General features: G+C 66.6%; 44 protein-coding genes. 16 read left to right on the top strand and 28 right to left on the bottom strand.

Annotated elements, in window-relative coordinates; translation table 11 throughout:
- Positions 1–82 precede the first annotated feature (82 nt).
- The 7 genes from MJ122_RS12370 to MJ122_RS12400 all read right to left on the bottom strand — a co-directional run bounded on the left by MJ122_RS12370 (position 83) and on the right by MJ122_RS12400 (position 7,594).
- Positions 83–1,378 carry an FAD-binding oxidoreductase gene (locus tag MJ122_RS12370; RefSeq protein ID WP_239744370.1) on the bottom strand — a complete coding sequence of 432 codons (1,296 nt, stop codon included), beginning with the start codon at positions 1,376–1,378 and terminating at the stop codon, positions 83–85.
- Between the two features lie 14 nt (positions 1,379–1,392).
- The gene (locus MJ122_RS12375) at positions 1,393–2,478 is read right to left on the bottom strand and encodes a polyamine ABC transporter substrate-binding protein (protein WP_239744371.1); all 1,086 of its coding nucleotides are present in this window, start codon (positions 2,476–2,478) and stop codon (positions 1,393–1,395) included.
- 41 nt (positions 2,479–2,519) lie between these two features.
- Complete coding sequence (locus tag MJ122_RS12380; protein WP_239744372.1) at positions 2,520–3,878, bottom strand: glutamine synthetase family protein; 1,359 nt, start codon at positions 3,876–3,878, stop codon at positions 2,520–2,522.
- Between the two features lie 170 nt (positions 3,879–4,048).
- A complete protein-coding gene (locus MJ122_RS12385; RefSeq protein WP_239744373.1) occupies positions 4,049–5,335 on the bottom strand; it encodes an FAD-binding oxidoreductase in 1,287 nt (428 codons plus the stop codon).
- The gene (locus MJ122_RS12390) at positions 5,332–6,075 is read right to left on the bottom strand and encodes an amino acid ABC transporter ATP-binding protein (protein ID WP_239744374.1); all 744 of its coding nucleotides are present in this window, start codon (positions 6,073–6,075) and stop codon (positions 5,332–5,334) included. The genes MJ122_RS12385 and MJ122_RS12390 overlap by 4 nt, the downstream gene beginning before the upstream one ends.
- On the bottom strand, positions 6,072–6,740 hold the full coding sequence (locus MJ122_RS12395; RefSeq protein ID WP_239744375.1) for an amino acid ABC transporter permease: 669 nt from the start codon (positions 6,738–6,740) through the stop codon (positions 6,072–6,074). Before MJ122_RS12395 ends, MJ122_RS12390 begins: the two co-directional genes overlap by 4 nt.
- 95 nt (positions 6,741–6,835) lie before the next feature.
- Positions 6,836–7,594, bottom strand: coding sequence for an ABC transporter substrate-binding protein (locus MJ122_RS12400; protein ID WP_088417094.1), 759 nt, complete (start codon positions 7,592–7,594; stop codon positions 6,836–6,838).
- A 178-nt stretch (positions 7,595–7,772) separates the two neighbouring features.
- On the opposite strand from MJ122_RS12400, the gene MJ122_RS12405 reads away from it, so the two are divergent.
- Positions 7,773–8,549, top strand: a complete 777-nt coding sequence (locus tag MJ122_RS12405; RefSeq protein ID WP_088417093.1) for an IclR family transcriptional regulator — start codon at positions 7,773–7,775, stop codon at positions 8,547–8,549.
- 6 nt (positions 8,550–8,555) lie between these two features.
- On the opposite strand, the gene MJ122_RS12410 is transcribed toward MJ122_RS12405, so the two are convergent.
- From MJ122_RS12410 to MJ122_RS12430, 5 genes are all read right to left on the bottom strand, one after another.
- Entirely contained in the window at positions 8,556–12,521 is a 3,966-nt protein-coding gene (locus MJ122_RS12410; RefSeq protein ID WP_239744376.1) for a response regulator, read from the bottom strand.
- A 44-nt stretch (positions 12,522–12,565) separates the two neighbouring features.
- On the bottom strand, positions 12,566–13,708 hold the full coding sequence (locus tag MJ122_RS12415) for a two-component system response regulator (RefSeq protein ID WP_239744377.1): 1,143 nt from the start codon (positions 13,706–13,708) through the stop codon (positions 12,566–12,568).
- A gap of 205 nt (positions 13,709–13,913) precedes the next feature.
- Positions 13,914–14,678 carry a precorrin-6A synthase (deacetylating) gene (gene cobF / locus MJ122_RS12420; RefSeq protein WP_239744378.1) on the bottom strand — a complete coding sequence of 255 codons (765 nt, stop codon included), beginning with the start codon at positions 14,676–14,678 and terminating at the stop codon, positions 13,914–13,916.
- A gap of 272 nt (positions 14,679–14,950) precedes the next feature.
- The gene (gene metE / locus MJ122_RS12425) at positions 14,951–17,248 is read right to left on the bottom strand and encodes a 5-methyltetrahydropteroyltriglutamate--homocysteine S-methyltransferase (protein ID WP_239744379.1); all 2,298 of its coding nucleotides are present in this window, start codon (positions 17,246–17,248) and stop codon (positions 14,951–14,953) included.
- A gap of 95 nt (positions 17,249–17,343) precedes the next feature.
- Positions 17,344–18,153 carry a helix-turn-helix transcriptional regulator gene (locus tag MJ122_RS12430; RefSeq protein WP_239744380.1) on the bottom strand — a complete coding sequence of 270 codons (810 nt, stop codon included), beginning with the start codon at positions 18,151–18,153 and terminating at the stop codon, positions 17,344–17,346.
- An 85-nt stretch (positions 18,154–18,238) separates the two neighbouring features.
- Between MJ122_RS12430 and panB the strand changes: the two genes are divergently transcribed.
- Positions 18,239–19,066: a 3-methyl-2-oxobutanoate hydroxymethyltransferase gene (gene panB, locus MJ122_RS12435; protein WP_239744381.1), complete on the top strand. Its 828-nt coding sequence runs from the start codon at positions 18,239–18,241 to the stop codon at positions 19,064–19,066.
- 125 nt (positions 19,067–19,191) lie between these two features.
- Here panB and MJ122_RS12440 read toward each other — a convergent pair whose 3' ends face one another.
- Complete coding sequence (locus MJ122_RS12440; protein WP_239744382.1) at positions 19,192–19,860, bottom strand: TIGR04211 family SH3 domain-containing protein; 669 nt, start codon at positions 19,858–19,860, stop codon at positions 19,192–19,194.
- Positions 19,861–20,160: 300 nt separating this feature from the next.
- Here MJ122_RS12440 and MJ122_RS12445 point away from each other — a divergent pair, with 300 nt between their 5' ends.
- Entirely contained in the window at positions 20,161–20,496 is a 336-nt protein-coding gene (locus MJ122_RS12445; protein ID WP_239744383.1) for a co-regulatory protein PtrA N-terminal domain-containing protein, read from the top strand.
- 18 nt (positions 20,497–20,514) lie between these two features.
- Here the strand turns inward: MJ122_RS12445 and MJ122_RS12450 are convergent, their stop codons facing one another.
- Together MJ122_RS12450 and MJ122_RS12455 are read right to left on the bottom strand one after the other, a co-directional pair.
- Positions 20,515–21,900 carry a heavy metal sensor histidine kinase gene (locus tag MJ122_RS12450; protein ID WP_088417084.1) on the bottom strand — a complete coding sequence of 462 codons (1,386 nt, stop codon included), beginning with the start codon at positions 21,898–21,900 and terminating at the stop codon, positions 20,515–20,517.
- Positions 21,897–22,571: a heavy metal response regulator transcription factor gene (locus MJ122_RS12455; protein ID WP_239744384.1), complete on the bottom strand. Its 675-nt coding sequence runs from the start codon at positions 22,569–22,571 to the stop codon at positions 21,897–21,899. Before MJ122_RS12455 ends, MJ122_RS12450 begins: the two co-directional genes overlap by 4 nt.
- A gap of 441 nt (positions 22,572–23,012) precedes the next feature.
- Here MJ122_RS12455 and MJ122_RS12460 point away from each other — a divergent pair, with 441 nt between their 5' ends.
- The 8 genes from MJ122_RS12460 to MJ122_RS12495 all read left to right on the top strand — a co-directional run bounded on the left by MJ122_RS12460 (position 23,013) and on the right by MJ122_RS12495 (position 34,487).
- Complete coding sequence (locus MJ122_RS12460) at positions 23,013–24,221, top strand: TolC family protein (protein WP_239744458.1); 1,209 nt, start codon at positions 23,013–23,015, stop codon at positions 24,219–24,221.
- A 171-nt stretch (positions 24,222–24,392) separates the two neighbouring features.
- Entirely contained in the window at positions 24,393–25,643 is a 1,251-nt protein-coding gene (locus MJ122_RS12465; RefSeq protein ID WP_239744385.1) for an efflux RND transporter periplasmic adaptor subunit, read from the top strand.
- A 12-nt stretch (positions 25,644–25,655) separates the two neighbouring features.
- A complete protein-coding gene (locus MJ122_RS12470; protein WP_239744386.1) occupies positions 25,656–28,820 on the top strand; it encodes a CusA/CzcA family heavy metal efflux RND transporter in 3,165 nt (1,054 codons plus the stop codon).
- A 123-nt stretch (positions 28,821–28,943) separates the two neighbouring features.
- Entirely contained in the window at positions 28,944–29,453 is a 510-nt protein-coding gene (locus MJ122_RS12475; protein ID WP_239744387.1) for a sigma-70 family RNA polymerase sigma factor, read from the top strand.
- On the top strand, positions 29,450–30,445 hold the full coding sequence (locus MJ122_RS12480) for a FecR domain-containing protein (RefSeq protein WP_239744388.1): 996 nt from the start codon (positions 29,450–29,452) through the stop codon (positions 30,443–30,445). Before MJ122_RS12475 ends, MJ122_RS12480 begins: the two co-directional genes overlap by 4 nt.
- A gap of 132 nt (positions 30,446–30,577) precedes the next feature.
- Entirely contained in the window at positions 30,578–33,076 is a 2,499-nt protein-coding gene (locus MJ122_RS12485) for a TonB-dependent receptor (RefSeq protein ID WP_239744389.1), read from the top strand.
- Positions 33,077–33,275: 199 nt separating this feature from the next.
- The gene (locus MJ122_RS12490; protein ID WP_088417077.1) at positions 33,276–33,761 is read left to right on the top strand and encodes a DUF2165 family protein; all 486 of its coding nucleotides are present in this window, start codon (positions 33,276–33,278) and stop codon (positions 33,759–33,761) included.
- Between the two features lie 9 nt (positions 33,762–33,770).
- Positions 33,771–34,487 carry an SDR family oxidoreductase gene (locus MJ122_RS12495; protein WP_239744390.1) on the top strand — a complete coding sequence of 239 codons (717 nt, stop codon included), beginning with the start codon at positions 33,771–33,773 and terminating at the stop codon, positions 34,485–34,487.
- A 217-nt stretch (positions 34,488–34,704) separates the two neighbouring features.
- On the opposite strand, the gene MJ122_RS12500 is transcribed toward MJ122_RS12495, so the two are convergent.
- Entirely contained in the window at positions 34,705–36,060 is a 1,356-nt protein-coding gene (locus MJ122_RS12500; protein ID WP_239744391.1) for an OprD family porin, read from the bottom strand.
- Positions 36,061–36,313: 253 nt separating this feature from the next.
- Here MJ122_RS12500 and MJ122_RS12505 point away from each other — a divergent pair, with 253 nt between their 5' ends.
- Positions 36,314–36,658: a cupin domain-containing protein gene (locus MJ122_RS12505; protein ID WP_081517039.1), complete on the top strand. Its 345-nt coding sequence runs from the start codon at positions 36,314–36,316 to the stop codon at positions 36,656–36,658.
- 22 nt (positions 36,659–36,680) lie between these two features.
- Here MJ122_RS12505 and MJ122_RS12510 read toward each other — a convergent pair whose 3' ends face one another.
- Together MJ122_RS12510 and MJ122_RS12515 are read right to left on the bottom strand one after the other, a co-directional pair.
- On the bottom strand, positions 36,681–36,989 hold the full coding sequence (locus MJ122_RS12510) for a hypothetical protein (protein ID WP_088417074.1): 309 nt from the start codon (positions 36,987–36,989) through the stop codon (positions 36,681–36,683).
- A 149-nt stretch (positions 36,990–37,138) separates the two neighbouring features.
- A complete protein-coding gene (locus MJ122_RS12515) occupies positions 37,139–37,831 on the bottom strand; it encodes an MgtC/SapB family protein (protein ID WP_088417073.1) in 693 nt (230 codons plus the stop codon).
- 300 nt (positions 37,832–38,131) lie between these two features.
- Between MJ122_RS12515 and MJ122_RS12520 the strand changes: the two genes are divergently transcribed.
- Positions 38,132–38,440, top strand: a complete 309-nt coding sequence (locus MJ122_RS12520) for an NIPSNAP family protein (protein WP_088417072.1) — start codon at positions 38,132–38,134, stop codon at positions 38,438–38,440.
- A gap of 288 nt (positions 38,441–38,728) precedes the next feature.
- On the opposite strand, the gene MJ122_RS12525 is transcribed toward MJ122_RS12520, so the two are convergent.
- The 3 genes from MJ122_RS12525 to MJ122_RS12535 are packed head-to-tail and all read right to left on the bottom strand — an operon-like array spanning position 38,729 to position 44,454.
- Entirely contained in the window at positions 38,729–40,147 is a 1,419-nt protein-coding gene (locus tag MJ122_RS12525) for an efflux transporter outer membrane subunit (protein WP_239744392.1), read from the bottom strand.
- On the bottom strand, positions 40,144–43,275 hold the full coding sequence (locus tag MJ122_RS12530; RefSeq protein ID WP_239744393.1) for an efflux RND transporter permease subunit: 3,132 nt from the start codon (positions 43,273–43,275) through the stop codon (positions 40,144–40,146). Before MJ122_RS12530 ends, MJ122_RS12525 begins: the two co-directional genes overlap by 4 nt.
- Before the next feature lie 27 nt (positions 43,276–43,302).
- Positions 43,303–44,454 (bottom strand): MexC family multidrug efflux RND transporter periplasmic adaptor subunit, encoded by a 1,152-nt coding sequence (locus MJ122_RS12535; protein ID WP_239744394.1) that lies wholly within the window; start codon positions 44,452–44,454, stop codon positions 43,303–43,305.
- Positions 44,455–44,626: 172 nt separating this feature from the next.
- Between MJ122_RS12535 and MJ122_RS12540 the strand changes: the two genes are divergently transcribed.
- Complete coding sequence (locus MJ122_RS12540; protein ID WP_239744395.1) at positions 44,627–45,187, top strand: TetR/AcrR family transcriptional regulator; 561 nt, start codon at positions 44,627–44,629, stop codon at positions 45,185–45,187.
- Between the two features lie 90 nt (positions 45,188–45,277).
- Entirely contained in the window at positions 45,278–46,723 is a 1,446-nt protein-coding gene (locus MJ122_RS12545; protein ID WP_239744396.1) for a SulP family inorganic anion transporter, read from the top strand.
- A gap of 190 nt (positions 46,724–46,913) precedes the next feature.
- On the opposite strand, the gene MJ122_RS12550 is transcribed toward MJ122_RS12545, so the two are convergent.
- The 7 genes from MJ122_RS12550 to MJ122_RS12580 all read right to left on the bottom strand — a co-directional run bounded on the left by MJ122_RS12550 (position 46,914) and on the right by MJ122_RS12580 (position 56,445).
- Complete coding sequence (locus tag MJ122_RS12550) at positions 46,914–47,114, bottom strand: hypothetical protein (RefSeq protein WP_088417066.1); 201 nt, start codon at positions 47,112–47,114, stop codon at positions 46,914–46,916.
- A gap of 73 nt (positions 47,115–47,187) precedes the next feature.
- Positions 47,188–51,771, bottom strand: a complete 4,584-nt coding sequence (locus tag MJ122_RS12555) for an autotransporter outer membrane beta-barrel domain-containing protein (RefSeq protein ID WP_239744397.1) — start codon at positions 51,769–51,771, stop codon at positions 47,188–47,190.
- A 93-nt stretch (positions 51,772–51,864) separates the two neighbouring features.
- Positions 51,865–53,553, bottom strand: coding sequence for a response regulator (locus MJ122_RS12560; RefSeq protein WP_239744398.1), 1,689 nt, complete (start codon positions 53,551–53,553; stop codon positions 51,865–51,867).
- A 45-nt stretch (positions 53,554–53,598) separates the two neighbouring features.
- Entirely contained in the window at positions 53,599–54,102 is a 504-nt protein-coding gene (locus MJ122_RS12565; protein ID WP_239744399.1) for a DUF2938 domain-containing protein, read from the bottom strand.
- A gap of 58 nt (positions 54,103–54,160) precedes the next feature.
- Positions 54,161–55,357, bottom strand: coding sequence for an MFS transporter (locus MJ122_RS12570; RefSeq protein ID WP_239744400.1), 1,197 nt, complete (start codon positions 55,355–55,357; stop codon positions 54,161–54,163).
- A 110-nt stretch (positions 55,358–55,467) separates the two neighbouring features.
- Positions 55,468–55,680: a 4-oxalocrotonate tautomerase family protein gene (locus tag MJ122_RS12575; RefSeq protein WP_239744401.1), complete on the bottom strand. Its 213-nt coding sequence runs from the start codon at positions 55,678–55,680 to the stop codon at positions 55,468–55,470.
- Between the two features lie 30 nt (positions 55,681–55,710).
- Positions 55,711–56,445 (bottom strand): SDR family oxidoreductase, encoded by a 735-nt coding sequence (locus tag MJ122_RS12580; protein WP_239744402.1) that lies wholly within the window; start codon positions 56,443–56,445, stop codon positions 55,711–55,713.
- Between the two features lie 132 nt (positions 56,446–56,577).
- Here MJ122_RS12580 and MJ122_RS12585 point away from each other — a divergent pair, with 132 nt between their 5' ends.
- A complete protein-coding gene (locus MJ122_RS12585) occupies positions 56,578–57,486 on the top strand; it encodes a LysR family transcriptional regulator (protein WP_239744403.1) in 909 nt (302 codons plus the stop codon).
- Positions 57,487–57,671: the final 185 nt, after the last annotated feature.

Raw genomic sequence — 57,671 nt, forward strand, 5'->3', positions numbered from 1 at the left:
CCGCGCCCGCCGGCCCCCCCCCCCCCCCCCTGCGTTGCGCTCGCCGCCCCCCCCCCCCGCGATGGGCATCCGGCGGCGCCGATCAGCCCAGCAATTCCCGAACCCGATACCACGCCATCCCCAGTGCCAGCAGAGGCGAGCGCAGCAGCTTGCCGCCGGGAAAGATCAGGTGCGGCACGGCGCTGAACAGGTCCAGCCCCTTGCTTTCGCCCTGGTGGATGGCCTCGGCGAGCAGCTTGGCCGACCAGTGCGTGACGTTCAGCCCGTGGCCGGAATAGCCCTGGGCGAAGTACACATTGGGGTGAGACTTGAGGCGTCCGACCTGCGGGAAGCGATTGGCGGTGATGCCGATCATGCCGCCCCACTGGTAGTCGAGCTTCACCTGCTCCAGCTGCGGGAATACCTTGAGCACCTTCGGCCGCATGTAGGCGCCGATGTCCGCCGGGTCGCGCCCGGAGTAGTGGCAGGCGCCGCCGAACAGCAGGCGCCGGTCGGCGGTCAGGCGGTAGTAGTCCAGCCCCACCTTCTGGTCGCACAGCGCCATATTCTGCGGGATCAGCTGTGCTGCCAGTTCCTCGGACAGGGGTTCGGTCGCCACCACGTAGCTGCCGGCTGGGAGTACCTTGCCGGTGAGCTTGGGTTCCAGCTCCTCCAGGTGTGCGTTGCAGCCCAGCACCAGGGTCTTCGCCAGTACCCGACCCTGGGTGCAGTGAACGACGGCGGTCGCACCGTGCTCGATACGTAGCACCGGGCTCTGTTCGAAGATCTGCGCGCCGAAGGCCTTGGCGGCGCGGGCCTCGCCCTTCACCAGGTCGAGCGGGTGCAGGTGACCGGACCCCATGTCGATGTGCCCGCCCGCGTAGCAGTCGCTGGCGACCACTTCGCGCATGCGGTCCGGCGGCACCAGGCGGGTCTCGTGTGGGTAGTCCGACGCGCTCAGCGACTCCTGCTCGCGGACCATGGCGGCGTATTGCGCCGGGGTATTGGCCAGCTCGCAGAAGCCCCAGCGCAGGTCGCACTCGATATCCAGCTCACGGATGCGTTCGGCGACCAGGGCCACCGAGTCGACACCCGCCTGCTCGAGATACTGCACGCCTTCCTCGCCGACGTACTTGGCGAAGCCGCTGACGTCATGGCCGATGCCACGGATCAGTTGCCCGCCGTTGCGCCCGCTGGCGCCCCAACCGATGCGCCGGGCTTCCAGCAGCACCACGGAGTGGCCGCGCCGGGCCAGCTCCAGGGCTGCGTTCACGCCAGTGAAGCCGCCGCCGATCACGCAGACGTCCGCCCGCACATCCCCGGTGAGGGAAGGGTACTGCTGACGGTCGCGGGCGGTCGCGGCGTAATAGGACGCGGCGTGCTCCTCGGTGTGCTTCATGGAAGTTTCTCGACTCATTGGTTGAACTTGATCTTGCTCCAGCTGCGGGTCATCAGGCGCATGATCTTGGGCGGCGGCGCCTTGGCGATGTACAGCTTGTCGAGCACGGCCTGGCTCGGGTAGACCTCGGGGTTGTTCTGCATCTCTTCGGGCAGCAGGGTCTTGGCGTCAGCATTGGCGCTGGGGTAGCCGACGTACTCGCTGATGCCGGCGATCACCTTCGGATCGAGGATGTAGTTGATGAACGCCAGGGCCTGCTCCGGGTGACCTGCATCCGAGGGGATCGCCATCAGGTCGAACCACAGGTTCGCGCCTTCCTTGGGAATGCTGTAGGCGATCTCGATGCCGTTCTTGGCTTCCTTGGCGCGCGCGGCCGCCTGGAATACGTCGCCGGAGTAGCCGAAGGCCACGCAGATGTTGCCGTTGGCCAGGTCCGAGATGTACTTCGAGGAGTGGAAGTAGGTGACGTACGGGCGCACCGCCACCAGCTTGGCCTCGGCCTTGGGATAGTCCGCCGGGTTGGTACTGTTGGGGTCCAGTCCCAGGTAGTTGAGTACCGAGGGGATCATCTCGTCGGGCGAGTCCATGAAGGCCACGCCGCACGCGCTGAGCTTCCTGATGTTCTCCGGCTCGAACAGCACCGACCACGAATCGATCTTGTCGACGCCCAGCACCTGCTTGACCTTGGCGACGTTGTAGCCGATGCCGTTGGTACCCCACAGGTAGGGCACCGAGTGCTTGTTGCCCGGGTCGTTCTGTTCCAGCAGCTTGAGCAGTGTCGGGTCCAGGTGCTTCCAGTTCGGCAGCTGGCTGCGGTCGAGCTCAAGGAACACGCCGGCCTGCACCTGGCGGGTCAGGAAGTGGTTGGACGGCACCACCACGTCGTAGCCGGAGCGGCCCGCCAGCAGCTTGCCTTCCAGGGTCTCGTTGGAATCGAAGACGTCGTAGACCGGCTTGATCCCGGTGGTCTTCTGGAAGCCGGCGAGGGTGTCCGGGGCGATGTAGTCGGTCCAGTTGTAGATGCTGACGGTCGGTTCAGCGTGCACGGCCGAGGCCATCATGGCCAGGGCGAAGGGCGCAAGGGTGCGCAGCAGTCTCATGGGGACTCCCGAATTGTTGTTGTGAAGTCGGTGACGCGGAATCAGACGCTCAGCAGCAGGAACTCACGCTCCCAGGAGCTGATCACCCGCTTGAAGTTCTCGTGCTCGGTGCGCTTCACGGCGACGTAGCCCTGCACGAACTTCTCGCCGAGGAATTCCTTGAGCACGGCGCAGTCTTCCATCTGCTGCAGCGCATCCTCGATGGTGATCGGCAGGCGCAGGTTGCGGCGCTCGTAGGCGCGGCCCTGGACGGCGGCGCTGGGGTTGACCTGCTCGATCATGCCCAGGTAGCCGCAGAGCAGGCTGGCGGCCAGCGCCAGGTAGGGGTTGGCGTCGGCACCCGGCAGGCGGTTTTCCACGCGCATGGCGGCCGGCGGAGCGGCGGGCACGCGCAGGCCCACGGTGCGGTTTTCTTCGCCCCACTCGACGTTCACCGGCGCGGAGGTGTCCGGCAGGAAGCGGCGGAAGGAGTTCACGTTGGGCGCGAACATCGGCAGCACTTTCGGGATGTACTTCTGCAGGCCGCCGATGTAGTGCAGGAACAGCTGGCTCATGGAGCCGTCTTCGGCGGCGAAGATGTTCTTGCCGGTGGCGATATCCAGCACGCTCTGGTGAATGTGCATGGCGCTGCCGGGCTCGTCGGTGATCGGCTTGGCCATGAAGGTGGCGCTGACGTCATGCTTGAGCGCGGCTTCGCGCATGGTGCGCTTGAACACGATGATCTGGTCGGCCAGGCTCAGCGCGTCGCCGTGACGGAAGTTGATTTCCATCTGCGCCGGGCCGTCTTCGTGGATCAGCGTGTCCAGGTCCAGGCCCTGCAGTTCGCACCAGTCGTAGACGTCCTCGAACAGCGGGTCGAATTCGTTGGCGGCGTCGATGGAGAAGCTCTGGCGGCCGCTTTCCGGGCGGCCCGAGCGGCCGACGGGGGCTTCCAGCGGGAAGTCCGGGTCGCTGCTGCGCTTGGTCAGGTAGAACTCCATCTCCGGCGCCACGACCGGGCTCCAGCCTTTGTCGGCGTAGAGCTTGAGCACGCGCTTGAGCACGTTGCGCGGGGACAGTTCGATGGGGTTGCCGACCTTGTCGAAGGTGTCGTGGATGACCATCGCGGTCGGCTCCAGCGCCCAGGGCACCAGGAAGATGGCGTCCGGGTCGGGCTTGCAGACCATGTCGATGTCCGCTTCGTCGAGCAGGTCGTAGTAGATGTCGTCATCGACGAAATCGCCGGTGACGGTCTGCAACAGGACACTTTCGGGGAGTCGCATGCCCCCTTCGCCGAGGAACTTGTTGGTGGGGGAAATCTTGCCGCGGGCGATGCCGGTGAGGTCGCTCACCACGCATTCGACTTCGGTGATTTTCTGTTGCTTCAGCCGTTGCTCCAGTTGCTCGGCGGGGGTGGTCATACAAGCCTCGGAAGGTTTCTTGGTTTTATAAGGGATGCGCGCGCAGCATCGTGCTGCCAGGCCGGGCTAGTGTCGGCTGGCAGCACGGGGCGTTCTATCCACTTTCCGCAAGGCGTGGGAATTAGCGTGAAAAAGCTCGCGCCAGGGCTTGTGGGGCAGGTTGGCCGCCGTCAGAACACGGCGTCGAGCAGGCGGTACCAGGCGATGCCCACGCCCAGGTACAGGCGCTGCAGGCTGTGCAAGGGGATCGGCCGCACCGGTGTGACCGGGAAGGGGAAGTCTTTCTCTCGGTCCAGCAAACGCTCTGCCAGGTGCCGGCCCAGGGTCGAGGCCATGGCGATGCCGCGACCGTTGTAGCCCAGCAGGATGCTGAGGTTGGGGGCCGGTTCATGCAGGCGTGGCATGAAGTCTGGCGTCAGCGCCACGCGGCCACTCCACTGGTACTCGAACTCGACCTCCGCCAGCTGCGGGAACAGCCCCAGCAGCGAGCGCTTGAGGTGCAGCCAATCACCGGGCGAACGCGGCTCGGCAAATGGGCCGCGACCGCCCAGCAGCAGCCGGCCGCGCGCGTCCTGCTTGAAGTACAACAGCAGCCGGCGCGCATCCGAGCAGACTTCGCCTCCCGGCAGCACGCTGCGCCGCAGGTTCTCCGGCAAGGGCCGGGTCGCAACGATGAAGCTGTTGGCGGCGATCACCGTCTGCCGCAGCTTCGGCCAGAGGCCGTCGGTGTAGCCGTTGGTGGCGAGGATCACCCGCTCGGCGGTGACCGTGTGCCCCGCGTCGGTGGTGAGCTGCCAGCCGCTGCCGTGGCGCCGCAGGTTGGTCACGCGATTGTGGCCGTGGATGTCCGCGCCTTCACTCAGCGCTGCTCGCGCCAGACCGCGCACATAGCTCAACGGCTGGACGCTGCCGGCGCGCGGGTCGACCCAGGCGCCGAGGTAGTCAGGGCTGCCGATGCGCCGGGCGACGCTGCTCTTGTCGAGCATCTCCACCGGTACACCGCGCTGGCGCCACTGCTCGGCGCGCTTCTCGATGGCGCGCAGGGCGGCCGGCGAAGCAGCCGGCTGGATCCAGCCCTTGCGGGTGGCTTCGCAATCGATGTCGTAGCGGCGGATCAGTTCGAAGACCTCATCGGCAGCGCCGCCGGCGACGTCGATCAGGCGCTCGGCCCGGTCGCCGCCGAACATGCGTCGCAGGTCGTCGGGGTCATGCTTGAGGCCGGGGATCACCTGCCCGCCGTTGCGCCCGGAGGCGCCCCAGCCGGGCTCGCCGGCGTCCAGCACGCAAACGCGCACGCCATTGCGGGCCAGGTGCAGGGCAGTGACCAATCCGGTGTAGCCGGCGCCGATGATGGCGACGTCGACCTGCTTGTCTTCAGCCAGCGCCGGTGTGGCGGGGCCGGCGTTGGCGGTGGCTGCCCACAGCGAGGGCGGCAGTGCCAGGAGCTGGGCGTTCATGCCTGGCCCCCGTCGGTGTTGAGCAGGCGCCGGAGGAATTCCTGGGTGCGCGGCTGGCTCGGCGCGCCGAGCACGTCCTTGGCCGCGCCTTCCTCGACGATACGGCCGCCATAAAGGAAGCACACCTTGTCCGCCACTTCACGGGCGAAGCCCATCTCGTGGGTCACCACCACCATGGTCATGCCCTCGTCGGCGAGCTTGCGCATCACCGCCAGCACTTCGCCCACCAGTTCCGGGTCCAGCGCCGAGGTCGGCTCGTCGAAGAGGATCGCCTTGGGCCGCATCGCCAGCGCACGGGCGATGGCAACGCGTTGTTGCTGGCCGCCGGAGAGTTCGTCCGGGTAGGCGTCCATGCGGTGGCTCAGGCCGACCTTCTCCAGCAGGGCGCGGGCGTGTTCGCGGGCCGCTTCGGGTCGTTCCTTCTTCACGTACACCGGGCCTTCCATGACGTTCTGCAGGGCGGTGCGGTGGGGGAACAGGTTGAAGCGCTGGAACACCATCGCCACCTGGGTGCGGATTTCATGGATGGAACTGGCGTGGCGGTCGACGCGTTCCTGGCCGATCAGGATGTCGCCACCCTCGTAGGTTTCCAGGCCATTGATGCAGCGCAGCAGGGTGGACTTGCCCGAGCCGGACGGGCCGATCAGGCACACCACCTGGCCGCTTTCCACCGACAGGTCGATGCCTTCGAGGACGCGTGTGCTGCCGTAGCTTTTGTGCAGCGACTGGATACGGATCATGCTTTCTTCCTCGTGGCGATGCGCGCTTCGAGGCGGCGCAGGGCGAACGACAGCGGCAGGCTGAGGGCCAGGTAGAGCAGGGCGACCAGGGTGTAGACGGTCATGTTCTCGAAGGTCGAGGAAGCGATCAGCTGGCCGGCGCGGGTCATCTCGGCGACGGTGATGGTGGACACCAGCGAGGAGTCCTTGAGCATCATCACCAGGGTATTGCCGTAGGGCGGCAGGGCGATGCGGAAGGCCTGCGGCAGTACCACCCGGCGCATGATCATCGGGCCACGCATGCCGAGCGATTCGGCGGCTTCGATCTGCCCCTGCTGGATGGCCTGGATGCCGGCGCGGAAGTTCTCCGCCTGGTACGCCGAGTAGGCGATGCCCAGGCCGATGATGCCGGCCTGCATGGCGCTGAGCTGGACGCCGAAGTCCGGCAGCACGAAGTAGATGTAGAACAGCTGCACGATGATCGGCAGGCCACGGATGACGTTGACCACGGAGATGCCGAACAGCGCCACGGCGCGGACCTTCGACACCATCATCAGGGCGAAGGCCAGGCCGATGAGCGAGCTGAGCAGGAAAGAGGCAATCGTGACTTGCACGGTGACCACCGCGCCATTCAGGAGAATGGGCAGGAAGTCCAGGGCATTCTGGAGAAACATGGGCTTGTCCATGGGCGGAAATCAGGGCGGCCGTCACCCTTCACCGGGCGCGAGGCTCCGGCGAAAGGCACGGGTGAGACTTGGGAAAGGCGTGAGGCAGGCGGACGTCAGTCCAGGTGCCACTTGCCGATGATGCCGGCCAGGGTGCCGTCGGCCTTGATGCTGGCGATGCCCTTGTTGACCTGGGCGAGTAGCGCCGGGTCACCCTGGCGCAGGATCAGGCAGACTTCGCCCTTGATCTGCGGCTGGTAGCTGTCCACCAGGCGCACCTTCTTCAGGCTGCCCTTGGCCATCTGGTAGGCGAGGATCGGATGGTCGCCGAAGCCGGCCTTGATGCGCCCCAGCGCCAGGTCGCGAGTGAGGTCGGCGAGGGAGTCGTAGCCGCGCACCTCCTTGAAGATGCCGCGCTGGTTGAGCTTGTCGATGAAGATGGTACCGACCTGGGCACCGACCACTTCGCCCTTGAAGTCATCCATGCTGGTGTAGGCCTTGTCATCGTCGGCACGCACCACCAGGCCTTCGCCGTACTCGAATACCGGGTCGGAGTACTGCACGACTTTCTCCCGCTCGGGAGTGCGCAGCATGGCGGCGGAGATCAGGTCGATCTTCTTCGCGGTGAGCGAGGGGATCAGTGCGGCGAAGGTGGTCTGGGCGATTTCCACCTCGAAGCCGCCGGCCTTGGCCACGGCCTGCGCGGAATCGACCATCATGCCCTGGATGCTGTTGGTCTGGATGTCGAGGAAGGTGAACGGCACGCCGGTGGCGGTGGCGCCGACCTTCAGCGGTTCGGCCTGGGCGGCCAGGGATGCAGCGCAGCTGGCGACGAGCGCGAGGGCGCAGGAAAACACGCGGAGGCGAGGATGCATTGGTGAACTCCCATTTGACGCGGTTTGTTGTCGTTATGCGTTATGGATGGCCTCGAGGTTCGGCAGGAGGCGTTGGTCGCAATATAAATGATTTACAAGAATCGTAAAGAGATTTATAAATATCGCATATCGATACTTAATGCCTGATCCAAGGCGTTCTCCCTCGCAAGGACGAGACATGAGCGACAACGAAAACAGCCTCTTCAACCAGTCGCTGGAAAAAGGCCTGGCGGTGCTACGCGCCTTCAATGCGCGCAACCGCACGATGAACCTGGCCGAGGTGGCCGAGGCCGCCGATATCACCAAGAGCTCGGCGCAGCGGATGATCCATACCCTCGAAGCACTGGGGTATGTCAGCAAGCACCCACAGACCAAGCGCTTCCAGCTGACGCCGCAGGTGATGGAGATCGGCTACAACTACCTCGCCGCCGATACCCTGGTGGACGTGGCCAACCCTTTCCTCGCGGAGCTGGCGCAGACCACGGGCGAGACCACCAATCTCACCGAACCGGTGCGCACCGACATGCTCTACGTGGCGCGCTTCGTGGGGCCGAAGTTCATCCCGATCCACCTGCCCATCGGCAGCCGCATTCCCATGTACTGCACCGCTTCGGGCCGTGCCTTCCTCAGCGCGCTGAGCGACGACGAGGTGCTGGAGTTGTTGCAGGACAGTGACCTGTCCAGCCACACCCAGTACACCCGCACTTCGCTGGAGGAAATCCTCGGCGAGATTGCCGAGATTCGCCGCAAGGGTTATGCGATCAACAGCGAGGAACTGTTCCTGGGAGACATGGCGGTGGCTGCGCCGGTGCGCAACAGCCAGGGCCGCCCGGTCGCTTCGGTGCACGTGGTGGCGCCCACCAGTCGCTGGACCCGCGAAGACGCAGAACGCCGCCTGGCGCCCGCGGCCATCGAGTGCGCGCGGGCGATCAGTACCTCGATCAGGACGTTGTGAGGGCGGTCAGGGCTGCGGTTGAGCGGGCTCTGGCGCTTCACCCGTGAGCTGTTGCAGCTGCGCCAGCGCCTGTTCGTAGTCGAATCCTTCGATCGCTTCGGCTATCTGCCGGAGCTGCGCGGCGCGAGCCTGATCCTGATAGAGACCGCTCAAGCGGCCGACGAGATCGCCAGCACTGGTGTCGCTGCGCTCAAGCAGTCCCTGCAGTTGCTGGAGCAGGGCGGAGGCCTCGCTGGGTGCAACACGCGGTGCAGCAGGCTGTTCCGGAGGTCGGTCGGCACGGTTCGCCAGGCCCGCCTGGACGATATCCAACTGCCCTTGCAAGTCGGACAGCAGGCGTGAGATCAGTTCCTCCGACGCTGCTCCCTGACAGGCCTCTTCCAGTGCCGTGGCGGCTTTCGCCAATGCCAGGGCGCCGATATTGCCGGCTGCGCCACGCAGCGTATGGGCCGCGCGGCGCCGAGCGGTCGGGTCGGTCGCCGGGTCGAGGGCGTGGAATTCGCCGATGAAGTCCCGGTAGCGGGTGCGAAAGCGCTGCAGCAGTCGTTCGTAGAGGTCCACCTTGCCGGCGCAGGTGGCCAGCCCTGCACGGCTGTCGATACCCGGCAGGTCGAACTGGCTGGCGGGCGGTGTCGTCAGTGCCGGCGCGCTCGCAGTGTCCGGCTGCTGCCGCGGCTCGATCCAGCGCGCCAGGGTGAGGAACATCGCTTCCGGGTCGATGGGCTTGGCGATGTGGTCGTTCATGCCGGCGGCCAGCGCCAGTTCGCGGTCCCCGGCCATGTTGTTGGCGGTCATGGCGATGATCGGCAGCTGCGCCAGTCCAGGGCGCAGGCGCAGCGCCCGGGTGGCCGCATAGCCGTCGAGTACGGGCATCTGGCAGTCCATCAGCACCGCATCGAACTGTGTGTCGACGGCCAGTCGATCCAGTGCTTCCTGACCATTGCAGGCCAGCACGATCTCGATGCCGGCATCGCCCAGCAGCTCCATCGCCAGTTCCTGGTTCAGCTCGTTGTCTTCCACCAGCAACATCCGGCTGCCGGCGACGCTGGCCAGGGCATCGTCGGTCGCGCTCTGGCGTTCGCGGCTGCGCGGCTCGACGACGCTCTGCTTGCCCAGGGCCATGTTGATCGACTCCAGCAGGGTGGAGGGCGTCACCGGTTTGGTCAGCACCGTACCCAACTCGACGCCGCGCTGCTGGGCGGCGCCCAGCGCTTCCTCGCGGCCGAAAGCAGTGACCATGATCACCGCCGGCACCTCCGCGCAGTGACCGTCGTGAAGACGCGCGACCACCTCGATGCCATCCATGCCCGGCATCTGCCAGTCCACCAGGACCAGCTGATAGGGCAACTGCTGCTGTTCCGCCTCGCTGATCCACTCCAGCGCCTCGTTGCCGTTGCGCGCGACGTCCACTTCCAGTCCGTAGCTCAGCGCCATGCCGGAGAGGATCTCCCGTGCCGAGGCGTTGTCGTCGACCACCAGCGCGCGGATCCCCAGTAGTTCGTCCGCCCGCAGCATGCGCCGTGGCGCGGCGGCGTCGGGGATACCGAAGTGCGCGTGGAAGTGGAACACCGAGCCCTTGCCCGGTTCGCTCTCCACCCAGATGCGCCCGCCCATGAGTTCCACCAGGCTCCTGGAGATCGACAGCCCCAACCCGGTGCCGCCGTAGCGGCGCGAGGTGGAAGAGTCGGCCTGGATGAAGGACTGGAACATGCGCCCGCATTGCTCACCGGTCATGCCGATACCGGTGTCGCGCAGCCAGAAGTGCAGTTCCGCCTGCTCGCTGCCGAGCGCCACTGGCTCGATGCCGAGGACGATTTCCCCGCGCTCGGTGAACTTCACCGCGTTGTTGCCCAGGTTGAGCAGGATCTGTCCCAGGCGCAGCGGGTCGCCAACCAGGGAGGTAGGCAGGTCCTGGCTGAGCTGGAACAACAACTCCAGCGATTTCTCTTCCGCCTTGAAACCGACCATGCCGGAGAACTGCTCGAGCACGTCCTCCAGGCGGAACTCGACGTGCTCGACGCTCATCATGCCGGCCTCGATCTTGGAGAAGTCGAGGATGTCGTTGATGATCCCGAGCAGCCCTTCGGCGGAGCGGTTCACCTTCTGCACGTAGTTGTGCTGGCGCGCGTTCAGCCCGCTCTTCAGGGCAAGGCTGCTCATGCCGATGATCACGTTCATCGGCGTGCGGATCTCGTGGCTCATGTTGGCGAGGAATTCGCTCTTGGCCCGGGTCGCTTCCTCGGCCAGCTCCTTGGCGCGGCGCATCTGCTGCTCGGCCAGCTTGCGCTCGGTGATGTCGTAGAGCCAGGCCAGCATGGCCGGCTCGCCCTGGTGGACAACGGGCAGGTAGGTCGCCAGAACGTCACGTTCACCACCCTGGCGGTCGTACAGGCGCACCTCGCGTTCGAGCATCTGCTCCCCGGCCAGCAGCTCGTTCCAGATCGCCGCGCGCTCCGCTGCGTCCACGTAGAGCCCGGCTGCTTCATCGCCGGCCTTGAGTCCGTAGCTCTCGATGAACGCCGGGTTGACCAGGTGCAGGTGCCCCTGGGTGGAGATAGCGACGCTCACCGGACTGCAGTCGAGAATGTACTGCAGGCGCGTCTCGCTTTCCTGCAGGGCGGTGGCCTGGCGTTCCATCTGCTCGGCCTGGGTGAGGGTTTCCGCGAGCAGCTGCTCGGTGCGCGAGGTACGCTCGAGGACTTCGAGATTCATGGCCAGCAGCGGAAGAAACTCGTCGAGCAGGGCGAGCTGGCTTGCCCCCAGCTCCTGCATGCCTTCCAGGGCCAGCACGCCCACCAGGCGTTCGCCGTGGATCAGCGGCAATATGTCGAGCATGGTTGGCGGCGAGCAGAAGTCTTCCGCCTGGCGCTCCGGCACGGGCAGGTGGATAGCGCTGCGCTGCCTGGCGCATTGCCCGATCAGCCCCTGGCCCATGGGAAGCCGGTCCGGCAGATCGGGGCCGGGAGCGTAGCTGCCCAGCAGCACCAGGTCTGCGTTCTTTTCATCATGGACATGCAAGGTGGCGCGGCGCAGCGCCAGCGGCGGAGCCAGTGCCTGCAGGGTGCGGTCTCCCAGCTCGGCGGAGCCCGCCACGGACTGCATCTGGCTGCTGAGCCTGGCTACCTGGGTCTTCAACCAGCGCTGGTCGGCCATCTGCCGCGCTTCGGACTGCAGCGCGGTGATGGCGCGCGCCATTTCGCCGATCTCGTTGGGGTAGTTCTGGAACGGCACGTCCACATCCAGTTGCCCTTTGCTCAGGGCGTCCACCGAATAGCGCAGCTGATCGGCGGGGCGGCGGATCGACAGGCTGATCATCATGCCGAACAGCACGCCGCCGACAATCCCCAGCACCAGCAGCCAGACGGTCAGCTGGACGCTATGGTGGAAGCGCTGCGTGGCCAGCCTGACTTCCAGGTCGGCGCCCTCGCGCTTGGCCTGCGCCACCTCGGCCAGCGCCTGGTTGGCCACCTCGCCGGGGCGCTGCAGGGCAGAGGAGGAGAGCAGCGCAATGGCGCCCAGGTCGCTGGTCTTCCCCGGTTTCAGCGATTGATCGTTGAGCGCCAGCACGTGCTGGATCTGATTCTGATATTCCTCGTAGGCCGATTCGAAGCGCACCAGCCCTTGCAGCGCGGGGGTGCGATAGATCAGCGGCCGGGCGAGTTCGATCTCTTCGCGCAGGTTGGCGCGCGCTTCGAGGAACTGCCCATTCGCCTGGGCGCGGCCTGCATCGTCAGTGGCCAGCACCAGCTGGCGGATGCTGCGCCCGATGCCTGCGAGGCTGACACGGGCAGCCTCGATATGCGAAAGCCCCAGCATCTCCTTCTCGTAGACCAGGTTCATCTGTGCGATCTGCTCGCGCTGCACATACAGGCTGTACAGGCCCAGGAACAGGACGAGCAGCAGGACGCCGCCGAAGCCGATCAGCAGCCGGGTTCGCAGCATCAGGCGCTGGAGAAAGCCGAGCGGGTTCATCGAGACGCCTCCTGGCCAGGTTGATGCGTGGCCGGCAATGGAGCCTAGGGCTGTCGCTGCGCCTGGAACGGCACGTCAGGGTCACCGGCGTTGTCGTTGAAGCGTTCGGCAATGCGATGAAACTCGTCCTTCAGTTCCACGAAGGCATCCACGATATCCGGATCGAAATGCTGCCCACGCTGGCTCTGGATGAAGTCCACCGCGCTGGCATGGGTCATGGGGGACTTGTAGACCCGTTTGCTGATCAGGGCATCGTAGACATCGGCCACGGCCATCAGTCGCGCCGACAACGGGATGGCATCGCCCGCCAGGCCGCAGGGATAGCCGGAACCGTCCCATTTCTCGTGGTGTCCGGCGGCGATCTGCTTGGCCAGGCGAAGGAAGGGCACGTCCATGCCCAGGCGCTCTTCGGCTTTCTCCAGGGCCTCCACGCCCAGGGTGGTGTGGGTTTTCATCAGCTCGAACTCTTCCGGGGTGAGCTTTCCCGGTTTGAGCAGGATGTGGTCGGGGATGCCGACCTTGCCGATGTCGTGCAGCGGCGCCGATTTGAAGAGCAGATGCCGGGTTTCCTCGTCCAGCTCGGCGGCGAAGCGCGGGTGCTCCCGCAGCTGCTCGGCCAGTACGCTGACGTAATGCTGGGTGCGGCGAATGTGGTTGCCGGTCTCGTTGTCGCGGGTCTCGGCCAGGGATGCCATCGCCAGGATGGTCACGTCCTGAATGGCTGCAAGCTCCTGCGTACGCCGCTGCACTTCCCGCTCGAGGAACTCGTTCTGGTCGCGCAGAAAGTCCGCGGCGGCCTTGATGCGCAGCTGGTTGTCCACGCGCATCAGCACGGTGGGCGGGTTGATCGGCTTGGTCAGGTAGTCCACCGCGCCCAGTTCCAGGCCGCGTATTTCCTCGTCGGCGGCATCCTGGGCGGTAATGAAGATCACCGGGATCTGGCGCGTGCGTTCATCTTCGCGCAGCCGCCGGCAGACCTCGAAGCCGTTCATGCCGGGCATCATCACGTCGAGCAGGATGAGGTCCGGCGGCTCCTCGGACAGGGCGATCTGCAGCGCTTTTTCGCCCGTGCGGGCCGCCTTGACGCGATACAGGATCTTCAACAGCTCCGAAAGGAGCGTCAGGTTCTCGGGCGCATCGTCGACGATCAGGATCGTCGGACGAACAACGGGACCAGGTGCATTCATTGACCATCCTCCGCCAGGCGGCGCGCCAGAGGATTTCCTTGCCGCGCGCCGAGTCAGTATAGACCGCGCCACCCGGGCCCTCGTCCCGAGGACGGCCCATGGGAGCCGTCGCGGCACACCGCACTGACTCTAGCCGCTTTTGTCGAGGCTGTTCGCAATTGCAGGGCGGATGACGGGGTGGGCGCCACGCGTCCTGAGTGTTTGCTCAGGCGTCCTTCGGCGCGCGCCGCAGCAGGTAGGTGTCCATGATCCAGCCGTTGGCCTCGCGGGCCGCCAGGCGGGTGCGCTGGATGTCTTCGCCGACTTCGACCAGCCGCCCGCTGCGCAGGATCTCCTCCGGCGTGCCGAGGTACGCGCCCCAGTAGATTTCCAGTTCGGGGTCGTCCAGCTGGCGGTAGGTGTCCTCGGCATCGAGCATCACCACCACGCTCTGGGCGTTCGCCGGAAACCCTTCGGCCAGGCGGCGGCCGGTGGTGATCTGCACCGACTGGCCGATGACGTTGAGCGGCACCCGGTGGCGAGCGGCCAGCGCCTGCACGCTGGTGATGCCGGGGATCACCTGGTAGTCGAAGGTCACACGCCCCTGGCGCAGGATGGCGTCGAGGATGCGCAGGGTGCTGTCGTAGAGCGAAGGGTCGCCCCAGACCAGGAAGGCGCCGCATTGGCCGTCCGGCAGTTCGTTCTCGATCAGGCGCTCGAACACTTCTTGCTTGGCCTGGTTGAGATCGCGCACCTGGCCGGTGTAGTCGCCTTCGCGCACGCGTTCGGGGCTATCGGCCTCGACGATGCGGTAATCGGAGCGGGTGACATAGCGCTGGAGGATATCGCGGCGCAGCTGGATCAGCTTTTCCTTGCTGCTGCCCTTGTCCAGGAGGAAGAACACATCCGCGCGGTTCATCGCGTTGATCGCCTGGACGGTGAGGTATTCGGGGTCGCCCGCGCCGATGCCGATGATGAGCAACTGCTTCATGTCTGGTCCTGTGTGCCGTGGAGCGAAGGCCTTCAAGACTACGCCTGTCCGGCGATGCGCTCATCTGCCGGGTCGTTACGGTGCAGCAGAGCAGGTGTTCGTCGTTGTTCCGCTGCGAGCGGATGTCAATCGCGGACGGAGTCCGCTCCTACGAATCCGATGTCGTGTGTAGATCGTAGGATGGGGGGAGCTTGCGATACCCATGCTGTCGTTGCGCGGGGGCGATGGGTATCGCTGCGCTCCACACCATCCTACGAACAGCGGCAGGCCGGTCAGCCCAGCAGCGCCACGTCCTTGCGCAGCTCGCGGGCCGCCGCGACCATGTTCACCAGCGCCGCTTCCGTCTCTGGCCAGGCGCGGGTCTTCAGGCCGCAGTCCGGGTTGACCCACAGGCGCTCGGCGGGAATGCGCTGCGCTGCCTTGCGCAGCAGCTTGACCATCTCGTCCTTGGCCGGCACGCGCGGCGAGTGGATGTCATAGACGCCCGGGCCGATCTCGTTGGGGTATTCGAACTTCTCGAAGGCTTCCAGCAGCTCCATGTCCGAGCGCGACGTCTCGATGGTGATGACGTCGGCGTCCATCGCCGCGATGGACTCGATCACGTCGTTGAATTCGCTGTAGCACATGTGGGTATGGATCTGCGTTTCGTCGCGCACGCCGGACGCGCACAGGCGGAAGGCTTCGGTGGCCCAGTCCAGATAGCGGCCCCAGTCGCTGCGACGCAGCGGCAGGCCCTCGCGGAACGCGGCTTCGTCGATCTGCACGATGCGGATGCCCGCGGCCTCCAGGTCCACTACTTCGTCGCGGATCGCCAGGGCCAGCTGGCGCGCCTGGGTTTCGCGAGCGATATCCTCGCGCGGGAAGGACCACATCAGCATGGTCACCGGGCCGGTCAGCATGCCCTTCATGACTTTGCTGGTAAGGCTCTGGGCATACCGGATCCACTCCACGGTCATGGCTTTCGGCCGGCTCAGGTCGCCGAAGATCACCGCCGGTTTCACGCAACGGGAACCGTAGCTCTGTACCCAGCCGAAACGGGTGAAGAGGTAGCCGTCGAGCTGCTCGGCGAAATACTCGACCATGTCGTTGCGCTCGGCCTCGCCATGTACCAGCACGTCCAGCCCCAGGTTCTCCTGAATCTCCACGGCGTGGCGGATTTCGCTGTGCATGGCCTCGGTGTAGTCGGCAACGCTGAGCTTGCCCTGCCTGAAGGCCTGGCGCGCGAGGCGGATCGCGGAGGTCTGCGGGAAGGAACCGATGGTGGTGGTGGGGAAGGCCGGCAGGTTGAGGCCGGCGCGCTGCTGCACGATGCGTTCGGCAAAGGGCGACTGGCGCTGGCTGTCGGCGGCTTTCACCGCGGCCAGGCGGGCCTGCACCTGCGGCTTGTGGATGCGCGGCGAGGCGGCGCGGCCGGCCTGCACGGTGCGGCTCTGCTCCAGCGCGGCTATGACTTCCAAATCCCCGGGCTGATTGACGGCACGGGCGAGCAGGGCGACTTCGGCGCACTTCTGTACGGCGAAGGCCAGCCAGCTTTTCAGCTCGGCATCCAGCTGGTCCTCGCGCTCCAGGTCCACCGGACTGTGCAGCAGCGAGCAGGACGGCGCGACCCACAGGCGATCACCCACGCGGTCATGGGCATGGCGCAGCACTTCCAGGCTCTTCTCCAGGTCGCAGCGCCAGACGTTGCGGCCGTTGACCACGCCCAGGGAGAGGATCTTGTAGGCCGGCAGGCGGTCGAGGATGGTCGGGAACTGCTCCGGCGCGCGAACCAGATCAAGGTGCAGGCCGTCCACCGGCAGGCCGGCGGCAAGGCCCAGGTTGTCATCGAGGCCGCCGAAATAGGTGGCCACCAGCTTCTTCAGCGGCTCGCTCTGCAGCAGGTTGTAGGTGCGCTCGAAGGCGTTCTTCCAGTCCTGGGGCAGGTCGAGGGCGAGGATCGGCTCGTCGATCTGCACCCACTCCACACCCTGCGCGGCGAGGCGGCGGAAGATCTGGCCGTAGAGCGGCAGCAGGCGTTCGACGAGGTCGAGCTTGTCGAAATCGCGGCCCTTGGTCTTGCCCAGCCAGAGGTAGGTCAGCGGGCCGATCACCACCGGTTTGACTGCATGGCCGAGTGCGTGGGCTTCTTCCACTTCCTCGAACAGTTGTTCCCAGCTCAGCTCGAACTGCTGGTCAGCGCTGAACTCCGGGACGAGGTAGTGGTAGTTGGTGTCGAACCACTTGGTCATCTCTTGAGCGTGAGCCCCACAGCAGCCTGCACTGATGCCCCGTGCCATGGCGAACAGGGTCTGCAGGGTCGGCTTCGCCTCGCCATGGGTACGGAAGCGTTCCGGAATGACGCCGAAGGTCAGCGAGTGGGTCAGCACCTGGTCGTACCAGGCGAAGTCGCCCACCGGCAGCAACTCGATGCCGGCGTTCTTCTGCACCTGCCAATGGGCGGCACGCAGTTCGCGGCCGACGGCGCGCAGGCCGGCTTCGTCCAGCTCGCCCTTCCAGAAGGCCTCCTGGGCTTTCTTCAGCTCGCGGTCGCGGCCGATGCGGGGAAAGCCGAGGTTGTGTGCCAGTGCCATGTGAATCTCTCCAGTGAATCAGCGAATGGCGAGATTCTCCTGGCGGTCCGTTCATGAGACAAACTCAATGTTCTCGCGATGAACATAAGAAATCCTCAAGTTGGACCGGAATGGCTCCCTGCCCGCATCTGCCGTGCCAGCGCGCCGGGCGAGATGTGCAGCTGGCGCTGGAACAACTCGATGAACGCCGAGGTGGATTCATAACCCAGCTCGCCGGCGATCAGTGTCACCGACTCGCCGCGCTCCAGCCTTGGCAGCGCCGCGAGCAGTCGCACGCGTTCGCGCCATTCGCGGAACGACAGCCCGGTTTCGTCGCGGAACAACCGCGCCAGGGTCCGCCGCGAGGCGCCGACGCGCTGCGCCCAATCCTCGATCCCCAGGCGCTCGCCGGGGTGCTCCTGCAGGTGATCGGTGACGCGCCGCAGACGGGCATCGCGGGGTAGCGGCAGGGCCAGGCCGGAGTCCGGCGCGCCATGCAGCTCGTCCACCAGCACCTGCATGAGCCGGGCTTCCGGCCCCTCGTCGGGGTAGTCGCGGGAAAACTCGCTGGCGCGCTGGATCAGGTTGTCCAGCAGCGGCGAGATTTCCAGCACGCGGCACGGGCCCAGGCCGACGGCCAGCTCCGGCGCCAGGTAGAAGCTGCGGTGTACCACCAGCGTGCGGGCCCGCGCGCTATGCCGCACGCCAGCCGGCAACCACATCGCACGGCGGGGCGGAATCACGCAGGCGTACTCCTCGGTCGTCGCCTCGAGCACGCCGCTGGCGGCATACATCAGTTGGCCCCAGGGATGGGAATGGGGCTCCACCCGGTGGCCGGCGGGCATGTCAAAGGCGCGCAGCCACACGGGACGGGGCAGCGAGGTGAAGCCGGGAAGCGCCAGAGCATCCTGTCCCGCTGACGGCATAGCTTGTCTCACTGTCGGAAGTGGGTCATGGAGGGCCGATGGTAGCGTCTTCCCCGGCCAATATCAGCCATCCGTGGAGAACCCCATGAGCAGCCATCGCCCGCAACAACGCCTGTCCATCCTGGACATCCGCCAACGCCGCGAACCCGGCAGTCTGGTCGTACTGACTGCCTATTCGATGCCCATGGCACGTCTGCTCGACCCGCACGTCGATGTGCTGCTGGTCGGGGATTCGCTGGGCATGGTGCTCTACGGCATGCCGCACACCCTGGCTGTCAGCCTGGACACCATGATCGCCCACGGCGCCGCAGTGGTCCGCGGCTCGCAACGGGCCTGCGTGGTGGTGGACCTGCCCTTTGCCAGCTACCAGGCCTCGCCGCAGCAGGCCTTCCTCGCCGCCGCGCGGGTGCTCGCCGAAAGCGGCGCGCAGGCGGTGAAGTTGGAAGGTGGCGCGGAGATGGCCGAGACCATCGCCTTCCTGGTGGAGCGCGGTATACCGGTGATGGCGCATATCGGCCTGATGCCGCAGAAGGTCAATGCCCTCGGTGGCTTCAAGGTACAAGGCAAGGAAGAAGCCGGCGTTGCACGGGTACTGCGCGACGCGGATGCCATCGCTGCCGCCGGGGCTTTCAGCGTGGTGCTCGAAGGCGTGCTGGAGCCGGTGGCGCGTCAGGTCTGCGAGCGGCTGGAGATCCCGGTGATCGGCATCGGCGCTTCACCCGCCTGCGCCGGGCAGGTGCTGGTGACCGAGGACATGCTGGGGCTTTCCGGCGAGCAGATCCCGCGATTCGCCGAGCAGTACGTGCGGTTGGACGAGCTGATCGGCGCGGCGGCCGGACGCTTTGCCAGCGAAGTGCGCGAACGCCAGTTCCCGCAGGCACGGCATTGTTTCGGGATGGAATCGCCCCGGTGAGGTTGGCAATGGCGGCGGGGCCATCGCGGAGGGAGTCCGCTCCTACGTGAAGCTGATTCAGGCGTAGGAGCGGAACTCTGTCCGCGATCGGGTGGGGTGTTGCGCCGAGTCTCGTGTGTGAGGCGTCAGACCCACTCGGTGCTGCGCTTGCGGCGCACACGCAACATGGTCGGCAGGATCAGTCCGGCGAGCAGGCCGGCGCCAGCGATGCTGCCTCCGTAGGCCATGTAGCGCATCAGCACCTGCTTGTTCTCGTCGCCCAGCTGCGCCTGGGCGTCGCGCAGCTGCGAGCGCGCCTGGCTCAGCTCCGCGTCCAGCGCGCTGCGCGCGGCCTGCAGTTCATCGATGAGCTTCTTGCGCGCATCCAGGGTCTCCTGCATGCCCTGCACGCGGTTCTTCCAGGAGTCGTCAATGGTCTGCAACTGGGTGGTCAGCTCGGTGACCTTCTGTTCCAGCGCCGGCAGGCGCTCGGCCTGGCCGGGCTTGTCCTGCAGGTCCTTGCTGGCGATCCACACGGTGTTGCCGCTGTCGCTGCGCACCTGGCTGTAGTCACCCGAAGTGCTGACCAGCTGGACCTTCTGCCCGGAGGTCAGGGTGCCGACGATGCGGTAGCCATCGGTGGGCCCGCTGCGCACGTAGGTGCTCAGACTGTCGTTCACCCAGCGCGCGTTGCTGGCGGGCTCCTCGGCCTGGGCCGGGACGCCGGTGGCCAGCAGGCCGACGAACAGACAGGCACCGAGGGCGCGGGTCTGCAGGGAAGAAATTCGTGCGGGGAGGCAACGCGATAGGGACATGGGCAATCTTCACATGACTTGGAACGAAACCCGCCTTGCGGGAGCGAAAACGTCGGCCGGGTGACTTATTCAGAATTGTCCGGGTGGCCAATGGCCATAAATCCCACCCGGTGGGCCGACAGCACACAGACAGTTGTCAGACGCCGAGAGTTCACCTGTGGGAAATTGCACGGATGAGTGGTGGAAACCTCTTTATGCCGCCTCCGAACTCGATAACCGAATCGTCATCCCAGCCTCAGCTTCCCGTTAGCGGCGGCCGCTTAAGGTGGAGTCACTTTCAACCACCACGAGGTGACTGCCATGAAACTTCCCCGCATCTTCCTGACTGCCGCCCTGCTGGGGGCTTCCTCCCTGGCCATGGCCGATGGTGGCGGCGACATCACCTTCTCCCGTATGGAACAGGCCCGCCAGCAGGCCATGCAGGCCCGCCAGAGTGCGCCCACGCCGACGCAGATCGCCGAGGCAAAGCAGTACACCTACGGGATGAACCTGGACATTGCCGAAGTCGTGGCGGTGACGCCGATGAGCGCCGACTGCGGTGTGGTGCCGGTGCAGCTGCGCTACAAGGATTCCTTCGGCGACGAGCAGGCCATCGAATACCGCACCGAGCGTGTCGCCTGCCGCGCCACCCGCTGATCCTGAGCTGGACGGCGATCAGTCAGGTGACGCAGGAAACCTCAGGAGGAAGCGCGTTGGCCCTTCCTCCGAGCTCTGCGCGCAGGCGCTGCCCAGGTGCAGCTCCATGATCGAACGCACGATGGCCAGCCCCAGGCCCGTGCCGCCCTGTGCCCGCGAGCGACCCTTGTCCACCCGGTAGAAACGCTCGAACAGATGCTCCAGATGCTCGGCGGCAATGCCCGGGCCGGGGTTCTGCACCTGCAGCGTCACGGCCTCGCCGTGGTCGTGCACCTGCACGCTGATGCACTCGCCCTCGGGGGTGTGGCGGATGGCGTTGGAGAGCAGGTTGGAAATGGCGCGCTGGATCATCAGGCGGTCGCCCAGGACCAGTCCGTGACCTTCGATGACGATGGAAAGCGACTTCTCCTCGGCGCTGAAGTCGAACAGCTCGGCGACCTTCGCCGCTTCCTCCTCCAGCCGCACCGGCTCCTGCGGCAGCAATGCGCGTGGGTGGCTGACCTGGGCGAGGAACAGCATGTCGCTGACGATCCGCCCGACTCGTTCCAGCTCCTCGGTGCTGGCTGCCAGCACCGCCTCGTACTCTTCCTTTTGCCGTGGCCGCGACAGCGTGACCTGAGCCTTGCCCAGCAGATTGCCGATGGGCGAGCGCAGCTCGTGGGCGATGTCGTCGGAGAACTGCGTGAGCTGCTGCACGCCGCCATCCAGCCGGTGCAGCATCAGGTTCAGTGCCCGCGCGGCCTTGCCCAGTTCCCGTGGCAGGTCCTGCAGCGCAATGCGGTGGCTGAGGTCCTGGGTGGTGACCCGCGAGGCGACCTGGCCGAACTGGCGCAACGGCAGCAGGCCGCGCTTGGCCACCAGGCGCGCGCCGAGGGCGATCAGTAGCAGCAGCGGCGGCACCGCCAGCCAGGCTGAGCGCAGGAAGGCGCCGAGCAGGGCGTCGTCATCGCGTCGATCCAGGCTCAGGAATACCCGCAGGGTGTTGCCGTCGCGCAGGCGGATCAGACTGCGTTCGGTGAGCAGGCGGCGGCCGTCCGCCGAGGTCCAGCCGAAGGCGCGGCCATTGCCGGCGAACTCGTCGAGTATCGGCAGATCGGCATTCGGCCCGTTGCTGAATTGTGCCGGCCGCCCGCGCTGTTCATCCAGCAGCGCGGCGCTGAGGTTGGCGTGGCCCATCAACTGGTCCTGCAGGGCATGGCCGCGCAGGGGCAGGGCGGCCAGGCCGGGGTCGGCCTCCAGCGCGTGGCGCAGTTGCCCGAGCTTGTCTTCCAGCTCGCGATGGGCGCGCTGGTCCAGCTGATGGTCGAGGGCGAGGTAGGCGAGGGTGAGCAGCAGGAGCATCAGCACCGAACCCAGCACGCCGACCCACAGGCCGATGCGCAGCGACAGGCTGGCCGGTTTCATGCGCGGGACTCCAGCACGTAGCCGACTCCGCGCAGGGTGTGGATCAGCTTGTCGGCGAAGGGATCGTCGATCTTCGCGCGCAGGCGGCGGATGGTGACCTCCACCACGTTGGTGTCGCAGTCGAAGTTCATGTCCCACACCAGCGAGATGATCTGCGTGCGCGAAAGCACTTCGCCGCTGCGGCTCATCAGCAGGTGCAGCAGGGCGAACTCCTTGCTGGTCAGGTCGATGCGCTGGCTGTCGCGGTAGGCGCGGTGGCGGCCGGGGTCCAGCTCCAGCCCGCCGATCTCCAGTACCTGCGGCTGGTCGATGCGTTCGCTGCGGCGCATCAGCGAGCGCACGCGGGCCAGCAGTTCGGGGAATTCGAAAGGCTTGAGCAGGTAGTCGTCGGCGCCCAGGTCGAAGCCTTTCACCCGCTCGGTGAGGCGGCCGCGGGCGGTGAGCATTATCACGCGGATGTCGCTGTGCTGGCGCAGGCTGGCCAGCACTTCCCAGCCGTCCATCTGCGGCAGGTTCACATCGAGGATGACCAGGTCGTAGGCGCACTGCCGGGCCAGGTGCAGGCCGTCGACGCCGTTGTCGGCGCGGTCGACGACATATCCGCTTTCGTTCAGTCCCTGTTGCAGATAATCGGCTGTCTTGTGGTCGTCCTCGATGAGCAGGATTTTCATGGATAGTTACCCGGTAATGACGTGGAAAGAGGTGCCGCAGATACGGGAAAGTTTGAAGCGCCGGAGAAAAATGCGCGCAGTCTAGAGGCTGTAGCGACTTCAGGGTCAACCGTGGCGATGTCGCACTCGTGATCCTGGAGAGGAAAACAGAAAGTTCTGTAGGTCTCTGGTCTGAAAGGATTTTCAGAAAGACCGCAGGCTGGGGAAAGTGCGCTTAATTGTTTCCTCAAGTTACCTGGAAGAGGCTCGGGCTCTTTTTAAATAGATACAACGGGAAGTCGGCGGATGGCCAATTACATGTTTGTAATTATCCAGTCACCTTGTCGCTAGAGAGACACTTCTAGATTCGCCGTGGACATGACGGCATGCCGTCGAAGTTGACTCCACCTTGCGAGGTTCGCCGTGCTTTCAAGACGTTCTGCATTCGCCGCGCAGGCAACGCTGCTGGCGCTGTTGCTCTGGCAGCTCCCTGGCTGGGCGGCAGCCCGGGAAATCGGCATTGGGGATGCGCTGCAGGCCGCCGCCAGCAGCAACCCCGAACTGGCGGCCAGCGGCCGGGAAATCGGCATCGCCCAGGGGCTGCGAGAACAGGCCGGCCTGCTGCGCAACCCGACGCTGTCCTGGGAACAGGAGGGCACCGATTCCCGCAATCGCACCACCACCCTCGGCATCAGCCAGCCGCTGGAACTGGGCGGCAAGCGTGGCGCGCGGGTGGAACTGGCCGAGCGCGGCCAGGACGTGGCGGCGCTGAGTCTGGAAGCTCGACGCAACCAATTGCGCGGCGAGGTGATCGCGGTGTTCTACACCGCCCTGCGCGCCCAGGAACGCGAGCGCCTGGCGCAACAGTCCGTCGAGCTGGCGCAACGGGGCGTAGTCGCTGCCGAGGGGCGTGTGCGTGCCGGCAAGGCGCCGCCGCTGGAGGCCAACCGCGCGCAAGTGCAACTGGCCGAGGTGCGCCTGGAACAGGACCGCGCCCGTCGCGAACGGGCCGACGCCAATCAGGCGCTGGCCGCGCTGATGGGGCTCGCATTGCCGGACTTCACCGGTGTGCGCAACGACAGCGCGCGGCCCTTGCCCGCGCTGCCAAGCCCCGATGAGCTGCTGCGTCGTCTCGGCGACAGCGCGGAAATGCGCCTGGCGCAGATCCGCATCGACGAAGGCGAAGCCGCCGTGCGCCTGGCGAAGGCCCAGCGCATTCCCGACCTCGATGTCAGCCTGGGTAGCCAGGAAGCGGTCGAGCAGGGCAACCGCGACCGCATCGCGGTGATCGGCTTCAGCCTGCCGCTGCCGCTGTTCGACCGCAACCAGGGCAACATCCTCGCGCAGTCGCGCCGCGCCGATCAGGCCCGCGACCTGCGCAATGCCGCCGAGCTGCGTCTGCGCCAGGAAACCCAGCAGGCGTTGCAGCAGTGGAGTACCGCCCAGGGCGAGGTGAACGCATTCCGCCAGACCATCCTGCCCAGCGCCCAGACCGCCGTGGAGAGCGCCACGCGCGGCTTCGAGATGGGCAAGTTCGGCTTCCTCGAAGTGCTCGATGCCCAGCGCACCCTGATCACTGCCCGCGACCAGTACCTGCGCGCACTGGCCCAGGTCAGCGATGCCTGGGGGCGGATCGAACGGGTCTACGGCGATGTCGGCGCGGCCTTTTAGAGCCCGCTGCGCCTGGCTCGGCCTGCTGCTCATGACGCTGACGCCATCCGCCGCCGCACCGACCGTGAGCCTGCCTGCGCACTGGTGTATCCACGACCTCTTCAGCACCCTCCATTACCTGGCGGTGCCCGCGCCACGGCGCGACACCGCCGGACTTTTCCCGGAGCTTCCATGATCAAGAAAACCCCGCTTGCCGCTGCCGTCCTGCTGGCCTCCGCCCTAGGCGTCAGCGCCTACGCCTGGATGGGAAGCGAACAGGCCGACGGCAAGCACCTCGACGATGCCACCCATGCCGACGGCGAGCACCACAACAGCGCCGCGCCCACCCGTCACGCCGAAGCGGCGAGCCATGCCGACGGCGAACATCACGTCGCCACGCAAACGCAAACCGAAGAGGAAGGTCTGCACCTGAACCCCGCGCAGATCGAGGCTGCCGGCATCCAGCTGGTGACCGCTGGCCCCCAGGCGCTCAACGAAGCCTTCAGCCTGCCCGGCGAGATCGGTTTCGATGAGGACCGCACCGCGCACGTCGTGCCGCGCACCCCTGGCGTGGTGGAAGCGGTGTCGGTGGAGCTCGGGCAAAGCGTGAAGAAGGGCCAGCTGCTGGCGGTGATCGCCAGCCAGCAGGTGTCCGAGCTGCGCAGCGAGCTGGCCGCTGCCCAGCGCCGGGTAAGCCTGGCGAGCAAGACCTTCGAACGCGAGCGGGAGCTGTGGCAGGAGAAGATTTCCGCCGAGCAGGACTACCTGCAGGCGCGCCAGGACCTGGAAGAGGCGCGCATCGCCCTGGCCAACGCGCAGCAGAAGACCAACGCCCTCAGCGGCGTGTCGGCCAGTGCCGGTGGCAATCGCTATGAACTGCGTGCGCCATTCGACGGCGTGGTGGTGGAGAAGCACCTGGTGCCGGGCGAGGTGGTCAGCGAGACCACGGCTGCCTTCACGCTGTCCGACCTGTCGCGGGTCTGGGCCAGTTTCAGCGTGGCGCCGCAGGACCTGGCGCGGGTGCAGGTGGGCAAGCCGGCGCGGGTGGAGGCGGCGGACCTTGGCATGCAGGTCGACGGTCGCGTCAGCTATGTCGGCAACCTGCTCGGCGAGCAGACCCGCAGCGCCGTGGCCCGCGTCACCCTGGCCAACCCCGATGGGGCGTGGCGCCCTGGGCTGTTCGTCAACGTGCGGGTGAGCAGCAGCGCGCGCCAGGTGGCGGTCGCGGTGCCGGAGCAGGCGATCCAGGAGGTGGAAGGCAAGCCCAGCGTCTTCGTGCGCAGCGTCGACGGATTCGACCCGCGTCCGGTCGATCTCGGCGCGCGCAGCGCAGGTCAGGTCGAGGTGCTGGCCGGGCTTGCCGTCGGCGACCAGGTGGCGGCCGAAGGCAGCTTCGTCCTCAAGTCCGAGCTGGGCAAGAGCTCGGCGTCCCACGCGCACTGACGGAGCGAGAGCATGTTCGAACGCATCATTCGCTTCGCCATCGAGCAGCGTTATCTCGTGCTGCTCGCCGTCTTCGGCATGGCCGGGCTGGGCATCGCCAGCTACCAGAAGCTGCCCATCGACGCGGTGCCCGACATCACCAACGTGCAGGTGCAGGTCAACACCTCGGCGCCGGGCTTCACTCCGCTGGAGACCGAGCAGCGCGTCACCTACCCGGTGGAGACGGCCATGGCAGGCTTGCCGGGCCTGCAGCAGACCCGCTCGATCTCGCGCTCGGGGCTGTCGCAGGTGACGGTAATCTTCAAGGACGGCACCGACCTGTTCTTCGCTCGCCAATTGGTCAACGAACGTTTGCAGCAGGCCCGTGAGCAATTGCCGGAGGGCGTCGAGTCGGCCATGGGACCGATTTCCACCGGCCTGGGGGAAATCTTCCTGTGGACCATCGAGGCCGAACAGGGCGCGCGCAAGGAGGACGGCAGCGAGTACACGCCCACCGACCTGCGGGTGATCCAGGACTGGGTGATCAAGCCGCAGCTGCGCAACGTGCCGGGCGTGGCCGAGGTGAACACCATCGGCGGCTTCGCCAAGCAGTTCCAGGTCGCCCCGGACACCCGCCGTCTCGCAGCCTACCGGCTGACCCTGGCCGATGTGATCGCCGCGCTGGAGCGTAACAACGCCAACGTCGGCGCCGGTTACATCGAGCGCAACGGCGAGCAATTGCTGGTGCGTGCACCGGGGCAGGTGGGCAGCCTGGAAGACATCGCCAACATCGTGGTCGCCAATGTCGACGGCACGCCGATCCGCCTACGCAACGTCGCCGAGGTCGATTTCGGTCGCGAACTGCGCACCGGCGCCGCCACCGAGGACGGCCGCGAAGTGGTGCTCGGCACGGTGTTCATGCTGATCGGTGAGAACAGCCGCACCGTCGCCAAGGCTGCTGCCGCCAAGCTGGACGAGATCAACCGCACGTTGCCGGCCGGGGTCAAGGCGGTGACCGTCTACGACCGCACCCAACTGGTCGACAAGGCCATCGCCACGGTCAAGCGCAATCTCACCGAGGGCGCGATCCTGGTGGTCGCGGTGCTCTTCCTGTTCCTGGGCAACATCCGCGCGGCGCTGATGACCGCCATGGTGATCCCGCTGGCGATGTTGTTCACCTTTACCGGCATGTTCAGCAACCGCATCAGCGCCAACCTGATGAGCCTCGGCGCGCTGGACTTCGGCATCATCGTCGATGGCGCCGTGGTGATAGTCGAGAACGCCATCCGCCGCCTGGCCCACGCCCAGCAGCACCACGGCCGCCTGCTGACCCGTAGCGAGCGCCTGCACGAAGTCTTCGCGGCATCGAAGGAAGCGCGCCGGGCGCTGATCTACGGGCAGCTGATCATCATGGTGGTGTATCTGCCGATCTTCGCCCTCACCGGCGTCGAGGGGAAAATGTTCCATCCCATGGCCTTCACCGTGGTGCTGGCGTTGCTGGGGGCGATGATCCTCTCGGTGACCTTCGTTCCGGCGGCCATCGCGCTGTTCATCACCGGCAAGGTGAAGGAAGGGGAAAACCTGCTGATGCGCAATGCGCGCCGTGCCTACGAGCCGGTGCTGGACTGGGTCATGGCGCGCCGCGCGCTGGTGTTCGCCGGCGCCGCCGTGCTGGTGGTGTTGTCGGGGCTGCTGGCGAGCCGCATGGGCAGCGAGTTCGTGCCAAGCCTGGGCGAGGGCGACTTCGCCCTGCAATCGCTGCGTACGCCGGGCACCAGCCTGTCGCAATCGGTGGCCATGCAGGAACGACTGGAACGCCAGGTGCTCGACAAGGTGCCGGAGGTGCAGCGCATGTTCAGCCGCACCGGTACCGCCGAGATCGCCTCCGATCCGATGCCGCCGAACATTTCCGACGCCTACGTGATGCTCAAGCCCAAGGATCAGTGGCCCGACCCGAAGAAGACCCGCGCGCAACTGGAAGCGGAAATCCAGGCCGCCGCCAACGGCGTGCCGGGGAGCGCCTATGAACTGTCGCAACCCATCCAGCTGCGCTTCAACGAGCTGATTTCCGGGGTGCGCAGCGACGTGGCGGTGAAGGTCTTTGGTGATGACATGGACGTGTTGAACCAGACTGCCGAGCAGATTGCCGGTGTATTACGTCAGGTGCAGGGTTCGTCCGAGGTGAAGGTCGAGCAGACCAGCGGCCTGCCGGTGCTCACCGTCAACATCGACCGCCAGCGCGCGGCGCGCTACGGGTTGAATGTCGGCGACATCCAGAACAACGTCGCCGTGGCCATCGGCGGCCGCGAGGCCGGCACGCTGTTCGAGGGCGACCGCCGCTTCGACCTGATCGTGCGCCTTCCAGAGAACCTGCGCAGCGATATCGACGCCCTGTCGCGCATGCTGATCCCGGTGCCGGCTCCGGCCAACGCCGCCGACTCACGGATCGGTTTCATCACCCTGGGCGAAGTGGCGCGCCTGGAGCTGGTGCAGGGGCCGAACCAGGTCAGCCGCGAGAACGGCAAGCGTCTCGTCGTGGTCAGCGCCAACGTGCGCGGGCGGGATATCGGTTCCTTCGTGTCGGAGGCCAGCGGCAGCATCGGGCAGCAGGTGAAGCTGCAGGCCGGCTACTGGACCACCTGGGGCGGCCAGTTCGAGCAGCTGCAGTCGGCGGCCCAGCGCCTGCAGATCGTGGTGCCGGTGGCATTGCTGCTGGTCTTCACGCTCCTGCTGATGATGTTCAACAACGTCCGGGATGGCCTGGTGGTGTTCACCGGAATCCCCTTCGCCCTCACCGGCGGAGTGGTCGCGTTGTGGCTGCGGGACATTCCGCTGTCGATCTCCGCCGGCGTCGGCTTCATCGCGCTCTCGGGCGTGGCGGTGCTCAACGGCCTGGTGATGATCTCCTTCATCCGCAGCCTGAGGGAGGAGGGACGTGGCCTCGACGAAGCGATCCGCGAGGGCGCGCTGACCCGCCTGCGCCCGGTGCTGATGACCGCGCTGGTGGCTTCCCTGGGCTTCGTGCCGATGGCCCTGGCCACCGGCACCGGCGCGGAAGTGCAGCGGCCGCTGGCGACGGTGGTGATCGGCGGCATCCTGTCGTCCACCACGCTCACGCTGCTGGTGCTGCCGGCCTTGTATCGATGGATGCATCGCAAGGATGAAGATGCACAAGCAGCGGCCGAGGCCTGCGCCTGACCGGAGCCCCAAGGGCGCCGAAGTCCGCGTCGTCCTGGGCCGGTCGCTCGGCCCGATTGCGCAGAACCGGGGTAATCCAGTATTGTTGAGAACGATTATCATGTTTAACAAAGCTGGAAGTCCATGGATAGCGAGCGGGCATTCGAAAGGGGTGTTGAGCGGCTTTACATTGCCCACCACGGCTGGCTGAAGGGCTGGCTGCGCCGCCGTCTGGGCGAGCACGCGGACGCCGAGGACCTGGCCCAGGACACCTTCGTGCGCGTGATGCGCTCGCGCAGCTCCCTGGCCGACCTGCGCCAGCCGCTGGCCTACCTCGCGACCATCGCCAACAGCCTGCTGATCAACCGCTGGCGGCGCCAGGCGGTGGAGCGTGCCTACCTGGAAGCACTGGCCGCGCGCCCCGAAGCCGTGGCACCCTCCGAGGAAGAGCGCCTGCTGCTGATCGAGACGCTGGTGGAGATCGACCAGTTGCTGCACGGCCTTGCCCCGCAGGTGCGGGAGATCTTCCTGCTATCGCAGCTGGACGGCCTGACCTATCCGCAGATAGCCCAGCGCCTGGAACTGAGCGTCAACCAGGTGCAGAAGGCGATGGGCAAGGCCTTCGCCGCCTGCTACGCGAGCCGCTTCGAATGAGCGCCCTGTCCTGCGACAGTGATGGCCGCCCGATCCCGACGGACATCCGTGACCAGGCGATCGCCTGGTTCACCCTGGCCCAGTCGGGCTGCATGAGCGACGCCGAGCAGCGCCAGTTGCGCACCTGGCGCGAGGCCGACAGCGAGCATGAGCGCGCCTGGCAGCGACTGAGCAGCATCCCGCTCGACCTGCAGCGCCACGCCGGCCGGCTGGCCGACCCCTTGGCGCGGCAGCTGGCCGGGCGCCGCCACTACAGCGAGATGGACCGGCGCAAGGCGCTCAAGGTGCTGGTCAGCTTCGGCCTGCTCGGCGGCCTGGCCTGGCAAGGCCGCGACACCCCGTGGGTGCAGGGTGCCCTGGCGGACCACCGCACGAGCACCGGCGAGCGCTCGCAGCAGGTGCTTCCCGACGGCACCCGGCTGTGGCTCAACACCGCCACGGCGGTGGACCTGCGTTACACCGACAGCGCCCGGGAACTGCGCCTGCGCTACGGCGAAATCGAGATTCTCACGGCGCGCGATGCGGCGGGACGGCCATTGCGGGTCATCAGCGAGGACGCCATCCTGCAGCCGCTGGGTACGCGTTTCCGTGTGCGCCGCGAGAACGATGGGCGTGGCACCTTGCTCGCGGTCAGCCAGGGGCGCGTCGCCGCCCGCGCGATGACAGGGGGCGAGGGGCGGGTGGTCGAGGCGGGGTGGCAGGCGCGTATCGGTGCGACTGGCGTCGCCGCGCCGCAGGTGCTGGAGGCCAGCGACGGCGCCTGGGTCGACGGCTACCTGGTGGCGAAGCGCATGCGCCTGGCGGATTTCCTCGCCGAACTGGACCGCTATCGTCCCGGCCTGCTGCGCTGCGATCCGGCGGTCGCGGGGATTCGCCTGAGCGGTTCCTACCCGCTGGGCGACACCGACCAGGTGCTGGCGATGTTGCAGGACAGCCTGCCGGTGACGGTCCAGCGCCGCACGCGCTACTGGGTGACGGTGGGTCCGCGTTGAGGCGTCGAGCGCCACAAGCGGGACAATGAAAATAATTCTCGAAAAGTCGGCAGGTTTTCGTTTCTCGCTTGGCCTAGGGAGAAATCCCTGCTCGCCACCGCGAGCCCACCACGAGAAACGGACCCTCTGCCCATGACGCTTCACCCCATCGCCCGCGCCCTGCGACAGTCGCTCGGCTTCGCCCTGCTGTCCTGTTCCGCGCTCACCCTGTTGCCCGCTGCGGCGGTGCAGGCCGAAACCACGGCCACCCGCAGCCAGCACTACGCGATTCCCGCCGGCCCGCTGGACCAGGTGCTCGGCGAGTTCGGCCGGCGTGCCGGCATCCCGATCTCGGTGAACGCGGGGCTGACCGAAGGCAAGCGCAGCGCTGGTCTGGATGGCGAGTACGGCATCGAGGATGGCTTTGCCCGCATCCTGTCCGGAACCCGCCTGACGGTGCGTCGCCTGGAGAACGGCGGTTACGGCCTGGTGCCCGTGCCCGCGGAGGCGGTGCTGGAGATGGACTCCACCACCGTTTCCAGCCAGCGGCTGGACCCCACCACAGAAGGCAGCAACTCCTACGGCGCACGCGCGGTGACCATCGGCAAGGGCGTGCACTCCCTGCGCGAGACGCCGCAGTCGTTGACCGTGCTGACCCGCCGCTACCTGGATGACCAGAACATCACCACCATCGACCAGGCGATGGAGAAGACGCCGGGCATCACCGTCTACGAGTCGCCCATGGGCGGCAAGTACTTCTACTCCCGTGGCTTCATGATGCAGGGCCAGTACCAGTACGACGGCGTGCCGCTGGACGTCGGCGGCGAGTACGTCCAGGCCAACAGCTTTTCCGGCGACATGGCCTTCTATGACCGGGTCGAAGTGCTCAAGGGCGCGGCGGGCATGCTCAAGGGTTCCGGCAGCTCCACCGGCGGCGTCAACTTCGTGCGCAAGCGCGGCCAGAGCGTAGCGGAGACCAGGCTGTCGCTCTCGGCGGGCTCGTGGGACAACTACCGTGGCCAGGTGGACGCGGGTGGTCCGCTCAACGAATCGGGCACGTTGCGCGGCCGCACGGTGGTGGCGCTGCAGGATCGCCAGTACTTCTACGACGTCGGCAAGCGCAACGACCAGATTCTCTATGGCGCACTGGACTATGACCTGACCCCGGATACCACCCTCGGCCTGGGCGTCGCCTACGAGAAGCTCGATGCCACACCCTGCTGGCACGGCCTGCCGCGCTACAGCAACGGCAAGGACCTGAAGCTCAGCCGCTCGACCTGCCTGGGCGCGTCGTGGAACAGCTGGGAGAGCGAGCGCACCACGCTGTTCGCCGATCTCTCCCAGCAGTTGAATGAAGACTGGGCCTTCAAGTTCGCCGGTGTCTGGACCCACAACGACCAGGACATCAAGTACGCGCTGTCCGAGACGCCAGGTGGCGTGGCTCCCGGCGCGACCTCGGCGCCTTCCTCTGTGTACTCCGGGCTGTTCGACTACGACCAGACCGACTACGGTTTCGATGCCTACCTGGATGGCAGGTTCGAGGCCTTCGGCCTGCAGCACGAGCTGACCGTCGGCGCCAACGCCAGCCGTGCCAAGACCCACGACCACTATGCGCTGATCAACATGACCAGCCTGCTGGGTACCTCCCAGGACCCGTTCCATCCCAACTCGCACATTCCCGAACCGGCGGATGGCTTCTACGCGCCCAACTCCTACCGGGGCGGACCGGTCCCCACCGAGTCGGACACCCGCCAGTTCGGCACCTATGCCACCTTGCGCCTGAAGCTGGCCGAGCCCTTGACCGCCGTCCTCGGTTCGCGCGTCAGCTGGTACCGCAACAGCCGCGACTCCTACACCCAATCCTGGGACTACTGGCAGCACGACCGCAGCCAGGAGAACGGCCAGGTCACGCCGTTCGCCGCGCTGATCTACGACCTTAACGACGAGTGGTCCGTCTACACCAGCTACGCGGATATCTTCCAGCCGCAGAGCACCTACACCGATGAGTCCGGCAGCCCACTGCAGCCCAAGACCGGCGCGAGCTACGAGCTGGGCATCAAGGGCGAGCTGATGGATGGCCGCCTGAACACCGCCTTCAACCTGTTCCGTACGGTGGAAGAGCACCGCGCCGAAGCGAACTACGACACCGTCTGCGCCGGCTCATCCGACGGCTACTGCTACACCGACGTGGGCAAGGTGCGCGCCCAGGGTTTCGAGGCGGAAGTCAGCGGCGAGGTCATCGACCGCCTGCAACTGCTGGCCGGCTACACCTACACCCAGACCAGATACCTCAGGAGCGCCGAGGACAATCCCCAGGAGCCGACCTTCACCACCACCTACTTCCCGCGCCACCTGTTCCGCGCCTGGGCCGACTATCAGCTGGCCGGCGACCTGGACCGCTGGAGCCTGGGAGCGGGCGTGACGGCGCAGAGCGACGTCTCGGTGCGCAGCGGCAACGTCACTTCGGTACAGTCGGACTACGCCATCTACAGTGGCCGCGTGGGCTACCGCCTCGACGAGCACTGGACGGTCGCGCTCAACGGCAACAACCTGTTCGACAAGAAGTACTACCAGAGCGTCGGCGCCGTCTCCTGGGGCAACTTCTATGGCGAGCCGCGCAACTTCATGGTGACGCTGCAAGGGGCGTTCTGAGACCCGGCGCCCCGCGTTGCACGGGCCCGTTCAGGCACGCCCATTTCCTTGCTTGACCTCAACTGCGGTTGAGGTCTTAGAGTCCCGGCCGAACCTTCCCGGCAGCGCCCAGCGCCGGGCAATGGATGGCGGCACGCCCGGTGCGGGGAGGGTTTCCCGCTGCCGTGGCGGGCCTGGACATGGCAAACAAGGACCTGGCATGGATACCCACCTTTCACTGACGATCTTCCTCGGAGTTCACACCCTGGGTTTCAGCCTCTGGCTGAGCATTGCGCTGATCAACAACCTGCATGCCTTCGCAAGTTCGGTGGGCGCCATCGGGGCCACGCTGTCGATGGCGCCGCTGCGCCAGGCACCGGTCATCGATACACCCCTGCTGGCGCGGGCACTGGCCGATCCCAGGCTGGCGCGCCTGGCGCTGGCATTCATCGTGCTGCTGCAGATGGTTGCCGTGGCGACGGCCTGGACCGGGTGCTACCACCTGCTGCTCGGTGAGGGTCTGGAGCCGGCGCGGGCCTGGCTGAACCTCGCGGCGAGCGCGGCCCTGGCCTTCCTCTTTGCGATGCTGCTGGGCGGCCTGTGGTTCGGCTACTGGATTCGCCAGGAGGGCTTGCAACTGACTCACCTGCTGCTGGTGGTCTGGGTGCTGGCCGGCTTTGTCGTCCTCAATGGCCGCTGGGTCTAGGGAGCCGTCATGAACATACTGATCGTGGGTGCGAGCAGGGGACTGGGCCGCGCGCTGGCCGAGGGGCTCGGTCAGCCGGGGGATACGCTGATCGGGGTGTCGCGCAGGCGCCCCGCGTCGCTGGAGGTACCCGCTGGGGTCGAGCTGCAATGGATCGAAGCGGACCTCGCCGAACCTGCGGTGGCGTTGGCGGCCATCGAGGCGCAGGCGCCGACCGGCATCGATGTCCTGCTGTGCAATGTCGGCATCTGGGAAGAGCATGCCTTCAGCGAGCGTTACTCCTTCCTCGCCGATACCGACGAGTCGATCGCCCGGCTGGTGGACGTCAATATCACCGCCACACTGCTCCTGCTCAAGCGCCTGGTGCCCAGGATGCTGGAGTCGCACCGGCCGCAACTGATCCTCACCGGCTCGACCTCGGCACTGCGCCGGAGTGGCCGCCCGGAAGTGGCTTTCGGCGCCTCCAAGTTCGCCCTGACGGGTATGGCCGATGCACTGCGCGAAGGCTTCCGCGAGTGGAACCTGGCGGTCACCGTGCTCCAGCTTGGCGACCTGAACACCGAGGACCCGCTGTCCATGCCCTTGGCGGAAGCCGCGCGGCGTGGTGAGGGGCATCAGGTGCCGGTCCACGATGTGGTGCGGATGGTCGATGCGCTGCTGCGACTTTCCTGTGCCTCGTTCGTGCGCGAGCTGGTGCTGCCGGCGATTCGCGATCCACGCTTCTGAGTTTGTGCAGGGCAAAAAAAGGCGCCCAGTCGGGCGCCGAGGGTTCCTCTTCCTCCAAAGGGGCACGTGGAGCGCCAGGAAGTGGAGCAGTCTTGCGGGGGAAATCATCACCGGTTGCCTTGGGGGGCGGTGATGGCTTCCGTTATACGCAGGGACGCCTAACGGGAGGCTGAGGCGCAGCTGACAATTCCGTCATCCGCCCGCCAGGCGCAGGCCGTCAGAGGATGGCCAGCGGGTATTCGACGATCAGCCGCACTTCGTCCAGGTCCGACTCGAAGGCCGTGGCGCGGGTCGTTGCCTGCCGCACCCGCAGGGACAGGTCCTTGAGCTGGCCTTCCTGGAACACGTATTTCGCCTCGATGTCGCGTTCCCAGCGCTTCTGGTCGGTGAGCGGATCGCCGTTGTCGTCGCGGCGCATGTACACGGCGTTGGCGTTGGAATAGTCGGCGTCGGTGCCGCGGGCATAGCGGGTCATGAAACTCAGGCCCGGTATGCCATAGGTGGCCATGTCGAGGTCGTAGCGGACCATCCAGGAACGCTCCTTCGGCGAGTTGAAGTCGCTGTACTGGATGGAGTTGTCGAGGTAGATCGAGTCGGCCTGGCGCAGGTAGTCGAAGTCGTTGTTGCCGTTGTTGCGCTGGTGGCTGACGGCGATGCGGTGGGCGCGGAAGTGCACGCCGGCGCTGGCGCTCCAGATGCTGGTGTTGAACTCGCCGAGCAGCTCGCGGCCCTCGTCCTGCGACTTGTAGTAGTTGAAACCGCCGAACAGCTCCACGGCCTCGCTGAGCGGGAAGTTCAGCGCGGTGCCGAAGTAGTACTGGTTCCAGGCATCCTTCAGGCGGCTGCTGTAGAGACTGACGCTGGCGTTGTCGTTGATCGCGTAGTCACCGCCGCCGTAGGCGAGCCAGGCCGAATCCACCGGGCCTGCGTAGAAGGTGGCGAAACCGTCGTCCATCTGCCGTGACTGCGGCTGGCTCATGGAATGCAGGCGGCCGCCCTGCAGCGTCAGGCCTTCGAGACTGGTGTTCTGCAGGGTGACCCCGCGGAAGGATTCGGGCAGCAGGCGCGAGTCGCCGTAGTGCACCACGGGGGTTTCCGGGAAGACGTCGCCGGCCTTCAGCACGGTGTCCCACAGGCGCACCTTGGCCGCGCCGCCGGCCTTGGCGTAGTTGCTCTCGGTGCGCCCGTCATTATCGGTGGGCAATACGTCCACCGAACTGCCTGCTCCGTTGCGGCCGTCGCCGGTGTCGAGCTGGAAGCCGACCATGGCGAAGGCATCGACGCCCACGCCGACCGTGCCCTGGGTGAAGCCGGATTCGAACCTGCCGATGATGCCTTGGGCCCAGACTTCCGAGTAGCCGTTGCCGCGCGGCGGCACGGACTGGCCGTGGCGGGCGTCACGGTTGAAGTAGAGGTTGCGGTTGAGGACTTCGAGACTGGCGCCTTCGAGGAAGCCTTCGGCCTTCTCCTCGGACTTACCTTCGGCGAGGACGGTCGGCGAAGCGACCCCCAGCGCCAGCAGCGAAGCCGCCAGCGGGAACTTGTGTCGGTACTTTCCAGACGTGCGATACATGGATGCGCTCCTAAGGGCAGGATGGTTTGGTTACCGCCTGCTGTTGTTGTTTTCGCCCAGGCGTGGCGAGGGCCACGGGCATCGTGTGGGAGCACGGATAACGGGCAGGTGAGCCGCGGATGACAAATCTGTCAGGAGGGGGGAAAGAAGGGCGGGCAGCGCTGGCAGGCATACCGATGTCGAATCCAGGCAACTGCCGGCGGCGGTTCGTGGCTAGGGTGGCGGACCTTCACTGCAACGACCTGGAGCTGTCATGTCCGATTTCATCACCGTGCTGCGCGACACCTGCCCGACGCCCGTGCTGGACGCCACCAAGTGGAAGCGCATTGGCGGCGACCCGCATACGGTCAACCTCAACGCCTACCTGTCGGCGGACGGCAGCAAGATCATGGGCACCTGGATCTGCACCCCCGGCAAGTTCGAGGTGAACTACGAGAAGTGGGAGTACTGCCACTTCCTCGACGGCTACTGCGTGATCACCCCCGAGGGCGAGCAGCCGGTCCATCTGCGCGCCGGCGACGTGTTCGTCATCGAGCCGGGCATGAAGGGCACCTGGGAAGTGGTCGAGACGGTGCGCAAGTATTTCGTTTTCGCCTGACCGGTAGCGCACCGTCCGGGGCTCAGCGTGCCGTGCAGAGGTCCAGTTGCTGCTGGGTTTGCAGCGGGGACTCGATGCCCAGGCGGAACAGGCAATAGTCGATGGCGACTTGCCGTTCCTCCTCGCTGAGTTGTTCCAGCGGCCTGGGCGCCTGGCCGTTGGCAAAGACATTCTCGAACTTTACCTGCAGCGTCGGCTTGCGCTTGAGAAAGTAGACGCGGCTGGACTGATCGCCGTCGCGGGTTTCGTAGTAGCCGAGCAGGGGCCAGCAGGTCATGGCGGCAATCGCCCCGAGAGTGATCAGGACGCGGGCGGGCGTAAGTTGCATCATGGTTCGCGCTTTCCGTTGCGGAGGAAGAAGTTTGCCGGTTTGACACCGGCAGGGGATTCTTCCAGTCGCGCCCCAGGGCGTGCGGCCGCGCAGCGCGTGGCTGTCGCCAGATGGCATTTCTGTGAATCACGACGGGTCCGGCCGGCGACTCATTGGGGCCCGTCGCTCACCGACCAGCTGGTGGCCGATACGTAGGGCGCCAGGGCCAGTTCGCCAACCAGGGCTTCCAGCAGGCTGTCCTTGTCGCTGGGGGCCAGCACCAGGGCTGCGACTTCCACTTCACCGCCGGTCTTGCGCGCGTGGCTTTCCAGGCTCTGCAGGGCCAGGCCGTTGGCGCTGAGGCGGCGCAGCAGGGTGGAGCGCACCAGCGCTTCCTGGTGCGCTTCGGTGACGGCCTGGACCGTGTAGTAGCGCTCGCTGCCCGGCTCGAGGGGCGCGTGGCGCTGGATCCAGCGGGTCACCGACGGCAGGGTGAGGTTGCACAGGACGATCAGCAGGGTGGCGACCAGCGCCGCCGCTAGGAATCCGCTGCCCGCCAGCACGCCCACTGCGCCGGTGCACCAGACCGTGGCGGCGGTGCTCAGGCCGCGCACGCTGAGGCCGTCGCGCATGATCACGCCGGCGCCAAGGAAGCCGATGCCGGTGACCACCTGGGCGGACATGCGCACCACCTGGTCCTCGGCACCCATGAGGAAGGGCAGGGTGGCGAAGGTGGCCGCGCCGAGGGCGACCAGACCGTGGGTGGCGACGCCGGTGAAGCGCTGGCGCCACTGGCGCTCCATGCCGATCAGCGCGCCGAAACCGAGCGCCGCGAAGAGGTCGAGGAAGATGTCGAAGTACATGCCTTTGTGCTCCGCGCTGGCCTCGCGCCAGCGCTGGTGGATAGGGGCATCGTGCCCCTGGGGATTGTAGGTTTGGTCAGTCTAACGGGCTGGCGGGCGATACGGGCTGACATGTCGCAGGTGGGCTGTGACCTGTAGGAGCGAGCTTGCTCGCGAACCGCTTGACTACGAGGTCGCCGGGAGGTCTGTTCGCGAGCAAGCTCGCTCCCACGAAGAGCCCTGTGCCGGGGAGGTCGTTTAGGCGTTCCCGCGTGGAATAGGTAGAGTGACCGTCCTATTCAACGAAAAAGAGTTGGCAAGATGGTCACCTGTTACCTGCGCTACGTGCTGGACCCGTACAAACTCAAGGAATTCGAACACTACGGCCGGTTGTGGATCCCGCTGGTGGAGCGCTTCGGCGGCCAGCACCACGGCTACTTCCTGCCCTCCGAGGGGGCCAGCAACATTGCCCTGGCGATGTTCACCTTCCCCAGCCTGGCGGAGTACGAAACCTACCGGCAGCAGTCCATGGACGATCCCCAGTGCCAGGCTGCGTTCCGTTATGCCGAAGAAACCCGCTGCATCCTCAGCTACGAGCGGAGCTTCTTCCGACCGGTGTTCGGCGGCTGATCAGTCTGCGAAATAGCTGTCCATCATGCGCCGGCCTTGCCGGCGGGGCGTCCTGCAGGAGCGGGCACAGGGTCAGCCGTCCGGCATCCCGTGGCTGGAGTCATCGCGGACGAAGTCCGCTCCTGCGCGGGTTTCAGGTTCGGTAGGAGCGGACTTCATCCGTGATTGCCATCCGCCGGCAGAGGAGCGGCACCGTAGGGCGCATAACGCCGGGGGCGCCATCCGCCATGGCGGCGGATGATCCGTTCCGGGTTATGCGCCCTACGTGAACCGGAGCCAAGGGGTGGATCAGCGCTGCGCCGTCGCCTCCCCATTCCAGCCGCCGCCGAGGGCGCGGAACAGGTCCACCAGGGCGATCTGCCGCTGGGTGCTGGTCTCGATGTAGGCCGATTCGTTGACGAAGTTGCTGCGCTGCGCATCGAGGTAGCGCAGGTGGCTGTCGACGCCCCCTTCGTAGCGCGCCTTGGCCAGCTTCAGCGTTTCGTTGGTGGTGTTGGCCAGGGCCCGGCGCGCGGCTTCCTCGCGGCGCAGGGTATCGGTCGCCGCGAGCGCGTCGGCCACTTCGCGGAACGCGGTCTGGATGGTGCCTTCGTAGGCCGCCACGGCCGAGTCCTTGCGCACCTTGGCGAGGTCGAGGTTGGCGCTGTTGCGCCCGGCATCGAAGATCGGCAGCGACAAGGTCGGCACGAAGCTCCACGAACGCGAACCGCCGTCGAACAGACCGGACATTTCCGCGCTGGACGTACCGAAGCTGCCGGTCAGGCTGATGCGCGGGAAGAACGCCGCGCGGGCTGCGCCGATGTCGGCGTTGCGCGCCTTGAGCACGTGCTCGGCGGCGAGGATGTCCGGGCGCCGCTCGATCAGCTTAGAGGGGGTACCCGGCGCGATGTCCTGGATCAGCATCGGCTTGTCCCGCGGCACCTGCGGGATGCGCCTGGCTGCATCGGCAGTGCCGAGCAGCAGCACCAGGGCATTGAGCGCCTGCTGCTTCTGCCGTGCGTTGCTTTCCAGCTCGGCACGGGACTGTTCCACCAGCCCGAGTGCTTCCTGATAGTCCAGCGCCGTGGCCGCGCCGGCAGTACGCCTCTGGCCGATCAGGCTGAGCGAATCCTCGCGGCTGGCCAGCGTCTGCTCGGTCAGCTGCAGACGGCGCTGGGCGCCGTCGTAGGTGAGATAGGCCTGGCTGACCTCGGCGATCAGCGCAAGGCGTGCACTGCGACCGGCTTCCTCGGTGGAGAGGTATTGTTCCAGCGCGGCGTCGGTCAGGCTCTTCACTCGGCCGAACAGGTCCAGCTCGTACTCGGGCAGCGCCAGGCCAACCTGGTAGCTGCTGCTCACCGCCGAACCGCCGCTGCTGGACAGGTCCGCCGGCAGCCGCTGGCGATTGCCGTTGGCCGCCGCGTTCAGCCCCGGCACGCGGTCGGCGCGCTGGATGCGGTACTGCGCGCGGGCCTGTTCGATGTCGAGCAGGGTCTGGCGCAGCGAGCGATTGTTGTCCAGCGCGACGTTCACCAATTCGCGCAGTTCGCTGTCGACGATGAAGGTCTGCCAGTCCAGCTGGCTCGCCGCGGCGCCGGGCCGGGCAGCGGGGCCGCTCCAGTTCTGCGCCACGGGGGCTTCCGGGCGTTCGTAGGTGGGTGCCATGGAGCAACCACCCAGGGTCAGCGCCAACAGCAGGGTGATGGCGGGTTTGTGCAGGGCGGTCATTGCGCGACCTCCGACGGTTGATGCGCAGGTTTGGGGTGGCGACGCAGCAGCGACAGCAGCCAGACGAAGCAGATGGGCACGAAGATCACCCCGAGCAGCGTGGCGCTGAGCATCCCGCCGATCACCCCGGTGCCAATGGCGCGTTGGCTGGCGGCGCCGGCTCCGCTGGCGACCACCAGCGGCACCACGCCGAGGATGAAGGCCATGGACGTCATGATGATCGGCCGGAAGCGCAGGCGCGCGGCCTGGATGGCGGCGTCGCGCAGGCTGTGGCCCTGTTCCCAGAGCTCCTTGGCGAACTCGACGATGAGGATCGCGTTCTTCGCCGCGAGGCCAATGATGGTGATCAGGCCGACCTTGAAGTACACGTCGTTGGGCAGCCCGGTGACCGTCACCGCGAGCACCGCGCCCAGGGCGCCGATGGGCACGATCAGCATCACCGACAGCGGGATCGCCCAGCTCTCGTAGAGCGCCACCAGCAGCAGGAACACCACCAGGATGGCCAGGGCGAACAGCTGGGTGGCCTGGCCGCTGGCGACCTTCTCCTGGTAGGAGAGGCCGGTCCATTCGTAGCCGATGCCGGCCGGCAGTTCGCCCACCAGGCGCTGCATTTCGGCCATGGCCTCGCCGGTGCTGACGCCGGGAGCGGCGTCGCCGGAGATACGGATCGACGGGTAGCCGTTGTAGCGCGCCAGCTGCACCGGGCCTTCTTCCCAGCGGGTGCTGACGAAGGCGGACAGCGGCACCAGCTCGCCGGCGCTGTTGGGCACATAGAGCTTGAGCACGGTTTCCGGGGTCATCCGGTCGCCTTGTTCGGCCTGTACCACCACGCGTTGCTGGCGGCCGGCGTTGGCGAAGTCGTTGATCACCGAGGAGCCGAAGGCGGTGGACAGCGCACTGCTGATGGACTCGAAGCTGACGCCCAGGGTGCGCGCCTTTTCGCGGTCGATCTCCAGGCGCAGCTGGGGGGCCTCGGCGAGGCCTTCCATCATGGCGTAGAGAATCTTCGGATTGCCGTTCGCCTCACCGAGCAGTTGGTCGCGGGCCGCCAGCAGCGCCTCGCGGCCGAGGCCGGCACGGTCCTGCAGGCGCAGCGAGAAGCCGCCGGAGTTGCCGAGGCCGTCGATGGGCGGCGGGGTTACGGCCATGATCGCGCCGTCGCTGATGCCGGCGAAGCGTTCGTTGATTGCCGCGGTTTCCGCTTCGGCCGACTGCGAGTTGTCGCGCACGGACCAGTCCTTCAGGGTCGGGAAGGCCAGTGCGGCGTTCTCGCCCATGCCGGAGAAGCTGAAGCCCATCACCAGGAAGGACGATGCCACGGCCTCGCGGGACTTGAGGAACTGCTCCAGCTCCTGGCCGGTGACGTCGGCCCGCGCACGGGTGGCGCCAGGCGGTAGCTGGATGTCGACGATCATGTAGCCCTGGTCTTCCACCGGCACGAAGGATTCCGGCAGGCGCAGGTAGCTGTAGCCGAGCAGGGCGACGATGCCGGCGTAGATCAGCATGTAGCGCCCGGCACGCTTGACCAGCGCCGTGTTGAGCAGGGTGTAGCGCTCGGTCAGGCGGTTGAAGCCCCGGTTGAAGGCGCCGAAGAAACCGCGCTTCTCGTGGTGGCCTTCGGGGACCGGCTTGAGCAGGGTCGCGCACAGCGCCGGGGTGAAGGTCAGGGCGAGGAACCCGGAGAACAGGATCGACACCGCCAGCGACAGGGAGAATTGCTGGTAGATCACCCCCACCGAACCCGCCATGAACGCCAGTGGCATGAACACCGCCGAGAGCACCAGGGTGATGCCGATGATCGCGCCGGACACCTGGCCCATCGCCTTGACGGTGGCGGCAGGCGGGGAGAGGCCTTCCTCGGCCATGATCCGCTCGACGTTCTCCACCACCACGATGGCGTCGTCCACCAGGATGCCGATGGCCAGCACCATGCCGAACATGGTCATCATGTTCACCGAGAAGCCCAGCAGGTACATCGCCGTCAGCGTGCCCAGCAGGCACACCGGCACCACGATGGCCGGGATCAGGGTGTAGCGCACGTTCTGCAGGAACAGGAACATCACCAGGAACACCAGCACCATGGCTTCGAGCAGGGTGTGGATGACCTTCTCGATGGCCACGTCGACGAAGCGCGAGGTGTCGTAGGGCACCGAGTACTCGACGTCGTCGGGGAAGTTCACCGACAGCTCGGCAAGGCGCTCCTTCACCAGGGCGGCGGTCTGCAGCGCATTGGCGCCGGGGGACAGCTGGATGGCGCCGGCCACGGTCGGCTTGCCGTCCAGGCGCGCGGTGAAGTTGTAGCTCTCGCTGCCGACTTCCAGTCGCGCCACGTCGGCCAGCTTCACGGTGGAGCCATCCGGATTGGCGCGCAGGACGATACGACCGAACTCCGCCGGGTCGTCGAGGGTGCCTTTCACGGCGAGGGTAGCGGTCAGCTCCTGCTCGGTGCTGCCGGGGGAGGCGCCGAAGCTGCCGGCCGGCACCTGCACGTTCTGCCCGCGAATGGCATTGCCCACGTCATCGATGGACAGGCCATAGCCGACCAGCTTCTGCGGGTCGATCCACACCCGCATGGCCGCTTCGGAGGAGAAGAACTGCAGCTTGCCGACGCCCTGCACGCGGCGCAGCTCGTTGTTGATGTTGCGTGCGGCGTAGTCGCCCAGGGCGGTGGTGTCCGTGCGCGCGGAGCCTTCCTTGTAGTTCAGCGCGTAGATCAGCAGGAAGCCGGCGCTGGTCTGCTCGACTTCCAGCCCTTGCGTGAGCACGGCCTGGGGCATGCGCGCCTCGGCCTTCTTCAGGCGGTTCTGCACGTCCACCTGGGCCAGTTCCGGGTTGGTGCCGGGCTGGAAGGTGACCACCACTTCGGCCATGCCGTTGGAGTTGCTGGTGGACTCGAAGTAGAGCAGGCCCTTGGCGCCGTTGAGCTCCTCCTCGATCACGCTGGTGACCGAGTCCACCAACACCTGTGCCGACGCGCCGGGGTAGGTGGCAGTGACGGTGATCTGCGGCGGCGCGACGCTGGGGTACTGGGCGACCGGCAACAGCGGAATGGCCAGCAGGCCGGCCAGGGAAATGAACAGCGCCACCACCCACGCGAAGTTGGGGCGCTTGATGAAGAACAGTGACATGGGGAATTCCTCGCGGCGGTCCTCGCCTTATTGGCGCGACGCCTGCTGTTGCTCCTGGGCGTGACGGGCTTCGACCTTGGCACCCGGCTGCAGGCCGGTGAGGCCACCGACGATGACCTGGTCGCCGCTGGCCAGGCCCTGGTTGATCTGCCAGCGCGAGCCCTGCATGGCGCCGGTCTGCACCTGGCGGGTCTCGACGCGGCTGTCGGCGCCGATCACCAGCACGTGGGCGGTGCCGTCGGTGGCGCGCTGCACGGCGCGTTGCGGCACCAGAATGGCCTTGGCGTCGGTGCCTTGCGGGGCGGTGACGCGCACGTACATGCCCGGCAGCAGCAGACCATCGGCGTTGTCGAACCTGCCGCGCAGCGAGACCTGGCCGGTGCCGCGGTCCACCGAGATATCGGTAAACAGCAGTTCGCCTTTTCGCTCGTACTCGGTGCCTTCGACGCGCAGGCTCAGGGCCTGGCTCTGGCCGGCGGGGAGGTTGCCGCTCTTCAGCGCCTCACGCAGGCGCAGCGCATCGGCCACCGGCTGGGTGAAGTCGGCGTAGATCGGGTCGAGCTGCTGGATGCGCGCCATCAGCGTGGCGTCGCCCTGGCCGACCAGGGCGCCCTCGGTCACCAGCGCGCGGCCGATGCGCCCGGATATCGGCGCCTTGACCGAGGCATAGCCCAGGTTCAGGCGTGCGGTTTCCAGGTCCGCCTGGGCGGAGCGTACCGACGCCTGGGCGCTGCGCAGGTCGGCGGTGGCGGTGTCGAAGTCCTGCTGGCTGACGGCTTCGATCTTCACCAGAGGCTCGTAGCGCTTTACCCGTGCCTGGGCTTCCTGCTGCGCCGCCTGGGCACGCGCCAGCTCGCCTTCGGCGCGGGACACGGCAGCCTTGAGCGGCGCCGGGTCGATCTGGAACAGCAGGTCGCCGGCCTTGACGTCGGCGCCTTCCTCGAAGCGCTTCTGCATCACGATGCCTGCTACCCGCGCACGGACTTCGGCGACGCGCATCGGCTCGATACGCCCCGGCAACTCCGAGGTCAGGGTGAGCGGTTCGGTTGCCACCGCTACCACGTCCACCGGGCGTGCCGTTTCGGCGGCCGCCTGGGGTTCGCCGGATTCTCCGCAACCCGCCAGCGCCAGCGCTGCCACCAACGCACTGATTGTCCCTACTGCACGCAACCTGCCCATGTTTCACCCGGGGTCTGTCTATCTGGAAAGGGGCGTATGATCCTTTTAAATCCGAAATGAGTCAATAATGTCTCATTTGCTTCTGTGGTGTATAAAATGTGTCATGACCTTTCAAAAGAGAGGCCTTTTTCTGCACAATGAGACGATCCGCCACCTGACACGAGGCCCCCGAATGACTCTCTCCGCCCACGATGAACGTCTGCTCAAGGCGCTGGCCGTCGCCATCGTCGACCGCCCTCGGGCGACGCTGAAGGAGCTGGCGGAAGCGGCGGGGGTGAGCAAGGCGACGCTGCACCGCTTCTGCGGCACCCGCGACAATCTGGTGGAAATGCTCATGAGTTACGGCGAGCGTGTGCTCAATCAGGTCGTCAGCAACTGCGAGCTGGAGAGCGCCGAGCCGCTGATGGCGTTGCGCAAGTTGATCCAGGAGCACCTGACGCATCGCGAAGTGCTGGTCTTCCTGATGTTCCAGTACAGCCCCGACAGCCTTGACCCGTGCCTGGACGGTCGCTGGAAGTCCTACAGTGATGCGCTGGATGCCTTCTTCCTCCGCGGCCAGCAATCCGGCGTGCTGCGCATCGACGTGACGGCGGCGGTGTTCACCGAACTCTTCCTTTCGATGATCTACGGCATGGTCGATGCGGAGCGGCGCGGCCGCGCGGCCAGCTCCAGTTCGGCGACCGTGCTGGAGCAGCTGTTCCTGAACGGCGCAGCAGCGCCCGCCAAGGCCTGACGCACTTCCATGCGGGATTAGCGGGTGGTGGCTGGAAGTGGTTTTCCGTACCATTGCCGCCCCTTCGCAGTCCCCGTTCCGAGTAGAAAAATGAAACCCGCCCGCTTGCGTGCCGATGTCCTGGCCGGACTGACCACGTCCTTCGCGCTGGTGCCCGAGTGCATCGCCTTCGCCCTGGTCGCCCACCTCAACCCGCTGATGGGCCTCTACGGCGCCTTCATCCTCTGCACCCTGACCGCGCTGTTCGGCGGCCGTCCCGGCATGGTGTCCGGCGCCGCCGGTTCGATGGCGGTGGTGATAGTCGCGCTGGTGGTGCAGCACAGCGTGCAGTACCTGCTGGCCACGGTGTTGCTGGGCGGGGTGGTGATGATCCTGTTCGGCCTGCTGCGCCTGGGCAAGCTGGTGCGCATGGTGCCGCACCCGGTGATGCTGGGCTTCGTCAATGGCCTGGCCATCGTCATCGCCATGGCCCAACTCGAACACTTCAAGGACGGCGAGCGCTGGCTCAGCGGCAACCCGCTGTACGTGATGCTGGGCCTGGTGGCGCTGACCATGGCGGTGGTCTATGGGCTGCCGAAGCTGACCCGCGCGGTGCCGCCGGCGCTTGTGGCGATCCTCGGCGTCGGCCTGGCGGTGTACCTGCTCGGGCTGCCGACGCGCACCCTGGGCGACATGGCGCATATTGCTGGTGGCCTGCCGCCGTTCGCGCTGCCGGACATTCCCTGGAACCTGGAAACCCTGCGGATCATCGCGCCCTACGCCTTCCTCATGGCGATGGTCGGCATCCTGGAAACCCTGCTGACGCTCAACCTCACCGACGAGATCACCGAGACCCGTGGCTTCCCGGACCGCGAGTGCGTGGTGCTGGGCGGCGCCAACATCGTTTCCGGGCTGTTCGGCGGCATGGGCGGCTGCGCAATGATCGGGCAGACGGTGATCAACCTCAGCTCCGGCGGTCGTGGCCGGCTGTCCGGCGTGGTGGCCGGGGTGATGATCCTGCTCTTCGTGCTGTTCCTCTCGCCGCTGATCGAGCGCATCCCGCTGGCGGCGCTGGTAGGGGTGATGTTCGTGGTGTCGCAGCAGACTTTCGCCTGGGCTTCGCTGCGGGTGCTGAACAAGGTGCCGTTGAGTGATGTGCTGGTGATAGTCGCGGTGACCGCCATCACGGTGGCGACGGACCTGGCCGTGGCGGTGTTCTGCGGCATCATCCTCGCGGCGCTGGATTTCGCCTGGAAGCATGCCCGCGAGCTGTACGCGGATATCCACGACGAAACCGATGGCAGCAAGCTCTACCGCGTCCATGGCACGCTGTTCTTCGCGTCCACCACGCCGTTCCTCAACCAGTTCGACCCGGCGAATGATCCGCCACAGGTGACCCTGGATTGCGCGCACCTGAGCTTCGTCGATTACTCGGCCATCGCTGCCTTGATGACCTTGCGCGAGCGCTACAGCAAAGCCGGTAAGCATCTGCGCGTGGTGCATCTGTCCGAGCGCTGCAAGCAGTTGCTCAAGCGGGCTGGCGCGCAACACGCCTGAGCCTCGGCGTCCCCAGCGCAGCGTAGGGCGGATAACCTGGAACAGGTTATCCGCCGGCTGTCATCCGGCGGATAACGCTGGCGCGTTATGCGCCCTGCGGAGCTGCCCCCGGCGCCTTGACCTGTCGGAGCGATGCCCATCGTTTCATTGGCTGCGCTGACCGCATGGCTATCGCTTCGCTCCACCCATCCTACTGGGCGTTCAGTTTTCTCCAGACGCCTTCCAGCGAATCGGCGTCCAGCAGCAGTTGCCGGGCGGCGCAGCGAATGCGTCGGGCCTGTTCGTCGGTGACGTTGCAGGAACCCAATTCGCGCAGCAGTTCGGCGGCGACTTCGTTGTTGAACGAGGTGGTACGTACGGCGCGCAGGATACGGCTGTTCGCGTGTTGCATGAGATTCTCCTTGGGGGAAATGAAAAAAGCGACGCAGCGCCCCGGGGGCGCTGCGTCGGTCGATGCCTGAGGGTCAGAATTTCACCTTGATGCCGAGGATGCCTTCGTAGCTGCGGCCTTCACCATCGAACGATTTCTGATATCCCAGCGATCCGTTGACGCTGGTGCGTTCGTTGAGCTGGTAGTCCACGCCCAGGTTGAGTTCGCCCCAGGTGCCGTCCATGTCGGTGCCGAAGGGGATGTAGCCGTTGGCCGAGGAGAACTCGGTCTTGGCCTGGCCCTTGAACTCGTGCCAGACGCTGGGCCGTACCCAGGCGTTGGTGCGATGGATCTGCCCCTTGTCGTCCGTGCGGAACCAGTCCTTGTCGATCCGCACGCCCAACCGGCCGGTCAGGGAATCGACGTCTTCGAAGCGGACATCGGCGGCATCGTCATGGGCGTCGTCGAGTTTCAGGCGGCTGGCGATCAATTGGGCCTGCGGCTCCAGATGCAGGGTCTTGTCGCGGTTGAGTTTGAACGGGTAGCCGGCTTCCAGCGAGGCGGTGATGCCGTGGCCTCGGGTTTTCAGCGAGCCGGCGTCGTTGGCGCGGGCCTGCATGTCGAAGCGGTTGTATTGCAGTACGCCATCGAGGTACCAGCCCTTGGGCCCGAAGTGCGTCCAGTAGCCGCCCAGGCCGTAGGAGCGCAGGGTATCGTCGCCGGCGTCCTGGCCATCGGTGTGGTCCACGCTGCCCTTGATGCGGCCGGCCTGCAGCGAGAGGCCAGCCTGGTCGGTGCTGCCGTCGGTGTCCTCGTTGCGGTAGAGGTCGGCGCCGACCTGGAAGGCCTGAATGCGGTAGCCGTAGTCGGCGCCGCCGGGCAGGCTGTCCTTGCCCTTCTGGTGGATCAGCCGGCCCCAGCCCAGGGACGGGCCGTAGGTGTCGGTTTCTTCGCTGGGGAGAGGGTCGGTGGCGTTGCGCCGTTCCTCGCCCACGCGCTCGTGCAGGGTGTCGACCAGGGCGCGGCTGTAGTTCAGCGCCATGGCGGGGAGCGCGCTGTACAGCGAGGTTTCGGCCCGGTAGTTGGGCACCTGCGGTGTGGGCGCAGGCGTGTCTGGTGTAACCGGGGTAACCGGGTCAGTGGGCGACACTGGGTCTACCGGGTCTACCGGGTCTACCGGGTCTGCCGGGTCGACTGGGTCGACTGGATCGACTGGGTCCACCGGATCGACTGGCCTGGCGTCCGCCGTCGAGCGCAGGTACCAGGCCTCGCCGTTGCTGTCGTCGAGGCTTGAGCGATGCAGCGTGTACTCATACGGGCCGGCCTTGACCCGGTTGAGCAGCCGGAAGGCCTCGGTCCCGGTGGTGCCGCCATTCACTGCATCCACGACCTTGATGCCATTACCTTCGGTCAGCGCGCCGGGGCCGCCGGCGTTCTTGATGCGCAGGTTGCTCTCGCCGGTGGCCTTGCCGCCATCGATCACCAACTGGTCGGATGGCGAGTCGTCCTTGTACAGGTAGGTATTCAGGGCAAGGGTGCCGTTGGCGCCGTGATAGTCGTTGGCGGTGAGCCGCTTGTAGCCGCCATCGGAACTGAAGTCGATCAGGCTGGAGTCGTTGTGCAGGCTACTGAGGTTGGAGTCGCCGGTGAGCTGCCAGAGGCTGGTGTCGCGCAGGGTGACGTCGGAGTGGGCGCCGCTGGCGGTCTTCGCCGTGCCGGTGACCACGGATGACGACAGATCCAGGCGCGCCTGACCGGCTGCGTCCTGGCGGGTGCCGATGCCTTGCCACTGGCCAGTGCCCATGTCCGGAATGCTGCTGCCATCGCTGGCCACCGAGCTGTCCACGTTCAGCCATTGGCCACTGCCGCCAGCGAGGCTGTGGCTCAGGGCGATGTCCGCGACGCCGGCGGTGGCGATGGTGCCGCCGTCGCGGTTGCTCAGCGTGGCGTGGTCCATGCGCACCTGCCCGGGCAGCGTATCGGTGCCTTGCACGTAGAGCGCTGCCGATTGGCCGCCATGAGCGGCTACCACGACAGACTCGGCACCGACGCTGCCGCCCTGGCGGGCCACCACGCCATGACCGAAGTCGCCCCGGGTATTCACGCTCACGCTATCCAGGCGGGCGGTGGCGCTGTTGTTGGCGAACACCCCCACAGCCTGTTCGCCCCCGGTGCTGACGGCGCTGTTGGTCGCACTCAGTGCGCCACCGGACTCGGCGCGCAGGCCGTGTGAGGCGATGCCCTGGGTGGCGATACTGCTGTCGCTCAGGTCCAGTTGGGCGGTCTCGTCCTTGTACTGGCGACTGACCAGGGCGCCGCTGGCATGGTCCCCCGTGGTCTGCACGGTGACGTGGCTGGCCGACAGGCCCACCGCACCGGGCTTGGCGGAGCCGATGCCGGCGTATAGACCGACCGAGTATTCGCCTTCGGTCCGCACGCTCAGGTTGTCGAGGAGCATGCTGCCACCGTCGTCCACGGCGGCGCCGTAGGCCTGCGAGCCTTGCGTCAGCACGCTGGTGCCGTCGGCCACCAGCAGGGCGCCGGGATTGCGCGCGGCCAGGGCGTGGGGAAAGGTCAGGTTGCCTGGGGTCGGCGAGCCGTTGCCGGTGGTGGTGACCGAGCCGCCGTGGACGACCACCCTGGCGCCCAGGTCGGCGACTATGCCCATGGCGTTGTCGTTGCCGTGGGTGGCGACGGTCAGGTTGCTGGCGGTGAGGGACGAGCCCGGCGCGGCACTGGACGAGCTGCCGGCGGCCAGGGCGGTGGAGTAGTTGCCGTGGGTGGTGATGCTGCCGTTGGCCAGGCTGGCGTCGGCACCTTCGCGCACCTGCACGCCGTAGCTGGTTTTGGGCGTGGTAAGCACGTCGCTGCCGGTCATCTGCAGGCTGGAACCTGCTCCGTCCACCAGCACCCCCGGCGACCAGGGGCCGACGGCGCCGGCCTGGGCATCCACCGAGAAGCTGCTGGCATCCACCGTGGCGCTGGCGCCACCGCTGATATTGAGGCCGATGGAGCGGTTGCCGTCGACGCTGACCGTGGAGTGGCTGATGTCGCCGTGGGAGCCGGTGCCTTCGATGGAGACGCCGTGGCCGTAGGTCAGGCCATGGACCTGCAGGGTGGCGTGGTCGAGCACCACGCTGCCGCCGTCCATGGCGCGTGCGCCGGCGGCGGGATTCAGGACGCTGCCGGCACCGCTGACCGAGGCCTGGCTGTGGCTCATCCGTACCTGGCTGCCGCTGCCCTCGGCGCGAGCGCCACCGACGTTGGCGCCGGTCACGGCGAGGGAGGAGTTGGAAAGCTCGATCCGGCTGCCGGACAGGGCATGCAGGGCGGCTGTCGTGGTGGTGCTGGTGGCGCCGCCGCTGGCGCTGATGTCGGCCGCATCCAGGCTGATCCGGGCGCCGTCCTCGCTACGTGCGGCGCTGGCGCTGCCGGCGGCGATGTCGAGGGTCAGCCCCCGGGCATCGATGAGGGTGCCGCTGCCGCCGGCCAGCAGGCCGTGGCTGAGACTCAGGGGCTTCTCGCCATCCACAGGGCTGGCGGTGGAGACCGCCGCACCGCGGGTGTGAATACGAGTGTCGCCGGCCAGGCTCACCTGTGCGCCATTGCGTGCCCAGACGCCGACCGAGCCCTTGCCGGAGGTGGTGATGCTGCCGCCGTGGAGGTCGACGGTCGCGCCATCGGCCAGCACGCCGTGGCCGTTTCCACCGGCGGTGCTCAGGTCGCTGTCCGCGAGTGCCGCCGTCGAGCCGCCGTCGATGCGCAGGGCGTAGGCCGAGCCACCGCTGGTATCCACGCGGATGCCGTCGGCGGCCAGCGAGCTGCCGCCGCCCAGCTGGATGCCGTGGGCGCCGCCGCTGGCGGTGCTGCGGGCGCCGGAGGTGCTGACGGCTACGTCATCCAGTCGGGCCTGGGCGCCTTGCTCCAGGGCGATGCCGGTCGCTCCCCAGGACAGCGTGCTGACGGAGCCGCCGCTCATCTCCAACTGGCCCTGGCTGACGATGATTCCCCGGTTGTTGTTGCCCTTGGCGCCGCCGCCGATCTGCACCTGGGTATCGCTCAGGCGAGCCGTGCCATTGGCGTCCACGCGCAGGCCGGTGAGGTCGTTGGTGGTGATGGCGGCGCTGGTGGTGGTTTTCGGGTCGAGGACGATGCTGCTGCCGCTGAGGATCAGTGTGTCGCCCGAGGAGACCCTGGCGCCGGTCTGGCCCTTGGCCGTTGCAGCGGTGATGGCGCTGGTCTCGATACGGCCCTGGCTGAAGCTGACATCGCCGCTGGTCTTCACTCCTGTGGTGTCGCTGGCACCCAGCTTCACCGTGGTATCGGCAAGGACGCCGGTCGTGACGCCAACGCCGCCGGCCAGGTTGACGCTGATCGGCGGCGGGCTGCCGAGCAGGGCGCGGCTGGCGAAGCGCGCGGGGGCCTGGCGAGCGGCCTGCAGGGCGAGGTCAAGGTAGGAGGAGGGGGCCGGCTGGAAAACCGTACCCGCCTCGGAGGGCAGGTTGAGGTCGTCGTTGTCGCTCTGGGTGACGCTGTCTTCGGCTTCGGCCTCGATCACCCGCAGGCTGAACAGGCTGGCCAGTACCAGGCTGATGGCCTGCGCCAGGTGCGAGCGGCGCAGCCGCGTGAGAATGAAGTCCGCCGGGGTGGATGAGGTCGGGCATTTGGGGTTCTTCATGATGCAGCTCCATGGCAAAGGCTATGGAGCGAGCATCCGGCCGGCGCTCGGGGGCTCCCATCGTGGGGGCCTGATTGGGTTGTAGTGGAAGCACTAGTGGCGGGTGTTTCCTTTGGGAAGCTTGAGCTGGATCAAGGCGACGAGGTCCGGCTCGGTCTCGCTTCCCAGTTTCAGCTCGCCATGCAGCAGGCGGCACAGGCGTTGCGCCAACTGGATCCGTGCCTGGTCGACCAGTGCCGCCAGCTGCGGTTGCACCGGCTCTCCCCGGGCACTGCGAATGGTCAGTCGCCACTCGACTTCGGCCTGGGGTAACGCGCAGCCCTGGGCGCTGATCGCCACAGCGGGCAATTGCGCCCTGTGCAGGCCGCGCAGCAGCACGACGAGCAGGCGCCGGTAGCGGCTCGGGTCGATCCAGGCCCAGCGATCCTCCGGGTCTGCCTGGAATGACGGTTGCGGATCGCAGGCGCCCAGGGCCTCGCGGGTCAGATGGTTGAGCTCGTCCGGTCGGGGCATCGTCAGCGGGGTGCCCCTGTCCAGTTCGATCAGTTCCACCAGCACCTCGATCGTCTCGCGCATCTTCGTCAGGTGCAGGGGCAGCGCTTCCAGGCTGGCGTCGGCCGGGTGCTTCGCCTGGAACCCGGCAAACAGGCGGGAGATGGCCTTAAGATCGCGCAGCAACTCATGCCCGGAGGCCAGCAGGTACGCCGCCCGGCTGGCGAACAGCGACTCCAGGTAAACCTTGGCTTCCTGCAGGCGCTCGACGAAGTGTTCGTTGTCGGTGATGTCTACGTAGTAGCAGAACACACCGACCATCGAGCCGTCGTCTTCATGGATCGGCAGCCCGATCAGGCGGTAGATTCGCGTTTCACCTTCGATCTTGCCGGAGGCCACCAGGGAGAATGGCAAGCCGCTGGTGGCTCCTTCGAGAAACTCTCGATGGCTGCGGGCGATCTGCTGCGGGTCCACCAGGTTCATCTGCGAAAACGGCAGGCCGACCAGCTCGGCCTGGCTGTGGCCATGCAGGTCGGCGTAGCGCTGATTGCAGGCCAGCAGGACGCCGTCGACGCTCCACAGGCTGGCCCCATTGGGCAGCAGCTGCAGCAGCTGTTCGATGTCCTGTGCCTTGTCGGTCGCCGCTGCGGACTGCCGTGTGAGGTATTGGACCTGCTGATCGCTGAGCAGGCCGCGCACTTGCGCGGCGGCGACAAGATCGATCAGTGAATCGGTCCGGGTCTTCTCCAGCAGGCGGGTCTTGTAGGTGCTCACCGTGCGGTCGCTGATCGCCAGTTCGTCGGCGATGTCCTTGATCCGGTAGCCCTGGGCCAGGTACTGCAGCACGGTCAGCTCGCGCGGTGTGATGGCTTCTCCGAGTGGAAGCCCCTCGCCGGCAACGCCGTTGTGTCCCGCGGGAAAGATCTTGCGGCCGCTGAGTACCAGCTTCACCGCTTCGTCCAGCTCCGCTGGCAGATCACCCTTGTGCACGTAGCCACAGGCACCGGCCTGCTGGCTCAGCTCGTGGTAGTGCGCGCCGGACAGTTGGGTGAATACCAGGGTCTTCAGCCGCGCTTTGTCGCTGCGCAGCCTGCGCAGGAGCTCCAGGCCCCCCAGGCGGGGCAGCTCCAGGTCGAGCAGCAGCAGGTCCGGGTGCAGGCGTTGCACCAGGGCCAGTGCTTCGCGGCCATCGCCGGTTTCGCCGACCACTTCGTGGCCGGCCTGCGCCAGGCGCTGGCGTAGCGCCTCGCGGATGAAGGGCTGTGGATCGGCGACGACGATGCGGCTCATCCCTGCGGTCCTGTGTTCGTTTCCCGCAGAGAAGGGTAGCCCAGCTCAGGCCCCGCACAGGGTCGGGGCGAGCAGGCAGGCGGCGAGGTACAGGCCGATACCGAACACCAGGTGGGTGAGCAGGCTGTGCAGGCGTGCCTTCGCTGGGTTGGTGCTGTTCGCAGCGGCGATACCCAGGCCGAACGCCGGTTGCATGACGAAGAAGGGAAGCACCACGGTGGCCAGGCCGAACAGCAGGGCGGGCGCCAGCGTAGGGTGGCAACGCCAAGGGGCATCGACGGCGACCAGTGCCAGGGCGAACAGCAGGCCGGTCAGGTAGTGGGCGAGCCAGCCCAGCGCGCGCTCGCCGGCGACAGGGGCCGCCTTGCCGATGGGTGCATGACGAAACTGCCCGCGCGGCATGTGGCCGATCCAGCGCCCGAGCAGGGCGTAATCCAGTGAGGGGACGCCGAGCAGGTGCTTGCGCAGGACGGTCCAGCCATCCATCAGCAGGGTGGCGCCAATGCCGATGCCGGCGATGTGCAGCAGAAGCGTGAGGGAGTGGGGCATGGCTGTTTCCTTCGGGTAAGTCGATGGAAGCAGCATCCCGGTTCAAGTGGACTTGAGGTCAAGCACCCCGTGCCTGCCGTTCGCTCAACGCGGAGCCGAGCACATAGAACACCCCGCCGCCGATGATGAAGGCGCCGAGCATGACGAATACCCAGTGCGGCGCGAACAGGGCGAGGAAACCGCCCACCAGGATCGGCCCGAAGGCGCCGCCGAGATTGGCCAGGTTCTGCGTGCCGTAGTAGACGCCGCGCAGGTGCGGCGGCGCGATGCGGTCGATGAACATGTACTCGGCGGGGATCACGATGATTTCGCCCAGGGTGAACACCACCATCGCCAGGCCCCAGTGCCAGAGGCTGTGGGACAGGCCGAAACCGACGATGCCGAGCACGAACAGCCCCAGGCCGACGATCAGCCAGCGCTGCAGGTGCTCATTGCCGATGCGCTTGCCGAGCAGGTACTGCAGGGCGATCACGGTCACCGCGTTGACCCCGAGCAGGGTCTGGATCACCTGGTAGGCGTATTCCGCAGTGCCGGTGGCCACCAGGTACTGCGAGAGATAGGCGGAAAACTGGCCGAACACCACGGCGGTCAACACGCCGCCAAGGGTGAAGTACATCAGCCGGTGGTCCTTCGCCAGCACACCCATCACCGCGATGAACGAGGGCGGTGCCACGCCTTCGGCCGGGCGCATGCCGCGGTCGCCGTAGCGCGCAAAAGCCAGCAGGAAGAGGGCACCCAGGCACGCCGAGAGCACGAAAGGCAGGTGCTGGCTCCAATGCGCCAGCGCAGCGCCGATGAAGGGGCCGATGGCATAGGCGAGATTGATCAGCGTATAGCGGATGGAGAAGGCGCGGCCCTGTTCGCCGGCCGGCAGCAGGCGTCCGAAAATGGTCTTCACCACCACGTCGGTGACGGAATAGGCAAAGTTGAAGCCCAGCAGGAACAGGAAGAACAGCCAAAGCTGCGTGCTCAGCAGCATGCCGGCGAAGGCGGCGACGAAGCAGGTGCCGAAGCCGAGGATCAGTCGGAAACCGGGCATCCGGTCGATCAGGAAACCGCCGTAGAGGCTCAGCAGCGAGCCTCCAAACAGCGCGCCGCCGAGGATCAGGCCAATGCGACTGACGGGCAGGACGAACCGGGTCGAAAGGTAGATCACCAGGAAGGGCAGGGTGATGGCCCGGCCCAGGGTGAGCAGGAAGGTGCCGGCTAGCAGCAGGTTGACCTGTAGCGGATAACGCTTGAGCGCGGCGAGCATTCCTTGCCTCGGCTGTCGATGGGAGCGGGTAGGCTCCCGATCCTATCAGCACCAGCTTGGTGCATGGCAAGCGCCGGGAGCCCATGCGAACCCCCGGCGTGCCCGCTGCCTCAAGTCCTGGATTTTTCCCTGGCACGTAGCGCCTTGACGGTCTCGCCACCCACGCCCCAACTGTCGGTGGGGATTTCCTGGATCACCACGAAAGTGCTCGCGGGCGGTTTGCGCAGGACACGTTCCAGCAGTTCGGTGACGCCTTCGATGAGCTGGCGGCGCTCGTCGGCGGTGACGCCTTCGTCGGTGACCTGGATGTTCACGTAGGGCATGGCGGTTCTCCGTTGGGGGATTGAGCGGGGTTACCAGACGCCAGTGGTGGAACCGCCGTCGACGTTGAGGACGCTTCCGCTGACGAAGGTCGAGTCGGTCAGGTAGAGCACCGCGTCGACGATATCCTGCGGGTTGCCGATCCTGCCACTGGGGGACAGGCCGCGCAGGAAGGCGTGGGTGCCCTCGTCACTGGCGTGCAAAGGGGTTTCGATGATCCCCGGCGCCACGGCGTTGACCTGCACGTTGGAGGCTGCCAGCTCCAGGGCGAGGCCGCGCACGGCGCTGTTCAGGCCGCCCTTGATCAACACCGGCAGCAACGCCGGGACCTTCACGTTGGGTTGCATCGCAATGGATGCGGTAATGCTGATGATGTGCCCCGAGCCGTTGGCCGCCATGTGCCGGGCGGCTGCCTGCGAAGGGTAGAAGAAGCCCATCAGGTTGGTACCCACGATGGCATTGACTTCTTCCTCGGTGTAATCAGTGACCGGTTTGGGAATGAAGATGCCGGCATTGTTGATCAGGATGTCCACTCGGCCGAAGGCTTCGATGGCCTGGTCGAACAGGCGTCTGGCGGTGTCCGGTTTGGCGATGTCGCCGGCGACGGCGAGGAAGCTGGACGGATTGCCCAGCCGGGTGGCGGCTTGCTCCAGGCGGGCCTGGGTGCGCGCGTTGCCGACCACGTTGTAGCCGCGTTCCAGGTAGGCGCGGGCGATGGCGAAGCCGAGGCCGCTGGAGGCGCCGGTAACGATGACGGTCTTGCTCATGGTGAGGTCTCCGAGAGTGGGGCGGGGCGGTGTGCCCGCGTCTTGGAGGCCAATCTAGGCTGCAATCAGCAATTGAAAAATGAGGCTGATGGCATTTGAATTGATACTTCATGTAATCAGTTGGGTCATGCCATGACGCGCCATTTCGACGATCTGCAACTGGGCAGCATCGAGTTGTTCTGCCTGGCTGCGGAGACCGGCAGCTTTACCGCCGCCGCCAACGAGGCGGGCATCACGCCGGCCGCGGTGAGCCGCTCGGTGGCGCGCCTGGAAGAGCGCCTGGGCGTGCGCCTGTTCGTCCGCACCACGCGGCAGATGCGCCTGACCGACGATGGCCGCGGTTACTTCGAGCAATGCCGACAGGCGCTGACCCAACTGGTGGATGCCGAGCGCGCGGTCAGCGGCGGCCAGAGCATCGCCTCCGGGCGCCTGCGCATCAGCGTGCCGACGCCCTACGCGCATTACCGCTTGTTCCCGCGGCTGCCGGAGTTTCGCCGGCGTTATCCGCAGGTGCAGGTGGAGGTGCATGTCAGCAACCGCAATATCGACTTCGCCAACGAGGGCTACGACCTCGCCATCCGTGGCCGCGACCCGGCGGATTCCAGCCTGGTGGCGCGGCGCCTCGAGGAGGCGGAGAACGTGGTGGTCGCCACGCCCGAATACCTGGCGCGTGCCGGCACGCCGCATACGCCGGACGATCTCGCCAGGCATGAATGTATCCAGTTCGAACTGCCCAGTACCGGGCGCCGAGTGCCCTGGACGTTCCAGGTCAACGGCAAGCCGGTGGAAATCGAGACGGCTGGCAGCCTCACCGTGCTGGAGGATTACCTCGCCACCGCGACCCTGGCCAAGTGCGGCGGCGGGCTGATGCAGGCCTATCGCTTCACTGTGCAGGAGGAACTGGAGCGGGGCGACTTGGTGGAAGTGCTCAAGGACTACGGCCAGACGACGCGGCCCTTCCTGCTGATCTACCCGCACGCGCGCCATGTGCCGTCGCGGGTGCGGGCCTTCATCGAGTTCATGCTGGAGACGCGCGAGTAGGAGCGAACCCGACCGCGCTTGATTCATCAACGCTCCGATGGGCAGGGAGCTGGGCGAAGTCATCGCGGACGGAGTCCGCTCCTACGACGAACCCGACTACGGTGCGGCGTTTTGAGGAGAGGGGGGCGATGCGAACCACAGAGCGGTAATAATAGTTAAGATACAAACCATTCGCATTTACAATG

It is taken from the genome of Pseudomonas sp. DP-17 (assembly GCF_022380625.1).
GTDB lineage: Bacteria > Pseudomonadota > Gammaproteobacteria > Pseudomonadales > Pseudomonadaceae > Pseudomonas > Pseudomonas nitroreducens_A.

Bases quoted from the DNA above. Each gene is read 5' to 3' on its own strand.
- MJ122_RS12380 (WP_239744372.1), bottom strand. From the start codon at position 3,878: ATGACCACCCCCGCCGAGCAACTGGAGCAACGGCTGAAGCAACAGAAA.
- MJ122_RS12585 (WP_239744403.1), top strand. From the start codon at position 56,578: ATGACGCGCCATTTCGACGATCTGCAACTGGGCAGCATCGAGTTGTTC.
- cobF (WP_239744378.1), bottom strand. From the start codon at position 14,678: ATGAAGCAGTTGCTCATCATCGGCATCGGCGCGGGCGACCCCGAATAC.
- MJ122_RS12540 (WP_239744395.1), top strand. From the start codon at position 44,627: ATGACTCTCTCCGCCCACGATGAACGTCTGCTCAAGGCGCTGGCCGTC.
- MJ122_RS12440 (WP_239744382.1), bottom strand. From the start codon at position 19,860: ATGTCCCTATCGCGTTGCCTCCCCGCACGAATTTCTTCCCTGCAGACC.
- MJ122_RS12495 (WP_239744390.1), top strand. From the start codon at position 33,771: ATGAACATACTGATCGTGGGTGCGAGCAGGGGACTGGGCCGCGCGCTG.
- MJ122_RS12375 (WP_239744371.1), bottom strand. From the start codon at position 2,478: ATGAGACTGCTGCGCACCCTTGCGCCCTTCGCCCTGGCCATGATGGCC.
- MJ122_RS12505 (WP_081517039.1), top strand. From the start codon at position 36,314: ATGTCCGATTTCATCACCGTGCTGCGCGACACCTGCCCGACGCCCGTG.
- MJ122_RS12400 (WP_088417094.1), bottom strand. From the start codon at position 7,594: ATGCATCCTCGCCTCCGCGTGTTTTCCTGCGCCCTCGCGCTCGTCGCC.
- MJ122_RS12485 (WP_239744389.1), top strand. From the start codon at position 30,578: ATGACGCTTCACCCCATCGCCCGCGCCCTGCGACAGTCGCTCGGCTTC.
- MJ122_RS12580 (WP_239744402.1), bottom strand. From the start codon at position 56,445: ATGAGCAAGACCGTCATCGTTACCGGCGCCTCCAGCGGCCTCGGCTTC.
- MJ122_RS12430 (WP_239744380.1), bottom strand. From the start codon at position 18,153: ATGCCGTCAGCGGGACAGGATGCTCTGGCGCTTCCCGGCTTCACCTCG.
- MJ122_RS12405 (WP_088417093.1), top strand. From the start codon at position 7,773: ATGAGCGACAACGAAAACAGCCTCTTCAACCAGTCGCTGGAAAAAGGC.
- MJ122_RS12470 (WP_239744386.1), top strand. From the start codon at position 25,656: ATGTTCGAACGCATCATTCGCTTCGCCATCGAGCAGCGTTATCTCGTG.
- MJ122_RS12570 (WP_239744400.1), bottom strand. From the start codon at position 55,357: ATGCTCGCCGCGCTCAAGCGTTATCCGCTACAGGTCAACCTGCTGCTA.
- MJ122_RS12550 (WP_088417066.1), bottom strand. From the start codon at position 47,114: ATGCAACACGCGAACAGCCGTATCCTGCGCGCCGTACGTACCACCTCG.
- MJ122_RS12475 (WP_239744387.1), top strand. From the start codon at position 28,944: ATGGATAGCGAGCGGGCATTCGAAAGGGGTGTTGAGCGGCTTTACATT.
- MJ122_RS12465 (WP_239744385.1), top strand. From the start codon at position 24,393: ATGATCAAGAAAACCCCGCTTGCCGCTGCCGTCCTGCTGGCCTCCGCC.
- MJ122_RS12450 (WP_088417084.1), bottom strand. From the start codon at position 21,900: ATGAAACCGGCCAGCCTGTCGCTGCGCATCGGCCTGTGGGTCGGCGTG.
- MJ122_RS12525 (WP_239744392.1), bottom strand. From the start codon at position 40,147: ATGACCGCCCTGCACAAACCCGCCATCACCCTGCTGTTGGCGCTGACC.
- MJ122_RS12530 (WP_239744393.1), bottom strand. From the start codon at position 43,275: ATGTCACTGTTCTTCATCAAGCGCCCCAACTTCGCGTGGGTGGTGGCG.
- MJ122_RS12370 (WP_239744370.1), bottom strand. From the start codon at position 1,378: ATGAAGCACACCGAGGAGCACGCCGCGTCCTATTACGCCGCGACCGCC.
- MJ122_RS12510 (WP_088417074.1), bottom strand. From the start codon at position 36,989: ATGATGCAACTTACGCCCGCCCGCGTCCTGATCACTCTCGGGGCGATT.
- MJ122_RS12490 (WP_088417077.1), top strand. From the start codon at position 33,276: ATGGATACCCACCTTTCACTGACGATCTTCCTCGGAGTTCACACCCTG.
- MJ122_RS12455 (WP_239744384.1), bottom strand. From the start codon at position 22,571: ATGAAAATCCTGCTCATCGAGGACGACCACAAGACAGCCGATTATCTG.
- MJ122_RS12385 (WP_239744373.1), bottom strand. From the start codon at position 5,335: ATGAACGCCCAGCTCCTGGCACTGCCGCCCTCGCTGTGGGCAGCCACC.
- MJ122_RS12545 (WP_239744396.1), top strand. From the start codon at position 45,278: ATGAAACCCGCCCGCTTGCGTGCCGATGTCCTGGCCGGACTGACCACG.
- MJ122_RS12575 (WP_239744401.1), bottom strand. From the start codon at position 55,680: ATGCCCTACGTGAACATCCAGGTCACCGACGAAGGCGTCACCGCCGAC.
- MJ122_RS12410 (WP_239744376.1), bottom strand. From the start codon at position 12,521: ATGAACCCGCTCGGCTTTCTCCAGCGCCTGATGCTGCGAACCCGGCTG.
- MJ122_RS12565 (WP_239744399.1), bottom strand. From the start codon at position 54,102: ATGCCCCACTCCCTCACGCTTCTGCTGCACATCGCCGGCATCGGCATT.
- MJ122_RS12395 (WP_239744375.1), bottom strand. From the start codon at position 6,740: ATGGACAAGCCCATGTTTCTCCAGAATGCCCTGGACTTCCTGCCCATT.
- MJ122_RS12390 (WP_239744374.1), bottom strand. From the start codon at position 6,075: ATGATCCGTATCCAGTCGCTGCACAAAAGCTACGGCAGCACACGCGTC.
- MJ122_RS12415 (WP_239744377.1), bottom strand. From the start codon at position 13,708: ATGAATGCACCTGGTCCCGTTGTTCGTCCGACGATCCTGATCGTCGAC.
- MJ122_RS12515 (WP_088417073.1), bottom strand. From the start codon at position 37,831: ATGTACTTCGACATCTTCCTCGACCTCTTCGCGGCGCTCGGTTTCGGC.
- MJ122_RS12555 (WP_239744397.1), bottom strand. From the start codon at position 51,771: ATGAAGAACCCCAAATGCCCGACCTCATCCACCCCGGCGGACTTCATT.
- panB (WP_239744381.1), top strand. From the start codon at position 18,239: ATGAGCAGCCATCGCCCGCAACAACGCCTGTCCATCCTGGACATCCGC.
- metE (WP_239744379.1), bottom strand. From the start codon at position 17,248: ATGGCACTGGCACACAACCTCGGCTTTCCCCGCATCGGCCGCGACCGC.
- MJ122_RS12445 (WP_239744383.1), top strand. From the start codon at position 20,161: ATGAAACTTCCCCGCATCTTCCTGACTGCCGCCCTGCTGGGGGCTTCC.
- MJ122_RS12480 (WP_239744388.1), top strand. From the start codon at position 29,450: ATGAGCGCCCTGTCCTGCGACAGTGATGGCCGCCCGATCCCGACGGAC.
- MJ122_RS12560 (WP_239744398.1), bottom strand. From the start codon at position 53,553: ATGAGCCGCATCGTCGTCGCCGATCCACAGCCCTTCATCCGCGAGGCG.
- MJ122_RS12500 (WP_239744391.1), bottom strand. From the start codon at position 36,060: ATGTATCGCACGTCTGGAAAGTACCGACACAAGTTCCCGCTGGCGGCT.
- MJ122_RS12535 (WP_239744394.1), bottom strand. From the start codon at position 44,454: ATGGGCAGGTTGCGTGCAGTAGGGACAATCAGTGCGTTGGTGGCAGCG.
- MJ122_RS12520 (WP_088417072.1), top strand. From the start codon at position 38,132: ATGGTCACCTGTTACCTGCGCTACGTGCTGGACCCGTACAAACTCAAG.